A 57,671-nucleotide genomic window follows, 5' to 3' on the forward strand; every position below is an offset into this window, starting at 1 on the left:
CCTGTCTTGACCGCGTCCAGCGTAGATAGCATTCATCATATTATTGAAGCTTTTTTCATCCATTAACCTTTTACTGATTTAGGAACGTGAATGAGTATATTCATCCGAGTTTGCATACCAAAAAAACCGATTGCTAGTCGGTTTTTATCTGGTGCAATTATGTTGTTGGTGGCCTTTACCGCTATGGGCAAGGAAGACCTTGCATCACCATCCTCGCTGACTTCAACTTATCTAACGATGAGCGATGCCATCACCCTGACTTTGGAACATCACCCCGAGCTTCGAGCTTTTGTTTCTCGGAAACATGTCTATGACGGCCTGATTCAACAAGCTGGAGTTGGCGAGAGAGCACAATTGGGGATGATGGTTGAAGATGCCTTGGGCACAGGGCAGCACAGCGCCTTGAAGAGTATGCAAACCTCTCTGACTTTTTCCTGGTTATTGCAACAAGAGCAATTAGACAGCCGCGTCGATGTAGCGAGAACAGAAGCCGAAGTTTTGCAGGATGAACAGCATATAGCAGTATTGGATTTAGCCGCTTATAGCGCGAGTCAGTACATACAAATATTGGTGAATCAGGAGCGTTTAAGGCTCGGGAATCTGGCGGTTTCGCAAGCCAAAGATGTGGTTAATGCCATTAGCAAGCGCGTTGCGGTGGGTAAGAGTTCAGCTGTGGAAATGCAGCTTGCAGAAGTGGAGCTTGTGCGTAAAGAGTTAGCTGTTGAAGATCTGGAACACATACTTGATGCTGGTATGTATCAGCTATCTTCTCAGTGGCAAGGCCAGAGTAAGCAGTATCAATTGAATGGGGATTTGCTCTCTTTGCCAGAGATTCCTGTACTAGAAGTGCAACTCAGCAAATTGAAAGACGCGCCGCACATTCGCAGGCTACTTACTGAGCAGCGTATTGCTGAATCAAAAATCACTTTGGCTCGTATTGAGCAGAAACCCCAATGGCAAATGACAGCCGGTGTCCGTCGTTATGAGGCGTCTGATGATTTTGGTTTGGTTGCCGGTATTTCCATTCCCTGGGGGCAAAGCAACCGTAATGCCGGTGAAATTGCAGCGTTAAAAGCGCAGAAGCAGGTATTGGCAACGGAACAGGATGCGTTGATGCAAAAACTGGATGCGCAATTGTATGTGCTACTCCAGGAGATGGCTCATTCGCGCCATGTTATTGATACCGTGAGAACGCGCGTGATCCCTTTACTTGAGAGCGCGTTAAAAGACGCTAATCGGGCTTTCGATTTGGGGCAAATTAACTACAGCCAATGGAGTGAGGTTCGTCGCGAACTTATCGCTGCTCAATCACGTTTACTCGATACCTATGAAAGCCTGCATTTGCAACATATTGAAATTCAACGCTTAACTGGCACATCACTTCCCTTATGAGACGTATTATGAAAAATTCTTCCGTTTTATCATTGCTAACAGCCACGCTGGTATTGCTATCGACATTGTTATTTTCGGTTCATAGCTTGGCATCTTCCGCGCCAGAAGTGCAAGAAGTGGAACCAGAAAAAGGGCCGCATAGAGGCCGAATGCTGAGAGAGGGCGACTTCGCGCTTGAGTTATCAATATTTGAAACTGGCGTTCCCCCCGAGTTTAGAGTTTGGGTGAGTGACGGCGGTGTTCCGATTGCGCCTGAAAAGGTTAGGCTTAACATCAAATTGACGCGTTTGGGCGGTGTCGTAGATGACATTCAATTCAAGGCGCAAAGTGATTTCTTGCGTGGTGATATGGAAATTTACGAGCCGCACTCATTTGTTGTCACCATTATCGCGAACTATCAGGGGAAGGCTTATCGCTGGGAATATGACAACTTTGAAGGGCGCACAACTATTGAAGATGCGGTGGCAAAAGCAATGGAAATTGAAACCGCTTATGCCGGGGCGGCAACGCTGCACCAGACTATTCCTGTATTTGGTGAGCTGACACTGCCTTCGGGAGCACAACGTAACATTGCTGCACGATTTGACGGTGAGATCCAGCAACTGCATGTAAGGCTTGGCGATATGGTGAAACAAGGTCAGCCACTATTAACCATCGAAAGTAACGAAAGCCTTAAAGCTTATAAAGTGAATGCTCCACTTGAGGGTGTGATAACTGCTGTAAATGCTGGCGCAGGTGAACAGACGCAAGGTCGTGTGTTACTTACGATCACCGATACTTCCCATTATCTTGCCAAATTAGCGGTGTACCCAATGGACTATAGCAAGGTTGCCGTGGGTTCACCTGTGGCGATGCATGTTGAAGGTGTTGCCGAAGCCTTGACGGGAAAGGTGGAATATATCGAACCTAAAGTGCGTGATGATCAGGCGCGTTTGGTATGGGTAAAGGTTGCAAATAAGGATGAGGGCTTGAGTGAAAGTAACCTAAATGAAGGCAGTTTTGTCAGTGCCGACATTGAAATTGCCACTATTGATGTTCCTTTAGCGGTGAAGCGTACTGGTTTGCAAGGCTTCCGTGACTTTACTGTGGTCTACGCCAAAGTGGGGGAGGAGTATGAAGTGCGCATGTTGCAACTGGGGCGTGAAGATAGCGAATGGGTTGAAGTATTAGGTGGCTTGGCTCCGGGCACTGAGTATGTCTCAGAGAATAGTTACATTATTAAAGCCGACATTGAAAAGTCTGGCGCTGCGCACGATCACTAGGAGTATGGAATGTTGGACTCAATCATACGCTTTTCCATAAACCGTAGTTTTCTCATTGTTATTTTTGTGCTGGGGCTTGCCGGATTAGGGCTCTGGAATTTTACCAAACTGCCCATTGATGCCGTTCCAGACATTACCAATGTGCAGGTGATGATTAACACCGAATCACCGGGCTATACGCCGTTGGAAGTTGAGCAACGTGTGACGTTCCCACTGGAGAATGCTCTGGCCGGATTACCGGGCTTAAGTTACACGCGTTCAGTATCGCGTTATGGCTTGTCACAAGTGGTGGCCATATTTAACGACGAGACTGATGTGTACTTTGCTCGCCAGTTGGTGAATGAGCGCTTGTCTGCGGCAAAGTCAGAATTGCCAAATGGGCTAGAACCTGAGCTCGGGCCGATAGCGACGGGGCTGGGGGAGATCTTCATGTTTACTGTGGATGTGGAGCCGGGCGCGACTCATCCTGATGGTGCTGCTATTACACCGATGGATTTACGCACGGTGCATGACTGGACGATTCGCCCACAATTAATGCGTGTTCTTGGTGTGGTTGAAGTGAACCCCATTGGCGGCTATGAGCGTGAGATTTTGGTGGCATTTAAGCCTGAAAAACTGGTGGCTTATGGCTTGACGCAAGCTGAACTGGTGGAAGCGATTCGTCGTAATAATCAAAACCAGGGAGCGGGCTTTATTGAGCAAAATGGCGCTCAATGGTTGTTGCGTATGCCTGGGCAAGTTACCGATTTAGCTGCCATTGGTGATATTCCGCTTAAGCATGTTGATGGTTCAGCGGTGTACGTGCGAGATGTGGCGGAAATTCAAAATGGACAAGGCTTACGTACTGGCGCTGCAACTCAAAATGGGCGTGAAGTGGTGATGAGTACCGTGTTCATGCTTATTGGAGAAAACAGCCGTTCGGTAGCTCATGCTGTTGGTGAGAAGCTGACGGAAATTAACGCCGGTTTACCGGAAGGTATCGTTGCTACAGCGGTATATGACCGAACCAAATTAGTCGATAAAACACTACAGACAGTTGAAACCAACCTCGCGGAAGGGGCAATTCTGGTTATCGTGGTGCTATTTCTGCTATTAGGAAATTTCCGAGCAGCTTTCTTGACTGCCTTGGTGATCCCTTTTGCGATGTTCATGACTATTACTGGAATGGTACAAACGCGAGTAAGTGCCAATCTCATGAGTTTGGGGGCGCTTGATTTTGGTTTGTTGGTTGATGGCGCAATTATTATTGTCGAAAACTGTCTGCGCCGACTGAGTCAAGCGGGCAACAATCCTTTGCCATTACGAGAACGCTTGGAATTGGTGTTTGAGGCGACCCGAGAAGTGATCCGCCCGGCATTATTTGGCGTGTTTATTATCACAGCAGTGTATTTGCCAATATTCGCATTGGAAGGTGTAGAAGGGAAAATGTTCCATCCAATGGCGATCACCGTTGTGATTGCTTTGCTAAGTGCCATGTTGCTTTCGGTGACTTTTGTGCCTGCCATGATCGCCCTCTTGTTTAAGAAACCCGTGCAGGAAAAGCACAGCCCCATTATTCGTGGTGCTGGTGCGCTTTATCGTCCGGCGTTGAATTGGGTGCTGAATTATCGTTGGGTTGTGGTTTGCTCTGCTGTTGCTCTGGTGGCGGGGTTTGCGTATCAAGCTACTCGATTGGGAAGTGAGTTCGCGCCTAATCTGGATGAAGGTGATATCGCTATGCACGCTTTGCGTATTCCTGGCACATCCTTGAGTCAGGCAATTGCTTTACAGGAAGTGTTGGAAGAGAAAATTAAGCAGATGCCGGAAGTGGAACGAGTATTTGCCAAAATAGGCACGGCGGATGTCGCAACCGATGCGGTTCCTCCCAGTGTTGCCGATAATTTCATTATTTTAAAGCCCAGAGAGCAGTGGCCCAATCCCAAGAAATCCAAAGAACAAATTGTCGAGGAATTAGCCGCCTTGGTTGAGCCTATTCCTGGTAATCGTTATGAGTTCTTGCAGCCTATACAAATGCGTTTTAACGAATTACTGGCTGGCGTTCGCGCTGAGTTAGCAATCAAGGTATTTGGTGATGACTTTGACACTTTAACGAGTTTGGGAGATGAGATTGCTGCTGTGGTTGAGCAGGTAGAAGGTGCTGCTGATATTCAAGTGGAGCAAACTACAGGCTTGCCCATGCTGACCATATTGCCCAAGCCTGAAAAGCTAATGCAATACGGGATCAGTAAAGCTGAGATTCAGGCGCAATTAGCAACGGCGATGGGCGGCACTGTCGCTGGAACCTATTATCAAGGCGATATTCGTTCAGATATAGTGGTGAGATTAGATGAATCCCGACGCAGCAATGTAGACAAGCTGGCTTATTTGCCTATTCACCTTGCCGATGGTCATACCATTCCTCTGCAAGAGCTGGCGACATTGGAGCAGGTGACAGGAGCAAATCAGATTAACCGGGAAAACGGTAAACGACGGGTTGTGGTGACTGCTAACGTCAGAGGGCGAGATCTGGGAAGCTTTGTGGCTGATATCCAGAAAGCGATTGGCGATAAGGTTGAGGTTCCTGTTGGCTATTGGGTCGAATATGGCGGCACTTATCAGAAGTTACAATCCGCTTCGCAGCGTTTGAGTATTGTGGTTCCCGTTACGTTATTAATGATCATTGGCTTGCTGGTATTGGCGCTCAATTCTTTCAAAGATGCCATGATCATTTTCACAGGTGTGCCATTAGCCTTAACGGGCGGCATTGCTGCGCTGATGTTGCGCGATATTCCATTTTCCATTTCGGCGGCGGTTGGCTTTATTGCCTTGTCGGGTATCGCCATACTCAATGGGCTGGTGATGGTGTCGTTTATTCGGCAATTACGGCAAGAAGGTATCGCGCTGCAACAAGCCATTTTTGACGGCGCTATCACTCGATTGCGCCCTGTTATAACTACGGCGTTAGTGGCGTCGCTTGGCTTTATTCCGATGGCGTTTAATACCGGCATTGGTTCGGAAGTACAACGGCCTTTGGCGACGGTGGTGATAGGCGGGATTATTTCTTCAACCTTATTAACCCTATTCGTTATCCCGGCCTTGTACTTTATTTTGCATAAAGGAAAGGAAGTGGTTGCTGGCAGAGCTGAATTAAAGGAGTCGTTGAATGCGCAGTAGGTCTATTAAGGCTTGGCAATGGTTGCTTGTTGTTGTGTTGGGGTTGTATAGCGTAGTGGCCTTGTCACATGGTGTTGACGACAATACTCGCGCTTTCTTGCAACAGAATACCGGTGTGCAATTCATTCCCTTCTTATATATAGGAGCGAAACACATGATCACGGGATACGACCATTTGTTGTTTCTGGTTGGCGTGATCTTCTTTCTATATAGAAGCAGGGAAGTCTTGTTATATGTGACCATGTTTACTATTGGTCATAGCACGACCTTGCTGATGGGAGTGTTGAGCGATATTCAAGTGAACGCCTATTTGATCGACGCCATTATTGGTTTCTCAGTGCTTTATAAAGGGTTTGATAATTTAGGCGGTTTCCGACGTTGTTTTAATTGGCAACCTAACACGCAATGGGCAGTGTTGATATTTGGTTTGTTCCATGGGTTTGGTTTAGCCACCAAACTACAGGAGTTCCAACTGCCGCAAGATGGTCTGGTCACCAATTTGATTGCATTTAATCTGGGTGTAGAACTGGGGCAGTTTGTCGCGCTGGTTTTCATCTTAATCGCGGTCAACGCATGGCGAAAATGGCCTTCGTTCCAGCGTTTTTCAACGCTGACCAATACATTTTTAATGAGTGCCGGGATCATGTTGATGGGTTATCAACTAACCGGCTATTTTGTAGTGAATTAAAACAAGAGACGCACATGCAACAGACAGTAAGTAATAAGACACTATTAAAAGCGACGGCTTCTGCAACGGCCTTGGCGATTATCGCGTTGTTCGCTTTTATTTTGCCCGCTGAGTACAACATTGATCCTACCGGGGTTGGGCAGAAATTTGGTTTAACCTCGCTTGCCCAAGCGGCTGAGTCTGCTGAGTCCGGTGCAAGCCCTGCAACTTCGATGCAGAAAGGTACGGATGCATTTCAAACGATAGAGCTAACTGTGCCAGCCAAGCGAGGCATTGAGTATAAGTTTACTATGAAGCAGTACGACAAAATGACTTATGAATGGATGACCGATGGCGAGCCTCTTTATTTTGATCTGCATGGTGAACCGAAAGGAGATACAACTGGCTATTTCGAAAGTTATGCCATTGCCACATTAGCTGAGATGAAAGGAAGCTTTACGGCTCCGTTTGAAGGTTCTCATGGCTGGTATTGGAAGAATACGTCAGATCAGCCAGTGATGGTGCAGCTGTTGGTGAAGGGGCAGTATGACGTTATCGGATTAAAACAATAAGAGGAAATGACAATGAAGAAACAGGTTTCAATATTACTCGTTTATTTAGCTCTATTTAGCGGCGCTGTTTTTTTCAGTGGCTCTGTTATGGCTCATGCCGATCACGGCAGGATCAGCGGGCAAACGGCAATCGGTATTGCGATGAAGTCAGTGAAGCAGATGACCTTTAAAGATTTTGGTTTTGGATTTGGCAAACTGGATGCTTCCTGGAAGGAACTTACGGCATCTGATGTGTCGATGCATAGCGTAAATGCTGAACATTTTGTGGTTAAAGCTGACAATGCTAAAGATGGCAAGACTATCTATTTTAAGATTTCTGTAGAAGGGCAGCTATTGACTGTGTATGAGAAAGAATCAATGTAATTGGCAATATTGATTTTAAGCAGTTTGTCTTGCGCGTGATCCGGCTGGGGTCTACATCAAAGATCAACACGCTCTAATACTCTGAGCGAAGATGGGATGCTCGCTTTTGTGCGATTACTGTAAAAGCATGCCAGTATTTTTCTCGGCCTGTCATAGTTGGTTGCAGGCCTTTTCGCTCTTTAATGCCAATTATCTCAAAGTTGCTTAGCATTTCATGTAATTGTTCTTTGGTTAAAAATTGGGTGGGATTTGGGTTGCGAGGATGGTTTGTGTCGTCTTCGACTCCTAGCAAATCGCCGCAAAATATACCCTTGGGTTTAAGAGCGTTTTCAATCTGTTTCCAAACATTATTAAAATGTTGTTTGGGGCAGAAGAATAATGCTGAATTAGCGATGATTAGCCCCGCTTCGGGGTATTGGAAGTTTTCAAAGCTGGTTTCGTAGAGATGGAGATTGACTTGATCGGAAGTGGCTTCTCGGCATTGTTTTATGGCACGCGCGTCGTTGTCGAAAGCATGGACTTCATAACCCTGGCTCAGCAAATAGCGGGCATCATTACCAACGCCACAGCCACAATCTATAGCAACCTGACAACCCGATTGGTTATGAGCGATAGCCGTTTCTAAAATTTTGCTATGACTTTTTTGCAAGCGCTTTTGATAGTAGCTATCGGTCATGATACCCATGCTGTATTTCTCTCTTATACTGTCGTTACTTCCCGATCCCTTAAAGATTCTGATTAAACCAATTGGCGAGTTCGCTGGTGATTTGTTGTCCTTCCTCCATTAGCGAATGTGTTCCTTCTGGGTAGATAAGTAGCTTGTGTGGACGCTTCCTTTCTTTTAAGGCTGCTGCAAGTTGCTTTGCATTTCTTACGTGTACACGTTCATCTTTCTCGCCATGAATAAGCAAAATAGGTTTCCTTTGATCTAATTCATCAAGCCAATACATAACAGAGCGTGCTTTTAGTTGGGATTCTTTTTCAGTGTCGTAATTTGGAATACGTTTTTTATATACTTTTTCCATGTTAGGACGAATTTCCAAGTCGGTTAGCAAGTTCGATACACCTGAGATAACCGCAATAGCCTTAACTTCGGGTATATATTTCATGGAGAGAAAGGTTTGCATGCCACCCCGACTGGCTCCATACATGCCAATTTTGTTTTGATTCCCATTGACGAGATGGGGTATTAGCTTGCTCAAGGCTACAACGTCTTGGACATCATCACCGCCGAATTCATCTCCTGCAATGCTATTACGCTGGAAAGTGCCGCGATATTGGCTGCCAATAATAATGAATTGCTGGTTTGCGAGGGGGAATAGCTTAGACATCATATGGCCGAAAACGACACCACCAAAATTACCATTTCCGCCACGGTTATAAATGAGTACAGGAAGCTTACCTTTCGCTTCTTTGGGTTTTATGGCGAAGCCTTTTACTTGAGTATCTGCCACTTTATAGGTGTAGTTGCTACATTCAATGGTGGTTTTGTATTCATCAAATGCTTCGCGGGAAAACATGGATTGAAAGAGTTGCATTGCGTTGTCTGCTTTCTCGCCTTTGCCGTACTTCTTCTCATGCTTTTGGCTCATGGATTGTATCCATGAATCGTAACTGGAAAAGGGAGCTGTAAAGCAATCTTGTTCTCGATAAATAGGAGCATCGGAATTGAATAAGGCAGCTTGTGTGCTTGTGCTCAATAGTAAAGTTAGAAAAACAAGCTTACGCGTAAGATTAAGCATAGCTAATGACCTCATTGGTGATAATGGCATTGTGCTCTTCGAGGAGCTTTTTAAGTAGCGCTACATCAATAAGTTCAACTGTGGACTGCTCCATTAATTGACTTTTAACGTTTTCCATTTCATTTTCCTTTTTAAAATACTCATTTAAGAGATTAGTTCTTTTAAATATAGAGAGCTGAACTTGAAGTGAATCCAGGAATCACTCCATAAACTAATCAGACCTCGGATCGGAACTTGGCATAGTCATTTTCAAAAATCTATCGTGTGACTATGGCTATAAAAATTTTATTGAAAATGATGGAATAGTATTTACTTGGCTAAGAATGTGAGATTTTTAATTTTGAGGGATAAAGAGAATTTTCTGAATTGAGAAAGCTTCAAGGTGAATTGAAAAAAGAAAGAACCTGGGTTGATTTTAAATTGTACTGATGTGATAAATATTTACCTCTACGGAATAATTATTTGGTTTTTTAAGTTGGTTGAATATTCATCATAATAATAAAAATTAATCATTTAGTATCTATTTTAATAACATTCTGGCTTTTATTGTGTCCTCATTTCGGATTGGTATATGTCTTTGTAAGCCTTGTGTTCATTGGCTTGGTTCGTTTTTTATGAATAAAAATTAATTTTTAATCGGTGTTCGGTATTAAATTTTTCTTCCACATACTTGAAATGAAAAAAAATGTAATCAAAATTAAAATTTTTTGGATAGCTTTATTACCCGTGTGTGACGCGGCTTGTGACGATTTTATTAAAATTTTTTGAAAATTAATTAGCCAAATGTGCTTGCATCATTTCCAAATTTATATATTAATAATTTCCGAGGTAAGAAAAGTTACCTCCATTTAATATAAGTCCAAAAACAATCACGAGGACAAAAACTGATGAACATCAAGCATAGTAAAAAGTTTGTAGGACTAGGCGTATCAGCGTTGACTTTAGTCGCGTCTAGCGTAATCGCAGCTCAAGGTGATTTCCGAGCTACTTCTTCTTTAGAGCAAGGTTTGAAATTTGTTGGCGCAGAAGCTTCTGCGAAAGATTCAGACACTACTGGTCGTTATATTATCGTTTTCAAAAAAGATGCCAAGCATCTTGTTGACAATGGTGAAGCACGCACTTCTCAATACGAAGCTTTGGTTGACGAAGCTGGCGTATTGAATGACCGCGCTGCTCGTTCTGCTGTTGAAGCTGTAGGTGGTAAACTGCACAGAACTATCGGTAAACAACGCATGGCTGTTGCTTACCTGGACAAAAAAGCTTTCAACGAAATGCGTAAAAACCCTAACGTTGAAACTGTTTCTAACGACCCTAAGCGTTACTTGATGGCACAATCTGAGCCGTTCGGTATCGGCATGGTTCAAGCGAACATCTTAAGCAACCCTAACGTTGCTGCTCGTAAAGTATGTATCATCGATACTGGTTACGACTATGGCCACGTAGATCTACCTACCACGACTACTTCTGGTCAAGCTAACAACTCTCAAGTTGGCAGCTGGAACAACGACGGTCACGGTCACGGTACTCACGTAGCTGGTACTATTGCCGCTCTTGACAACACTACTGGTGTTGTAGGCGTATACCCTGGTTTGGATCTTCACATTGTTAAAATCTTCAACGATTCTGGTAGCTGGACTTCAGCTTCTGATTTGGTTGCTGGTATCCAACAGTGTGCTGACGCCGGTGCTAACATCGTAAGCATGAGCTTGGGTGGTGGTTCTTCTTCTACTGCTGAGCGTAATGCAATGGATGGTTTCGTTAACCAAGGCATCATGTTGATTGCTGCTGCTGGTAACGATGGAAACAGCTCTTTGTCTTACCCTGCTTCTTATGACGCGGTAATGTCTGTTGCTGCTGTTGACTCTGCAGGTTCTGTAGCGTCTTTCTCTCAGTACAACACTCAAGTTGAAATTGCAGCACCAGGTGTTGCAGTAAACTCAACTCTTCCAGGTGACACTTATGCTTCTTGGAACGGTACTTCAATGGCAACTCCACACGTTTCTGGTGTAGCTGCATTGGTATGGTCTTTCCACCAATCTTGTACTAACGAACAGATTCGTGAAGCGTTACAAGCAACTTCTCAAGACCGTGGTGCTGCTGGTAAAGATAACTTCTACGGTTGGGGTATTGTTAAAGCGGCTGACGCTCATAACTACCTGAACACTTGGGGCTGTGCTGGTGATCCTAACTTCCCACCAACTGGTGGTGGCGGCGGCGGTTCCGTTGACCCATACGAAGAAACTTACACTGGTTTGAGTGGCGCGAGCAGTTCTTGGAGAGATTACTCAATTAGCGTACCTACAGGTGCAGCAGTATTGACAGCTACTATGAGTGGCGGTACTGGTGACGCTGACTTGTACACTCGCTTTGGTTCTTTCCCAACCACTAGCAGCTACGATTGCCGTCCTTACTCTGCGGGTAACAACGAAACTTGTACTCACAACAATCCTACTGTTGGTACTTGGTACGTAAGTATCCGTGGTTACAGTGCATATAGCGGTGTTTCTCTAACTTTCGGTTACGAGTAAGACCTGCTGACTGGATTTATCCAGTAGCATGATCTCAAGCCCGGTGAGTTTAGGCTCACCGGGCTTTTTCTTTTTAGCTAATGTATTCCAAGGCGATATAGCTGATATTTTTGATTTGAACGACAGATTTTCGGATTGGTTTTATCCGTAGGTGAACGCTGGGTTCGAACAAAACCCATCTATGAATGCTAATCGGCATTGAGTCTACTTTCAGTAAATTTTCCCTTATTTATTAATGGCTTTTTGCATTTATGACATAGTCACCCTTAATAATACTCACAATAAGTAGTATATATAGTATATTATGCGTGGTTAAATATATTCACTCATGGGGTGGGTAGTCCAAAACAGCGAATTTCTTACTTTGGGTACGTTGGAAGGCAGTGTGTTTGAACCCGGGTAAGCAAACGCAATGACTAATAATGGGAACTGAATATGAAACTCAACAAAATCGCTTTATTGATGCTTGCTAGCTCTGTCGGCTTGCCAAACTTGGTGCTGGCTCAGGAAAAATCTGCGGAAAAGTCTCAGGACATAGAAAAAATCGTTGTGACAGGTACGAATATTGAACGTACCATCTTTGATACGCCGCAAACCGTATCGTCTTTTGATGAATCTGAGTTACGTAAATTTGCAGCAAGTAGTCAGGCTGATGTGTTGACGCAACTTCCCGGTATTGCCGCAGAAGGCGGTGGTGGTGAAGTGGCAACAAACTTTTTTGTCCGTGGTTTACCTTCTGGCGGACAATTTCAATTTACCCCTCTGGAATATGACGGCATTCCTGCATTTTCTACCTTTGGCCTGAATTCATCCGCTTTTGATGTTTATTACCGTAATGACTTGGGTATTGACCGTTTAGAGTATGTAACGGGTGGTGTTTCCAACTTATTCGGCCCAGGTTCCGTGGCAGGCATCATCAACTACGTGAGCAAAACGGGTAGTGATGAACACGAAGGTACATTGCAATTGGAATTGGCTGATCGTGAAGGGAGATATCGCTCTGATTTTGCCTTGCGCGGGCCACTGGGTGGAAAGGATAGTGCTACGTTCTACGCTCTTTCAGGCTTCTACCGTTATGACCAAGGGCCTCTGGATTCAGGTTTGGAAACCGAAGGTTTTCAACTCAGAGGCAATATCAAACATGAATTCAACGATGGTAGTGGTAGTGTTACCTTTTACGGTCAGCTGATTGATGACGCAGTACAGTTTTTCTTGCCCATTCCCCTTGACGGCCAGGGACGTAGCCGAATTACCGGCAATGATGGTGATGACGTTTACACGGTTAACTCAGCGGAAGCGGCACTCATCAACTACGACACGCCAAATGGTCGTTTCAAATCGCCAATAGAAGATGGTGTGAATACTCGTGGTGGCTCTTTCGCTGTAGTTTTGGATAAAGAACTAAGTGATAACTGGTCGATAAACAGCAAGTTCAAATATGCCAAATACGATCATCAATTCAATCTGTTTTTAGATGGTGATGGCATTGTTTCTTTGCCTGAAACGCTTCAGGAGTTTTTGACCAATCGTGGTTACGGTGATTTGGATAACGCCAGTTTCACTTTTACCACTTCCGGTCAGGAAGTACCGACTGACTACCTGTTGTTTGCCAACCGTATCTTAGACCGCGATCGTGATGCGACAGATTTCTCTGGTGAGTTCAACTTATTGCATACCACTGAATTTGGCGATGCTGAGCATAATTTCACGTTTGGTACTTTCTTCTCTAATACCGAAGCGGATGACATTAACTACATCACCACATATCTGGCTGACTTTCGTAACAATCCCAAGTTAGTTGATTTAAGCGTTACCGATGTTGACGGCTCTCTCACTGGCACGGTAGGTGGGCAATATGTTGTTGCGCAAAATGGTTTGTTGAATGCGGGCGGATTAACGGGTGACAGAACCCGCAGTGCCAAACGGGTTGCATTTTATGTTGCTGACCAGATCGAGCGTGATCGTTGGTCTTACGACGTAGGTGTTCGCGTTGAACGCTTTGAAGGTGAGGTGTTACAGCGCAATGTGTCTCAGGTTTCAATCGGCAATGATCCTCTGATTAATGACGATTTGCAAAACATGGGTGCATTAAACGGTGATCTTGTTCGTGATACGGTTGCAAGCACCGAATGGGCAGCTTCGTTTGGTGCTCTGTACAAGATGACCAACGATGTAAATCTATTTGGTAACTTTTCAAGAGGCTTCTTTTTCCCACAATTAAATGGCCAACGCTTTAATCAGTATGGTGAATTTGGCCCTTATGAGCCGGAAATCATTTTGATTGGTGAATTGGGTGCCAAGTTCAAAGTTGGCGATTTAAACGCCTATGCAGCCCTGTTTTATAGCGATCTGTCTGACCGTCAGGTCGTTGACTTTGTTAACGATGGTCAAGGTGGCGTTGTTTACGTTGTAGAGAATACTTCAACCGAAGCTTACGGCATTGAAGTGGGCGGGGAATATGAAATCACCGACAACCTGGTTTTCAGCGGCAACATTACTCTGCGTGATCATGAGATAAGCCAGAGTGAGAGTGATCCTTCCCTGGTTGGAAACGAGCTACGCCGTCAGCCAAAAGTGCTCTTAAACACCAGTATCGCCTATAACGATGGGACTTACGATTTAGGAATTTTCCACAACTATCACGGTGACAACTATGCCAACAGCTCCAATACGGTTGAGTTAGATGGTTATCACTTGGTGCGTGTGGAAGCGGGTTATACCTTGAACTTTCAGGATGATCAGCGTGCTCGATTCTCTATTGGCGTATTTAACCTGTTCGACAGTGACGGCATAACGGAAGGATCTCCTCGTCAGGGTAACAACCAAACGGCGGATGAAGCTTACTTTGTTGGTCGTCCAATCTTACCTCGTCGTATTACGGCGCGTTTTACCTACGATTTCTAGTGTGTTGTCTAAGTGCGGGGAGTTTTGCTTTCAGCTAGCTCCCCGCACGAGGACTTCTACAGGGCTTGAATGAAATAGCGTGAATAAAAATGGGTAAATTGAGGTAAGGCTGTTTATGAATATCCTGGATTATGTTGTGGTAGTTGTGTACCTGGCAGGTTTGCTGGGTATGGGATATTTGTGGCGCTCTCAACATTCCGAACAAGATTATTTCCTGGGTGGAAAAAGCCTGGGCTGGTTTCCGTTAACCCTCTCGACAATGGCAACACAGCTATCCGCCATTAGCTTCATTTCTGCCCCTGCATTTGTGGGAATGAGAGAAGGTGGTGGTTTGCAGTGGCTTGCCTATGAGTTTGCTGTGCCACTCGCGATGATTCTGGTAGCGCTAGTTATTCTTCCTGCTTTGTATCGCTCTGGCGTTGTCAGCATCTACGATTTCCTTGAGCGTCGTTATGGCAGTAGTACACGTTATCTGGTGAGCTTTGTGTTTCAGGTTGTGCGTTCCTTTGGCACGGGGATCGCGGTGTATGCGGTTTGTATTATTTTGCAGGCTATGTTCGATATGCCTATGTGGATGTCGATTGTGGTGGTGGGCATTATCACCTTGGTGTACTCCACATCGGGTGGCATGAAAGCCGTTGTATACGGTGATGTTATTCAAATGGTGCTGATCTTCCTCGGACTGATTCTGGTTGCCATTTTTGGCATTGCTGAACTGGGAGGGGCAGAGGAGTTTTGGAATAGCGTTGATCCTGAGCGATTCAATGCCGTGAACGTCAGCGCTTTGGGCTTTTCCAATGATGAGTTTGGCTTACTGCCGATGATTTTTGGCGGTTTTGTTTTATACGCTTCCTATTACGGTTGCGACCAAACTCAGGCGCAACGGGCTATGTCAGCCAAAAACGTGCAAGACGTGAAAAAGCTGCTGTTTGCCAATGGCATTCTGCGTTTTCCTTTAGTGTTGTTGTATTGCATTACAGGCTTGATCGTGGGTGTGGTAGTGCAAAACAGCCCTGAGTTACTGGCACAAATTCCAGCCGATAAACCCGACTACATGATGCCGGTGTTTATTTTGCAGCATATGCCCAATGGCGTTATTGGCTTGCTATTGGTGGCCATTTTGTCTGCTGCGATGTCTTCTCTAAGTTCTACCGTTAATTCCCTGGCTGCTGTGACGTTGGAAGACTTGAATTCTCTGGGAATTATTGATTCCAGCAACAACGACAAAAATGTTGTTCATGCCCGCTATGTTTCCCTGTTCTGGGGATTGGTGATCCTGGTGCTCTCCTCCTTTGCTGACTCTATCGCACCCACCGTTATTGAAGCCATTAACAAGGTTGGTTCTGCTCTCTATGGGCCGATTTTGGGCGTGTTCTTAATGGCGATGACGCGCAATCGGGTTTCTGCTCTGGGTGCCAATGTGGGTTTGCTGGCGGGCATGTTTCTTAATCTCTATTTATGGGTGTTCCAGCCGCAAATTTTTTGGATGTGGTGGAACTTCATTGGCCTGGTCGTCACGGTGGGTGTTGCTTTTAGTGTGAGTCTTCTTCGTGGTGGAAATTTTATAGAACCTGTTATTGGGCGTGAACTAAGCGCGCCACAGCATTCTGCTAATCGCCGTTTTGCCGGAATGCTGGTGCTGTTTTTCCTGATTATCGTTGCGGTCAGTGTGGTTGTTGGAGCGCTGGGGCAGCACATGGCTAATTAACTTGTGGAACGAATGCATGTCGAGTGAACTTCAAGAACGAGCAAAACAGATATTGCTGAACAATGATCGCGGTGGTTACACCATACCGACCGAAGGCTTGTATCCCTTCCAGTGGAACTGGGATTCGGCTTTTGTTGGATTGGGGTTTGCCGAGTTTGATCGGGATCGCGCATGGCAAGAAATTGAAACCTTGTTTGCCGCCCAATGGGACGATGGTTTGATGCCGCACATTGTGTTTCACAAGCCTAATCCCGGATATTTTCCCGGGCCGGAAGTGTGGCAAACCGAAGTGAATGTAAAAGGCGGAACGCCAACCTCTGGCATTACTCAACCGCCGGTGGCTGCCACCATTGTTCGCCAGTTATGGGATGGGCGTAAAAGTGATGCAGAGCGCCAACGCATGGTGGACTTATTTCCCAAGTTAATGCGTTGGCATGACTGGTTCCATCGTTATCGTGATCCTCTAAACAATGGTTTGGTGATGGTTTCTCACCCTTGGGAAACCGGACGTGACAATTCGGTGGAATGGGATATTCCCATGAGTTCTGTTGATACTTCTCAGGTTGGTGAGTACACACGTCGAGATCTGGCAATGGTGGATCAATCCATGCGTCCAACAAGCGAGCAATATGATCGTTATCTGGCAATGGTGATGTTCGGACGTAACTGTGGTTGGGATCACGATGAAATTGCTCAAAATGGCCCATTCAGAGTGTTGGATGTGGGCATGAGCATGATCCTGTTAAGAGCCAATCGTGACTTACTGGCATTAGCTCAGGAGCTGGGTGAAGACGAAGCTGCACAACAGATTCAAGACCGTATTGAGCTGGCAGAGAAAGGCATGGATTTTCTCTGGAACGAACAGCTGAGTGCTTACTGTTCTTATGACTTGAACTCCGAGCAGTCCCTGGCAGTTACCACCAGTGCGTCGTTTTTAGCCTTCTATGCCAATGTAGGTAGCCAATCTCAGCGCAAAGCCTTGATCGATAACTTGTCGCGCATTGCTGAAAAAGTCGAATACATGGTTCCTAGCTGTGATCCGGATCACAGCGAATTTAATCCTATTTTGTATTGGCGCGGCCCCATTTGGTTGGTTGTGAACTACATGATTGGTAAAGGCTTGGTCGAGCAAGGGGAAACCGAATGGGGCGATAGAGTGAATCGCGACACTATGACCATTGCTGCGCAGGGCAATTTTTACGAATCCTTTTCTCCTTTGGATGGTAAAGGCACTGGTGGCAAGGAGTTTTCCTGGTCGGCGGCTATTTGGCTACATTTAAATGGGCGACGCGCTCAAACCACTGCATAGGGAGGTGCAGTATGCATACTGAACAGGTTACTTATAAAGTGGGTGATTCTGACACTCGTCCCTGGGGCAGTTGGAAGGTGATTGCAGCAGGAGAAGGCTATATCTGCAAAGAGATCTGTGTGATGCCGCAGCAACGTTTGTCGTTGCAAAGCCATGAGCATCGCAATGAACACTGGATTATGATGTCGGGTCAGGCGGAAGTCACTTTGGGTGATGATTTGCTAAAGTTAGCCCCGGAAGAAACCGTGTATATTCCTAAAGGGACAAAGCATCGCATTGCCAATCCCGGAACCGAGCCTTTGACTTTTGTCGAAATTCAGACGGGTGAAGTGCTGGATGAAAACGATATTCAACGTTTTATGGATGAATACGGGCGAATGTGAATGATCGTCAGGAATCAAGAGACTGCTTCATTTTAGTATTTCAGTGTAAGCTCCATCGGTGTTTTCTGGCATCAATGGAGCATCCTCTTCTATTCTATATGCGCAGTTCAGGTTTATTTAGGTTTGACAACGAGGACATCTGAGCGAGCTTTTTTCAAAATAACTTCGGCAGTATTACCTATAAATAGCCCTTTAAGTCCTTTACGGCCAACACTTCCAACGATAAGTAAATCGGGTTTTATTTTACCTGTCATTCCTTTAATGTTTTTGCCTATATCTCCGGCAAGGATATGCAATTGATTGGGAATAACTCCATGTTTTTGAACTGTTTCAGATAGCTTTTTCTTGGCACTGCTTTCTTCTTTTAGCAGTACCTCTTCGGAGTCAAATACATCCAATTCAAGTACAGCTTTAGACATTGGGATGTTATAGACAACATCTACGTCTTTCTGGGTCTTTTCAGCAAGATAAGATGACCAGGCTAACACCTCAGCATTCATTTTTGTTTGTTCTTCGCCGCTTTCATCAATATCGATGGTGGCTAAAATAGGCTGATTGGGCTTGAGTTTGTGGTTGCTTGATACCAGAAGGGGACAAGTCAGTTCTTGAATAAGACGCAGGTCGTCGGAGGCTTTGAAAAGCTGTCCATCTTCGCCTTTGCACTTGATAACAAGGTCAATATGCTTTTCAGTGTGAAGGTTTAGAATGTCGTTTACCAGGTTTTGTGGTGAACAAATGTGTAAGTTCACTATCAGATTGTCTTCAAAGTTTTTGGAAATCGCCTCGTCAAGTTCATCTTTTGCTTTTGGGTTATCCAATTCGTTTTCAGGCATAAATGCAGCAATATGTACATTCGCATTAGCCTGTTGCGCCAACGCTCCTGACTTTTTCATTAACTTACTATTGTGATGCCCGAATTCCCAAACGACTAAAATGTTATTGATCATGCGCTAACCTTATTGAGTTAAAAATAAAGACCGGATGCTTACATTTTAGTTTTTTCTGATGGGCTTGGTGGCATTTTTTGTTTCAAATACTTTCCGTAATTTAAACCCCTAAAAGTCACATTATGACTGATTAAAAAAGTATTTTTTAAACGGGATGGCTGCGGCGCCAACGGCACAGGCATCGTATGGGTTGCTAGTGGCGATAATTTTAGGTTTTATACGTGGCGACTGGCGCCTATCGTCGTCATAGATTTCCAGTTGAGGGATTAACTTTCTCGATAATACTTGCGGCATCCGACCGCCTATCACGATGGCCTGAGGGTCGAGAATGGCTGCTAAAGCTGACACGATTTGTGACAATCCTTGTTGTACCTGTTGAATCCACTCATCAATGCCCGGCCAGTTAATATCAAAACGGGTCAACATATCTGACAGTCCGGTAACGTTAACGCCGTTTTTTTGCAGAATGTCCAAAAGCAGTTCCAGTGTGGGTAAAGGGTAGGCGCTTTTGGGTAACAACAATCCTATTTCACCACCGTTACCGTTGGTGCCACGAACCAGCTCGCCGTTAACGATAATACCGCCACCAATGCCTGCGGCGATATAGATGTAAGCGAAGTGTTTGTAATGCGTTCCTGTACCCACCAAGCTTTCACCAATAACCGCAGCATTACCGTCGTTTTCTACCCATACCGGAATGCCCAAGCGTTCTTGCAAGGTATCTTCGATGTCGATCATGGCCCATTCATCTAACTTGGGCGGAGTGTTAAAGCGACCATGACCGCCCAGACTATAGCCGGAAATGCCAACACCCAAGCCAAAAACACGGCGTTTATCTAACTCATGCTTGGTTATCAGGGCTTCAAATCCTGAAACCAGTTTTTCGCAAACAGCATCTTGCGACATTTGCGGCATATCGTGGCGCAACTCGTCGAGAACATTACCGCAAATATCCATCAGGACGATGGTCATGGCGTCTGTCATCAGGGCAACACCAAAACTATAGGTGTAATTGGGATTAACACTAACGGCAATACTGGGCTGACCGGGACGACCACTGGATACGCGCTTGGCCTGATGTATCAAACCTCTATCCAGTAAAGACTTAACCAGGCGAGACACGCTTTGCTGTGAAATCCCGGTTAATTTGGCGATATCTGGCTGTGCCAAGGTCGTGTGTTGAAAGATGACACTGAGAATTTTACGCTCGCTTTCGGTGGGCAACTTATCTTCATTGAGCTCAAAAAAGCGATGTTTATTATTGTTATTGATTACGCTATTGAATATGGACACTTGTTCTCCTGAACGGGCGCAATGAATCAATCTTGAATGGCTTAGTATGCCTAACTTGCAGGGAAAAGTAAGTGTTTGTTTAAGTCATTAATTTTTTATCGCTAACCTTCTTCAATCGAGCAATGAATACGAATGGTGAGTTACACCATTCGTATGTTTACTTCGAAGCAAGGGGTTATAGCTTATAGAAATTAAAAGATCGCTAATTTTTCATTAGCCTTTTTTAGCAATGATTCTTGCCTTGCTTCTAATGTATTGGTATTCCATTCTCTATTTTCACAAATTTTTTGTGTTATCCGGAATGAGGTAGCGACAGAATCTTTATCCTGATAAACCTTTTTCTTTTCTTCGAAAGAAGAATTCAGAGCTTGAATGTTTTTTCTCATGGACAAAAGTGTCAGGTTAGCTAACGAGTTCGTCCACTGTTCACGTTCATCAGAATTGAAATAATTTCCCCATTCGGCGGAGGGAACTTGTGGAAGAACATGCTCCAAGTGCAAATTCTTCGATAATGGAATAAAGTTGTGGCTAGAGTCATCAGTAGAGAAGTATTCGATAAGTAACAATGCCGCTCGATCCCATTTTCTGCCGTAAATCCAATTGCCTTCTAGCTCTTCCTTATATTTTTTCATAGTTCCGTTGCGATTGAGATTAGATTGCATTTCCTCGAACACATCTTTGACGGGACTGTTTTTTTTAATCATTTTGATGATGTTGAAAGAGGTTTGTTTAATTCTTGCTACCGTAGCACCAGCGATCCAGTTTTGATAGTAATAAGCAACTAGATAGTGTTTTAACTTCTCTAATTCACCGTAATTGGAGAAGTGCGCAGCACTTAATATGCTACTCCAATAAATTCGATGACGTAGGTACTTCAGACAATATAGGTATTTACATTTTTCGTTGAGTGATTTGATATAGGCGTGAGAAAATTCATCAATTTCTTTAATGATCTCCAGAGCATTTTTTCCCTCTTGTTCAAAAATTCCTAAAAGCTCTTTGTCTAAACGACTTTTGGGGTTGGCGGCAAGCTTGAAGTAAAGATAAGTGTTTAACATGGACTCGATATCATAGTCACTAAACTGTAGATTTGAGCTTATATTTTCCCATTTTGCTTTGAAGGCGTTCCTGTCCTCTTTATTGTGGAGTTTTTGCATCAAAGATGATTTTAATATATCAATGGAACTAAGCGGCATACCTCTATCATTTAGAACGTTAAAAATCTTTATTGCACTGTCTTGGTTGGGGCAGGTGATTACCGTTAGTACGGTGTTTTCATATAACCATATAATGAAGTGATCAATGTTAATATTTGATTCCGATATTTTTTCTTCTACCAATTCTTTTAAAAAATGAGCGTTTAGTAGATATCTATTGTCTGGATAGTCTCTTTCTATGCTTCTGACTCCCCTGAATTTGATACCCTTCAATACGGTCTCTTCAAAATCAATTTGATATTTTTCATGTGTGAGAAATTTTAATTTCCTCTTTTGATCCTCAAATTCATCTTGGATTGAATTGTTTATATATTTTTTTGCTTTAGGTGAAAGTTGTCCAAAGTATAAATCTCTAAGGACACACGCCAGAATGGTAAATGTTGTTGTGCGTTGTTGACCATCAATAATATCGAATCTTTCGTCAGCTGGATTGCTCACTAATACTAATGAACCACAGAAGTAAGTTTCATCTTGAGCAGTTAAAAATGAGTTGGTTAAGTCATCTACCAAGTCGTTTAGGTTGTCTTTTTCCCAGGAGTATGGGCGTTGGTAATCTGGTACTTGGTAGAATTTTTCATCATCCACAAGGATCTTTTTTAGAGTTTTTATTTCTGCTTCTATTTTCATGGCTATCATTGGTTATATCTTTGGTGTGGATATTATTTTACTAAAGGTAATTATTAAACTCTATTTTTGTCGCGGTACGTTCTCAATTGTCTTTTCAAGCTAAGCAGCAGACGTACATCGTCCGCGCTTTATTCTTTTTTTCATGAACAAGTGAAGTTTTTAATGGTTCGGGATATTGGCTATAAAGCTTATAAAATGCTTTATCAATACGATTCCTACTTTCTAATACATCAAGAAAAGTAAGTGTTTGCTGTTACCAATGAACTCTATTTAAAATCGCTAAATAAGTGCGCATAACTGCAAGTCACCAATAGAAATCTATCGCAGACACGCCGTTAATCAATCCCTTGAGGCTCCACAGCCGCATCCTTGGGGCTGAGGGGCTACTCCCCACTTTCTGTAGGTGACTGATTATTTGGAACAGTTATGTAGAGTAAATAACCTGATTATGGCGGTGTGGTTCTTGCCGGAAGTGTGTCATTATGCACCCCGGAAGTAGATAACAAGTGGTAGAGTGCCTGGTTTGAAATATTATTCTCCTACTGAAGAGCGAATAAATGTTGTCTCGCATTTAATTGGATTAGGATTAAGTGTTGTTGGGCTTTTGGGCTTGGTGTTGGCAGCCAATGCAAACGACATTGCCAAGATGTCAGCGGCTATCATATTTGGTTCCAGCCTGATTGTTTTATATGCTGCATCAAGCAAATATCACAGTGCCAAGCTACCCGAAGAAAGACAAAAGCTGAGGATATTTGACCATGCATCAATATTTATACTGATAGCAGGTACATACACACCTTATGCACTTGTTACTCTTTCCGATACCTCCGGATGGCTTATTTTCGGGATAGTCTGGGGGCTCGCTTTTGTCGGCATTGTGCTGAAATTGTTTTTCACCGGGAAATACAAAATAGCTTCTACGGGTACTTATCTGGTGATGGGCTGGTTAATTGTGTTTTTTGCTGATGAGCTGTTAACTGCGCTGCATCCGAGCGGCTTTTATTGGCTTGCTGCTGGCGGTGGAGCGTACACCTTGGGCGCTATCCTGCATGGTTTAAGTCGAGTGCCGTTTAATCATGCTATATTTCATTTTTTGGTATTGATTGGCAGTGCTTGCCATTACATTTCCATCTACGCTTATGTTATTTGACCTGAGTATGAATGAACAATTTGTTGAAACTGCGCTACAAGAGGTTAGACTCTGCGCCGGTTTTTCCACTTCTTGAATATTAATTATCGGAACTAACAATGAAAGTCTGTGGTGTTGAAATAAAAGGTAACGAAGCGATTATTTGCTTATTGTCTCTCGACGATGGAGTGTTCCATATTCCTGATTGCCGGGTGCGTAAAGTCACCTTGGAGAAGGTGGATCGTAGAGAAGCATTACAGGCATTTCAGCGTGAGTTTGCCAAGCTGATGCTCGATTATTCCGTTGAAAAAGTAGTGATCCGTCAGCGTCCAATGAAGGGGAAATTTGCTGGTGGCGCAGTGGGTTTTAAAATTGAAGCTGCGATAGAACTTATTAAAGAGTTGGACGTGCAAATTCTAACGCCTTTGGAAATTAAAACCTTACAAAAGCACAATCCGCTTCCGGTTTCCTTTGAGGAAACAGGCGTGAAAATCTTTCAGGAAGGTGCTTTCTCAACGGCTTTTGCTTTTTTAAGCCGAAGCAGTAACCAGGAATAAGGTTTGCATTCGACTTTTACAAGCCTTGGAGCACAAAGTGATTCGGGGCTGTTCTTTTCTTCATCTTTTTATTCACATTTCTTTAGAGCTTCTGATAAATACAGATAATGGAGTCTATTTGGCCTCATTTTTAGCAAGACTTACCTATTTTTCGGTATGAATATCCATAATATAGAGTCAATATTTGCTCGTCTTTTGAGATTTATGTAATACCCTTTAATGGCACATGTCAGGCATCGTTTTTTAGTAATTATTCCTAAAATTTTCTCGCAAACTTCAAAATAGCATAAAAAATAACCATTAATCTGATAAGTTGATGTAATTATTATGGATTAGACTAATTGCTATATGGCACTTTGAACGATTGTTTGCTGTAATACAGAAAACGACTTAAGAATAATAATAAATGCGCATTGGTTGGCGAAAGCTGTTTGGTTACTTAACGAGAAAACCCTCCGAATACTATTCGGTTGGGATAGAAGTTGGTGCTAACGAAATATGCGTATCAGTATTCAAGTTGGTTGATGAAAAACCTTATTGGTTTTTATACCAAACAATACCTTTTGCCGATTGGCGATCCACCCTCAAAGAATTTGTTGCTGAACATGAGCTGGAAAATACGCGCTGTTCAGTTGCCTTTAGTTCACAAAAATACCGTTTATTGCAAGTTGATCGTCCAGCTGTTCTTGATGAAGAGCTGGCGCAAGCGTTGAGTTGGTCTGTTCAGGAATTGCTGAGCACTCAGGACGAGGTGGTCGTTGATTATTTTGATTTGCCGGCACAAACCATTGGCGCTAACAAAGTGAATGTGGTGGCAATTAAAAAGGATGAGTTATACGAAATTTGTAAAGAGCTTATCCATATGGGCTTGTTTGTTTATCGTGTAACCATAGAAGATTTGGCTATTTGCGATTTGGTGCCTTGGGTTAATGACGCGGTAATCACTTTGGTTCAACGACATGGACAAGAAATTAACTTAAACATCATTAAAGATGGAAAGTTATATTTCAGCCGTCAAATTCGAGGTTACGAAAAGTTAGCCACATTTACTGAAATGGAATTACAGATGGGAATTGCTGAGAACTTGAGTGTAGAAGTTCAACGTTCGATGGATTTTTTCGAGAGCCAGTTACGCCAGGGGGCTGTTAAGAAAATTTATTTGCACTTGGATACCGAACATCAGGCATTAATGGCTGATTTGGTGAACAAGGCAATGCTGATTGATGTTGAGCCTTTTGCGCCTGATATGGGAAAAGAGGAAGGGTTAGATTTTAATCAGGTTTCTTTTGTCAGTTTGGGGGCTGGCATGTTGCGCGAAATGGCTGAGGAGAAGAAGGCTTGAAGTACAGAGTCAATCTATTCCCTCAGGAATTAAAGCCCAAGTTACAGTTGATGACGCTCAACTTCATGTTGTTTATATGGGGCGTGTCGATACTGGTTATGTTTATTTTTGCTGAGCATTTTCAAGAGCGTTACCTGGCTACACAAAAGCGAACACAAACTATTCAGACGGATTACAACACCAAAAAGACATTGTTGGAAACCTTGACCAAGGCCAGAGATAACCGGGCTCAGGATCCTGTGTTGCTAGAGTCGGTGAAGCGGTTACAGGACGAAGAGCGAGCCAAGTATTTGTTGTTGTCGGAGTTGAAAGGCCGGGAACAAATGAAGAATCAGGGCTTTTCTGTTTTGATGAAAGATCTGGCAGAGAACCATATTCCTGATATTTGGCTGACGCGAATTAGCATCAGTGAACAAAAAATCTGGATTGAAGGTGGTGCTTTAAAATCTGAGAAAGTACCTGTTTGGGTGAGTCAGCTAAGAGAGTCTGACTATTTTCGCGGACGTGATTTTGCTGGCGCAAGGATGTTTCGCAATGAGCAGGATGAACTTAGCTTCGTTATCAGCTCGGATTTGAGCGAATTGGTTTTGCAAGAAGGCCAAGCTGTACAAGGGGAGGTTCAATAGTGAAATTTGAACTTCATTGGTACAAGGAGCTTCAAGAGAAGTTTCTGGATCTGACTACACGTGAGCAAATCCTGCTCATTTCCAGTGGGCTCTTGTTGTTTTTATTTGGTGGTTACGTTTGGTTAATTGAACCAGTGCAATTGAATATTGATAACTTGACCCGACGAGTAGAGACACAGCGTTCAGATTTGGGACGTTTGGAAAATCAGATTAAAAATGTTGAGTTCGAGTTGTCTCAGGATCCGGATGAACCGTTGCGAAGAAGTCTGGAACAACTCAAGGAAAGAATTGGCAAGGTTAATTTGAGTTTGAGGGAGCAAACGGTCGATTTAATCCCCGCTAACAAGATGCCAAAAGTATTAGAGAAAATTCTGGCGCAATCGACCAAACTTAAGTTAATCAGTATGAGTTCTATTCCCCCGGTGAGAATGATGGATATTAATTCTGATAGCGGTGATAGTGTGAATCTGTTCCAGCATGGTGTGATGTTGGTGTTGGAAGGCGAATATATGGATATTTTGAATTATCTGGACGAGATCGAAAATTTAGAATGGCGGTTTTACTGGAAACGTTTCAATTATCTGGTTCTGGAGCATCCTGTTGCTCGCGTTGAGATTGAACTATATACCTTAAGTACCAGTAAAGCTTTCATAGGTGTTTGATTTATGAAGCAATGGCTGATTTTATTAAGTATTTTCTTTAGTTTGTTTGTGTCGGCAGCAGCTAGTGCTCAAACGATGTTTGACCCTACGCGACCACCAAAGAAAATGCAGGCAGTAGACGTTGAAGATGGTGCTGATGCCGAGCTTCAGGAAGATACTGCAACGGGCATACCCAAAGCGCTCGTTACTGCGATTTATGTGACTGATAGCAGTCGTTATGCAATCATTAATGATGATATCGTTCATGAGGGTGAAACATGGAAAAATGTCGTTGTAAAAACGATAAATTTGGATAATGTTGTGCTCGCCAAAAATGATATCCAAAAAGTGGTTGGTTTATTTAATATCGATGTAGCAAAAGAAACGGAATATGTTTATTAGAGGTGTATGTCTTATTTGTGCAGTGATTTTACTCAGTGCTTGTCAAAGTGCTGGGCGTCCCCCTGCGCAAGTTGCGGTAGACGAGGCCATTGCAGATTCACAACCCGATACGCACAAGGTATCTCCCTTAAAAGATATTCCTGCGGATGTTTCTCGTGCATTGCAACCTTCATTGCCAGAACAACGAGAGCGAGTGTTATTTGGTGAACCTCGTTATGATATTAAAGCGGAAGCTACGGCGGCTCGCGCATTTTTTGCCGGGTTAATCAAAGATAGCCCATACAGCATCGCCATTCATCCTGAAGTGAGTGGCAATATTACACTGGATTTGAAGCAGGTCAGGTTGCAAGACGTGTTTGATCTGGTGAGTGAGCTTTATGGCTATGATGTGCAGAGAAAGGGTAATGTTTATCGTATTTATCCTGCTGGAATGCGCACGGAAACCTTTAGCGTTAATTATTTGTTGATGCAGCGGGACGGCGTTACAACGAGCAGTATCAGTTCTGGTGGCGTATCACAGTTTGGTAATAACAATAATCGCACTGGCGGTACGAGTAATTTTTCTGGTAATAACCAGGGTTCTAATCAGTTCGGTAATAGCGGTTCCCAAGGTGGAGTTGCGGGTAATGGAACCAACATTTCTACATCCACACGTACTAACTTCTGGGAACAACTTCAATCCTCATTACTGTCTTTGATTGGAACGTCAGAAGGGCGCAGTGTGGTTGTTTCTCCGCAAGCCGGGTTGGTCACCGTTCGCGCCATGCCTGATGAATTACGTGAAGTGCGTAAGTTTTTAGAGGCTTCGCAAAGCAACATTCAGCGACAGGTGGTATTGGAAGCTCGAATTATAGAATTAACGCTCGACGATGAATATCAGCAGGGCATTAATTGGACTCAGGTTTTGTCTCATGCTGGTAGCACTGATTTTCGCTTTTCAGCTACAGGGCAGATTGCCAACAATACTATTTCCGGCGGATTGGGCGGTATTTCCAGCCTTGCTTTTGTGAATCAGGATTTCTCTGGCGTGGTTTCTTTGTTGTCGACGCAAGGTAATGTTCAGGTGCTTTCCAGCCCCAGAGTCACGGCGATCAACAACCAAAAAGCGGTGATTAAGGTGGGTAACGATGAGTATTTTGTTACTGATGTTTCTAATCAGAGCACAACCAATGCTAGCACTACGTCCAGCTCCCCCGATATTGAGTTAACCCCTTTCTTCTCTGGTATTGCCTTAGATGTTACGCCGCAAATTGATGATAAAGGCGGCGTTTTGCTGCATGTGCATCCTTCTGTGGTTGAAACACAAGAGCAAGAGAAGATTGTCACGATTAATCAGGAACAGCTTATCTTGCCATTGGCACAAAGTAATATTCGTGAGTCGGATACTGTGATCCATGCCAAGTCGGGCGAAATTGTGGTTATTGGCGGGTTAATGCAGACATCGTCCAGTGAAGTGCATTCTAAAACCCCTATATTGGGCAGCGTTCCTATTTTGGGAGAGTTGTTCAAGAACCGTCGTGAGATTGAGCAAAAGAGAGAATTAGTCATTCTTATTAAGCCTACCGTTGTAGATAGTAATACCTGGAAGCAACAATTACTCCGTAGTCAGGAATATCTGGCTGACTGGTTATATGTGGAGTAAGGCATGTATTTATATCATTTTGGGATCACTGAACTTCCGTTTACGTTAACGCCAAATACCAGTTATTTTTATGGCTTGCCTACTCATAACCAGGCATTGCAAGTGCTCAATACCGCATTGCAGTCGGGGGAAGGGTTTATCAAGGTTACGGGTGAAGTCGGTACTGGAAAAACCTTGATTTGCCGTAAACTTCTTAATGAACTTCCCGATCACTTTGTCACTGCCTATATTCCTAATCCATATTTGAACCCTGAGGAATTACGCCGCGCAGTAGCAACGGAACTGAGTGTTGAACTCAGCGAAAGAGCCGATCAACAGGAGTTCACTCAGCGTATTCAGAAAAAACTGATTGATATTCATCGTGGTGGTAATTCAGTGGTACTTATCATTGATGAAGCTCAGGCATTGCCACTGGAAAGCCTGGAAGTGATGCGCCTGTTTACCAATCTGGAGACGGAGTCGCGCAAGTTACTCCAGGTTGTATTGTTTGGGCAGCCTGAGTTGGATGAAAAACTGTCACGTTCAGAATTGCGCCAATTAAGGCAGAGGATCACCTTTTCCTACAGTCTGGATAAGATGGATAAGGATCAACTGTACCATTACGTTAAGCATCGTTTGAAAATTGCTGGCTATCGTGGCGGTGATGTCTTCAGCCGTCGTGTGTGCTCGGAATTGTATCGAGCATCGGAAGGTACGCCCAGAATGGTGAATGTGCTGTGCCATAAGGCTTTAATGCTGGCCTATGGTGAAGGCAAAAATCACGTGCTCAAAAAGCACATGCAACTGGCGATTAAAGATACAGATGCATGTAAGCAAAGGCCAAAGTTTCAGTGGTTATGGTATGTGGCTGTTCCTGTTTTGATCGGTGTGGCTACGGTTGCCTGGCATTTTGTTAATGGAGCAGGACTAAGTTGAGCGTAGTAAACAAAATGCTGCAGGATCTTGAACAGCGTAATGACGGAAATGGTAATGAACCTGCCGATTACCAGAAAAAACAAGCTCTTCATACGAGAAAGTTGCTGCTGTTCATCATTATTCTATTGCTGGTTGCTATCGGGTATTTCTCCTTTCGCCATGTTGGCAGTGCGGTATTTATTGAAGCTTTTGAAAAGCTGGGATTATTCGAGCAAGAGCAGCCTCGTGAGAAAAGTAAAAAGGTTTCAGTGAATAGTGAGCTGGACAGAATGATGCCAGCTCGAAGTGGAAACGATAATACAGAGGCTACTGCCCCTGTTGAGAACAAGGTGGCGCAAAGCAGCACTGTTGAGCAATCTGCTTCTATGACTGCAAGTCAGGCAATCAATACAACATCTGATGCCAACCCGCAGACTGAACAGCCTTCCGATGTGCAAAAGGAAGCATCTTTAAATACCGGAGCTGCTGAAGACTATACAAAGACCCGTGAAGGCGAAATGTCTGATGCCTTAGAGGCTGAAAGTACAATGGATGAAGCCACAGCTATGGTAGATGACTCTTCTGATGCTTCCGGAAAGGAAACATTTGAAGTGTCCCGATCTGCCGAAATGTCTGTTGAAGATAAAATCGCTTCCTTGTTAACAGCGGCTAATGAAGCGGTTCAAGCGGAACGTATCCCATCGGCGATAGCAGCTTTTAATGCCATTTTGGAATTGCAGCCTTCCCGTCATGATGTCAGAAAGCGTCTAGCTGTTTTGTTGTATTCCAATGATCAGGAATCGGATGCTGAAACACTGCTTCGACAAGGTATGGACTTAGCGCCCGACAGAATCGATTTGCGTTTGATGTTGGGGCGGTTATTGCATCGTCAGCAGAAAACGACAGAGCTTTATAATGTTTTGAAAGTCGTGAGACCTTCCGTTGAGCAGAATTCCGAATATATCTCTTTATTAGCTATGGCTGCGCAGCAGTTGAATTATCATCAGGAAGCCAGCGAATTATATGGTCTGTTAGCGTCTTATGAGCCTGAGCAATCTCGCTGGTGGTTGGGGATCGCCATTTCCAGCGACAAGATGCAAAATGTGCCACTTGCTTTGGATGCTTACCGTCGAGTTCAAGATTTAAATCAATTATCTGTTTCGGTGATGGAATTTGTGAAACAACGCATTAAGGCTTTAGGAGGGTGATATGAAGCCTAAGCTAAAGATGCGATTAGGGGATTTGCTGGTTCACGAATCCGTTATCACCGAAGAACAACTGCAACAAGCATTGCAGACGCAGCACCAGTCGGGGCGAAAACTGGGGCAGGCATTAATAGATTTGGGATTTGTCAGTGAAGAGGGATTGCTTAACTTCCTGTCTCAACAGCTTCATATACCATTACTGGATATTTCTCAGCGTCAAATTGCCCCTGGTGTTATCAAGCTGATTTCCGAAGTTCAGGCGCGGCGCTTAAAAGCGATTGCTATCGAAGACCGTGGCGGTAGCGTGCTGGTTGGAATGAGTGACCCGGCAGACTTGTCGGTGGTTGATACTTTATCGGGCATTATCTCGAAGCCGATAGAGCTGGCTATCGTTAGGGAAAAACAGCTCTACAACGCATTTGATACTTATTATCGTCGAACCGAAGATATTGCGTCGTTTGCTCAGGCATTGGCAACTGAGCATAAAGATGATGAAGAGTTTGATCTTTCTATTGCGGCAAGTACGGAAGAAGAAGACACAACCGTCGCTAAACTACTTCAATCTATCTTTGAAGATGCGGTGCAGATGAATGCTTCCGATATTCACATTGAACCTGATGAACGAGCATTGCGTATTCGTCAGCGCGTGGATGGGGTTTTGCAGGAGAGTCTTATTAATGAACGCAATATCGCCAATGCCTTGGTATTGCGTTTGAAGCTGATGTCTGGCCTGGATATTTCCGAGAAACGTTTGCCACAGGATGGACGTACCAATATTCGTATTAAAGGGCGCTCTATTGATGTCAGGGTATCAACCATGCCGGTTCAATATGGCGAGTCTGTGGTTATGCGTTTGCTGGATCAGTCGGCAGGTTTGCTTACTTTGGAGCAAACGGGGATGCCTGATCGACTGTTGCATCGTTTCCGATTGTTACTCCATCGTCCACATGGTTTGATTCTGGTTACCGGGCCTACAGGTTCCGGTAAAACCACGACCTTATATGGTGCATTAAGTGAACTGAATAAGCCTGAGAAGAAGATTATTACGGTTGAGGATCCTGTTGAATATCGCTTGCCGCGTATTAATCAGGTACAAACCAATAGCAAAATTGGGCTCAATTTTTCCAATGTATTGCGTACGACTTTGCGTCAAGACCCTGACATTATCATGGTGGGTGAGATGCGGGATCATGAAACTGTTGAAATCGGTTTGCGTGGCGCATTAACCGGTCACTTGGTACTTTCGACCCTGCACACCAATGATTCAATCAGTAGTGCTATTCGTTTACTCGATATGGGCGCTCCGGGTTACTTGGTGGCGAGTTCTTTGCGGGCTATTGTTGCCCAGCGTCTGGTGCGACGAGTATGCGATAATTGTAAGATCGAATATTTCCCTACAGCAGATGAATTGTTTTGGCTGAAAAATGTTGAGGGGAAATATCCCGAGGCTAAGTTTCACAAGGGAATGGGCTGCCAAAGTTGTCATCAGACCGGTTATAAGGGACGTATCGGTGTATTTGAATTGCTGGAAATGACAGAAAGCATGATGAATGCGTTGAAAGACAGTGATACGGGCGCATTTTCTCGAGCCGCGCTTTCATGCCCGGGGTTTGTTCCCTTGGCAAAATCAGCATTAGAGTACGCCAAGCTGGGTGTTACCACGGTTGAAGAAGTGCTCAAACTGGTTGAAATGGTCGCGGATGATGAAGAAAAACTTCGAGAGCTCGAAGGTGTTGAGGATGAGAAAGGCACTGATGCACAGAATGTAGGGGCTGGAGATGGCAACGTTTAGCTATTCTGCTCGTGATGCCAGCGGAGGCTTGGTCAAAGGTAACATTGATGCACCAGATCAAAATACCGCAGCTCAGGTTTTGCGTAGGCGTAATGTTACCCCCGTCAGTATTGTTCTAGCCACTAAGAAATCGAGTGGTAAAAAGCGTTCAGATAAAGCGAATGTTGCTTCTGGTGGAATTTTATCTGATTTCTTTGCTCCCGCAGTCACGCTGGATGATTTGATTATTTTTTCTCGCCAGATGTATTCATTGATGAAAGCCGGTATTCCTATTCTTCGGGCGGTGAGTGGTTTGGCGGATACAACTCTGTCTAAACGTATGCGCGAAGCCTTAATTGATGTAGGGCAGCAATTGGAGCGAGGACGAAGTTTTTCGTCGGCATTAAATCATCACCCTAAAATATTCAGTCAGCTTTATGTCAGCATTATTCACGTTGGTGAGAATACCGGTAAGCTCGATGAAGCTTGCATGCAATTAGCGGAGTATCTGGAACGTGAGCAGGAAACACGTAAGCAGATTAAATCTGCGACACGCTATCCTATGTTCGTGGTTATCGCTATTGTTATTGCATTGATTGTGATGAACATTTTTGTTATTCCAACCTTTGCAGGCATGTTTGAGAAATTCGGTGCAGAATTGCCATTTTTGACTCGATTCTTGTTAAATATGTCAGATTTCTTTGTGCATCAAGGGCACTTTATTATTGTTGGGGTAATAGGTTCTGTATACTTTTTGCGCCGTTATCTTAAGACTGAAAATGGTCGCTATCGCTGGGATCGATACAAGCTCAAGTTACCCGCTGTAGGTAGTATCTTTGAGCGCTCATTATTAGCGCGTTTTAGTCGTAGCTTTGCCATGATGCTGAAGGCCGGAGTACCTTTGACTCATGCTTTGAACCTTACTGCTGATGCGGTCGATAACGCCTTTATGTCGTCACGTATTGTGGGTATGCGTCAGAATATTGAACGTGGTGAAAGTTTATCCCGAGTCGCGGCTGGTAGTGGGCTTTTCACCCCTCTGGTTATGCAGATGATTGGCGTGGGAGAAGAGACGGGGCGAATTGATGAACTTCTCATGGATGTCGCAGAATATTACGAACGGGAAGTGGATTACGATTTAAAAAGTCTAACATCAAAAATAGAACCTATTTTGATCACTATAGTGTCGGTAATGGTACTTGTTCTGGCGTTGGGTATATTTACTCCTATGTGGGATATGATGAGTGCTACGAAAGGTGGAAGATGATAAGTCATGCTCAAGACGAAGGTCGTAAACTCTTTTTCGGCATAATAATTGCCGTGCTATTTGCACTATTCATGACAGTCTTTATTTGGTTTATGTCAAAAAATAAACCAAGTATTGATAAGGTTGCAATGAGTACAGTGGCAGACAGCTTTGCCACCAGCGTGGTTAATGCTCATTGGCAGTGGCGAGCGGAAGGACAGCCTAACCGTATCATTCTGGTCAGTTATAACCGTGAAGGGAAGGAAACGGATAGGCGACCTGTCACTATGAGTCATCTTGGCTGGCCAAGAGTTGAGCCAAATAGTGATGGATGTGCGGCATTGTGGAAGTCTGTACTTGGAATTCCTATGACATTACAAGGGTTTCGAGTGCAACCAGAGTTTTATGATGGCCTTGATATTAGCGGCAAAATACTGGATTCGTATTGTAAATACAGTGTCGCGATAGGGCCGTATTTTGAGTATAAAATTTATACCGGGAATGTAACCAAGTCTGATGGATAGGGCATTAGACTAATTGCCTATTTTCCTATTTTAGTTTCAACCTGATATTTAGGGGTAAGAAGATAAGTGAGCTTATTCCATTGTATGCCGGGAAATGAACTGAGGCTGGTTATGAGTGTCTATAAGAGTGTTTATTTAAAAGGTTGAGACAAGGGGTCTTATCCTGCTTGGAGTATTTTATGCAACGTGGTTTCTCGCTAATTGAACTGGTCATTGTTGTTGTTGTGTTGGGCTTACTAGCCGCTACAGCATTGCCTCGTTTTTTGGATGTGACCGATGACGCGGAAGACGCGACAGTTGAAGGTGTTGCAGGTGGTTTTGCCACTGGTGTTGGTTTGATTAGAGCGCAATGGGAAATTGAAGGACGTCCAAAAGAAAACCAGGGGGCGAATGTGACATTTGTGACATTGGATGGAATTCAGATTGGCGTAGATAAAGATACGGGGTATCCTACTGGGCAGGCATCGACTAATACGGAAGATGTTGATATTTCCAACCTGGATTGTGAGAGTATTTTTAATCTGATTATCCAAAGTGCGCCGACAATTACCTCGACGTGGGATTCCGGAGCGGAACCTTTTCAGAATTTTCGCTACTTTACCAAAACCAATTCTGGGGCTGGTGCGGCTGGAAATGATGTATGTTTTTATTATTTGACACAAACGGTAAAAAATGAAACCGCTGAGCCTAATGATAACGGTGTAGGAAATGGGTTCATTTATGATCCAAGAATCGGCCAGGTTACTGTGTTTAGTAATAATTAATAATTCTTTATTTAAGTGCTAACAACTTTTGATTTTTATTGATTTGGGGTATTGAAAATGAAACAACAAAGCGGTTTTACATTGATTGAATTAATCATTGTTATTGTTATTTTGGGTATTTTGGCTGTTACGGCTGCTCCCAAGTTCATTAATATTCAAGACGATGCAGCTGAGTCTGCCGCTGAAGGTATCGTTGGTGCGCTGAATAGTGCCGCTGTTAGTGTTCGTGGCGCAGCGCTAGTTCGCGGCGTAGCTACTGCTGGTGGTAACGTAAGCGCATCTGGTTCTAACGTAGCGGTTGTTGCTGGTGGTTATCCTGCAGCAACGGCGGCTGGTATTGCAAGCGCTGTGGATATTGACTCTTCATGGACTGGCGCAGTGAGCGGTACTTTATATGTTTACCAAAATGCATCTGGTAACTGTACTGTGAGCTATTCAGTAACTGCTAATGCTGCTAACCCTGCTTTCTCTGCGGGTGTTGTATCTGGTTGTACTAACTAACCACTTTCTTGATTTTCCGAGACACTGTGCAGCAAGTCTGCACAGTGTTTATCAGGAAAATAAAATTCATATTTCTGACAATCTTCCTGTTCCAATTTTCCCAGAAAGTTTTTTAATCTGATCATATTTTCAAAGTAAACCGCTCTTGGATGGTGCTCTATTTTTTCTTCAGCCCAGGCAATATATTCCTCGATCGCTTTTACGTTATTGCTGTTAACACCGGCCTCTGCTTTATGCCCCATAATATTTGTCCAATATCTATCGTAGTGAACAAAAGGGTTAATGATACGTAGATAGGGCGCAGGTGTTTTTTCTGCCGCTAATTCATATTCCAAAACCAGATTGATAGTGTGCAAGCCTGTAAGTGAAAAGCTCACACATCCAATAAGGACAAATAGTGCAACAGGTCTAAAAATGGTTTGAATTTGTGAAGGGATATAGATTGATTTAACGGTACTTTGCTTTTGTATTGCAGAAGACAGAATAAATAGTCGAATAAGAACCAGCAGAACCAGAAGATGAGTAAAAGAAGTTTGTAATGGGTACTCGGTTAGTGCATGTAGGGCAATAGGGAAAAACAGAGCGATAACAGAGTGCTGGTTTCTTCGGAAATAAGGCATTAACCATACAATCATGGCGATAAAGAAACCTAGTGCAGCCGCTCCGGCAACAATACCGCCTTCTGCAAACCAGAACATAAGCTCATTATGGGGATGAGACATATTATGCTGTACCCATTTAGGGTTACCGGTTTCTATGGCTTTTTCTGCACCGAGATAGGTATAGGCCGCCTCAAAATTTCCGTAACCTACGCCAGTTATCAAGTTTTTTTCAATTAACTCGAATACCTGAGGGTAGAGGATTTCGCGTTCGCCATCAGATTGATAATGCGCCATGGTGTTAGTGCTTTCTATGGCACTTTTCCCCAATGTGAATCCGACAATACTCCCTAGCGCAAAGCCAACTATTAAAACCAGGACATGCCATTGTCGGGTTCGCAATATTTGCCATGAACACAAAATGGAAATGACGATACCTGCCAATACCGTGCCGCGTGAGCCTAACTCAGCGCTAAGAATGCCTATGCCAAAGCTCAATAGTGCCATTATCAGCAACAATGGAAAGCGTGGTCGATGGGTGAGTGACAGGTAAAGATAGCTGGCATAGCCTGTCATAATGTAAGAGCCCATCAGGTTTATCTGCTGAAAATGCCCAAAGGGTTTGAAGTGATGTTCCATAACGTAAAGCTGTGCCAAGCCAAGAAGCACTTGGGCAGAAATCGCTATTGATAACCCCGTCATGAGAATGTGTCGGGTTTTGCGGGTGACAATAAACTGCTGTGATAGCAAGAGAAACAACCCAATAGCTGGAAGTGCCAGAATTTGAAACCAGGTGCTGGCTTGTGGATTGCTGTTTCCATACATAAACGGAATAAACAGCATGGCTATTAAACCACCTAAAAACAGTAAGTTACGATTGAATTTAAGTTTGTTGGTTTGTTGCAATCGCCATAGTCCAATCGCCAGGGAAATACTGAAACACATCCACCCAAGCAGATTTATGGGTAAGTCTGTACCTGTTCCGCCCATGTTGGGCTGGTAGTAGAGTGTACCCAGCAAGAAAAAGCCTGGAATAGGCAACCAGAATGGATGTAAGTGATAACGCTGGAGCTGTTGCCGCCAAAAATCAGAAAAAGAGGACATAAACGAGGAAAATCCGGTTTCGACCAAAGATTAATTCAATTTCATGCTAGAGTAGCATAGTCTTTTGATTGAAAAGACGTTTTAGTGATTAAAGAGTATTGCAGTCTCTCAGAGTTTGTTGCATTTCAATATGAGTATAACTACCCCAAAAACAAGTACGCCGAAAATAGCAGGGTTTACCCTGTTTGAGCTAATTATCACTATGATGATTATCAGTGCATTGGTTGTTTTTGCCAGTGCTCGTTTCGGTGGTTCCCAGGGCTATGACGAATTTGCCTATCAAGCCCGATTAATTTCTGTATTACGTAATATGCAAACCCGCGCCATGAACGATACTCGTAATAGCTATTGTTTTCAGGTTAACTTCGACAATAGCAATAATGCCTTTGGCCCTCCATCTCTTAATTACAATGGCTTGGCGGCTAACACCTGTAGCAGCTCTATCGATGTTGATAACGTGATGTCTGGTACTAGCCGCAATCGCTTTCAGCATATGTTTGCTCTTGCTAGTGAGTTGAATGAAGATGGTGTCAATCTGCAAGCCAGGAATTCTTTAGGAAACAGCATTTCTTACATTGGCTTTGATGCCTTGGGGAAACCCATTACCAGTGATGCAGGTAATGACAATTGCGCTTCCGGTTGTTCTATTACATTTAGTACCGTTGTTGCAACTGCAAAGGTCTGTGTTGAGTCTCAAGGCTATGTGCATGCAGGAGAATGTGGTGATTAGCTTTCCTGAAGTGCATTCGCGAGATAGAGGCTTCACCCTGATTGAAATGGTGATAGGCATTGTCGCTTTTAGCGCGGTGCTAACCATTATTCTCAGTGTTGTTACACCGCAAGCTGTGCGCAGCGTGGATCCTATTTTCAACGTGCGAGCGGCAGAATTGGCGCAATCTACCTTGAATGAAATTAGCTCTAAATTCTTCGACGAAAACTCCAACCGAACCGGGGGAGTCATACGTTGCCATGAGGATTTTGATGGTGACGGCGCGTACGATAATAACGCTTTGAAGGAAACCGAGTGTACTGCTCCGGCATCCTTAGGGCCTGATTTGGGTGAGAATGATCGCGAAGCTTATGACGATGTTGATGATTACGATGGCCTAAATGTGATTGTTAACTCTTTTGGAGACAGTATCGAACAGAATGGGCAAGACCTGTACGCAGGTTTCGGTATTCTGGTATCTGTGTTCTATGACCAGAATATGGATGGCATAGACGACGGTGCTATTGGTAGCTTGAAACTCATCCGTATTGTTGTGACAACACCCGTAGGCGACAGTTACACCTATTCAGTTTATCGGAGTAATTATTAGTGAAATCACCAAATAGTGCTCTGTCTTCAAAGGTCAATATAAGTAAGCGAACAGGCTTTACGCTGATAGAAATGGTATCGGTTATTGTCCTCCTTAGCGTGGTGATGTTAGGCGTTACCAGCTTTATGGGTACAGGCATTCAAATATATCTGGATGTGACCGAGCGTGACCAACTATTGAGTGATAGTCGTTTTGTGGTTGAGCGATTGAATAGAGAACTGCGCACCGCTTTGCCTAATAGTATTAGGGTTAAGGGGGATTCCAGCACGCATTGCCTTGAATTTGTTCCTATTCGTTGGAGCACTTTTTATGAAGATATCCCTGTTGCACCAGAACCAGCGAGCAGCGCTATTAGTGCGATAAATCTGACCGGATTAAATGGGGATGATTACACTGCAAATACAGACCCATCGGACTTTGTCGTCGTTTATGCGACTAATGAGCAACAAATTTATAATGCAGGTAGCTCAAGGCGTTTTGGATTAGCCTCGATTACCAGTGCCTCGATGGCGACCATTAACCTGGATAATAGTGTGCGTTTTGCTGCCGATTCCCCGATGTCGCGTTTATATGTCGTTGATGGGCAAACGGTGAGTTATTGCGTTAGGGATGTTGGGGGCACCGATAACAGTTCTGGCTCCAAAAATTTATATCGTCATCAAGGGAATTTTGCGCAGAATCAACAAGTCTATACTTCTGGCGGCGTATTAATGGCGGAGAATATTGATAATACCTTGTCCAACAATCCTAAAGGTGTTCCACCGGGCAGTGATGATCCTTTTCGAATGTATGAAGCAACGTTGCAACGCAATGCATTTGTTCGTATACGCTTAAGGTTTAAGCGCAGTGATGAGATAGTTGTATTTAATAATGAAATTCATATACCCAATACACCCTAGAGGCATAAACAAACAACGTGGTAGCATGTTGTTTATTAGCGTTTTTGTTATTGTTGTGATGGCAATGCTGGGGCTGACCATGACAAACATGCTGGCAACATCGGCAGAGTCAGTGGTGTATGAATCTTTGGGTTTGAAAGCCATGAATGCAGCTCGAACCGGTTTGGAAATCAGGGTTTCTGCGGCATTTCCTTTGCAAGCGTCAGGCGCGATTGCTCTTTGTGAAGCGGCTCCTGCCGGAGCGGTTGCAATGAATTTAGACGCCATTGATGGTTTGCAAGGCTGTTCTTATATTACTGATTGTCAGTCTGATAATAGTAGCCCCAAGGTAACTTATTATCGTTTTAGCAGTACCGGGCAGTGCTCGGTGAGTGATGTGGTGGTGAGCAGAACAGTGGCTGTGGATGCAAGAACGCTTTAAGTATCATGATGGTCTTATTTAAACAGCAGTATGATGAGTGTGTAGCGAGATGAGCAATATATTGAAGTTCATTATGTTGAGCTTACTGATATTTAGTCAGGGAGTGTATGCCACTATATGCCCGTCTCCTCATCACAATGCGGGAAAATTGATCATTAATGAAATCAGTTTTCATGGTCAAAACTCTCAAAATAATTGGTTTGAGTTATACACGGAGGAACCGTCTCTTAATCTCAGCGGATGGCGTGTTGTTCTGAAAGGTCGTGGCGGGATTAATGAAGTTATTTCCCTACCTAATATTACGATGCCCTGGAATGCTCAAACGTCAGGTCGATTTTTAGTCATGGCTGCATCAACTCAAAGCGCTGAGATTAGTGCTGGGATCACAAACGGTACTTTGGTGATTGGGCAAAACCTGTTTATTAATCACCATATTGACTTACATAATACCATTCAGGAAATGCTGATTCTGGATAACCATGGTGATCTGGTGTACTACTTGGGTTATGCCAATCGTTTTAGCCAGTTTACTTTTGATTGCCCTTGGCGCTACCCTGAATTTTCCGACACTATTATTGATGTTGGTAATAGCGATACAGCTTGTACCGCGGTTGATGGTGATAGCTCAGGTTATGATGAAAACGATTGGGTGGCTGGTTGTAATGGTGACACAACTGTAGGTGAATCCAACAACTCGGCGGAATTATTAAGCCATTTTCAGATCGAGCATGATGAGTATGGTGTTCCGGGAGTACCTGAAACTATTACCATAAAAGCCTGCGCTACGGCTGATTGTTCTGTGTTGATGGATGAAGCGGTTAGCGTTGATATTTTCCTTTCGTCAGGTACAGGTACTTTCACTACTTCCTCGCTGAGTTTTTCATCGGGAAGCATTACCACTGATCTCTCGGTGTTAACCGAACAGACAGTTACACTCGCACTGCAAAACATGTCGCCAGACGTGAACTATCAATGTTTGGGAAGTTCCGGAGCAACGGACTGTCAAATCACCTTTGGTGACCCTACGCCCATAGCAAAGTACGAATTCGAGCAGGCACAATGGCAGGGCTACGACAGTATTCTTGATGAAACAGGCAACAACAATCATGGTTCACCCATAGGCTCTATCAATCCTACATACCCGACCTCGGAAGTGTCTTGTAAGGTTATGGATGTTGACGACGATGGTTATTTTTTCCCAGTTTATACTCAGAATGCCATGGACACAGGTCTTGACGTGAGTTCTGATATTGGCGCCACAGGCACAATTTCATTTTGGTATCGTAGTAATTACGACTGGGTTGGTGGTGGTGATCGTCAGCTTTTTGATGCTTCTATTGAAGCTGATTTTTTTGGCTTTACCGGGCATTTCTTTTATCTCACTCTAACTAATGCCGGACGTTTGGAATTTGGGCTTGAAGATAGTGCCGAAAAAGATGCCTACATATACACTGGTGTACAGAACTTCAGTGCTGGTGAGTGGGTGCATATCGCCGCTGTATGGGATGTGACCAACGAACAATTACAGATATATATTAATGGTGATTTAGCTCCTGTAACCAGCTACATCCAGTCACCGTTAAGTGGCGACATATCGAATGTACAGTCACTTTTTATTGGTGATAACCGTTCAGTTTATTCAATTTATAGTGCTAGCGATAAGTCTGCAAATGGGCAATTCGATGTTGTGCGTATATATGATGTTGCTCAGTCTGAGACTGGCATCGAAAATGATATGCTCGAGGTGTTTCCCTGTAATCAAACGCCACTGTTAGGGGAATATCGTTTTGAACAGCTTAGTTGGCCGAGCTCGAATACAGTTCTTGATACCAGTGGTTCAGCTAATCACGCGTCACCTGTCGGTAATGTGCTACCTCTCACTCCGGGAATAGAAGTTTCCTGTAAAGTTGCCAATGTGCCTGCTAACTATTCTGTGAATGATATTTCGGCAATTGATACTGAAATTGACCCCAACGCTCACATAGGAAGTAAGGGAACCATTTCATTTTGGTATCGAAGTAATGAGGATTGGGATTCGGGCAGTTCAAGGCAACTTTTCGACGCATCAAGTACCCATGGGGCTTATCCAAGTGCCTTGGCAGATACCTTCTTTTATTTAACGTTAAATTCTTCCGGTCGATTGCAGTTTGGTATGGAAGACAGCAACGACAGCGATGCGATCATTACTTCCTATAGTTCTTTTAATTTCACCAGTGATGACTGGGTGCATGTTGCTGTGACCTGGGATTTAAACAACGAAGAACTACAGATGTTTATTAATGGCAATTCAGTCTATACCTACGACAGCATTGCTAATTTGTCTGGCGCGTTAGGTAATACTTTTAGTCTGTATATTGGTGATAATCGTTCGCAGTATTTTGTCTTTGACAGCTCTGCTAATTCTGCCAATGGTCAATTTGATGATGTGCGGATTTATTCCATCGTTCAAACTCAGGCCGATATTCAAGCCGATATCGCTGACGTGCAACCCTGTGGTATCGGCAACGTGCATCATTACGAGTTGAATTTTAATCCATCGGGCTCTATTTGTGCAGACAGTACCATTACCGTGAATGCTTGTGCTGACGCAGCATGTAATGTTCTGGCGAATGGTTTGCAAAGCGTCAATCTGGAATACACTGATGCGCTCAACAATACTACCAGCATCGTCAATGGGTTAACCCTAAATAGCGGCACTGCCACTTATGATTGGCGTTTACTAACCCCTCAAACAGTGACATTAGGGATTAGTAATCCATCACCCTCACCTACTCATGCTTTGGAATGCGAGCCCGCGAATTGCCAGATGACTTTTGGGGATTTGGCGTTGGAAATGCTGGTTGATGGTCAACCCGGTGATATTCCAACTCAAATAGCCCAATTACCCTTTTCGAATAGCATTTCTGTTGTGCCGAGCCAGCTTTGTGGTGGAATGGTTGGCGCTAATTTGGAGCTGGCTTTGGAGTGCCTTGAGCCTAATGTGTGCGCTGGAACGGTAAATGGCAACACAACTCAGTTTTTGGTAAATGATACTGTGGTAAGTGAGGATTGGCTCACCTCTTTCACGTCAATATTGGGCTTTGACTATATCAATGGTAATGAGCTTGACTCTTTGGTTTATCACGACGCTGGAAAAGTCCGCTTGCATGCGAAAGTAGGGACTGTCACTACCTACAAGGATTTTGTGGTAAAACCAGCTGCACTTAAAACACTGGCATCAGCATCAGATCCTCAGATTGCGGGACAAAATTTTGATATGGAAATTTCGGCACTCGGGGCTGAGGGGGCGATATTACCGGGCTATGCTGCTCAGGATCTGCAAGCACGGGTTATACGTGTATCTCCTACAGCATCCGGCTCCGTGGATGGCCATCTGGTTTTTTCTAATAAAGGCGGGACAATCCCTGATATAACATCGATAAGCAGCAGCACCAATGAGAATAGCGCATATAGTCCAATTCACGATGATATTGATGATATGGTGAATGGTATATCAAGAAATATGCAGGCTTACTACACAGAGGCCGGGAGGGTATATATGGAAGTGGTTGATGTCAATTACTATGGAAGCGTTATCTCCCCTCCAGGGAATGGATGGGTGTCGCCGCTGAGTAACGTACAATTTATCCCTTCCTTTTATAGTGTAAGCCATGAGACTGTTTCGTTGCTCGATAGCTGTGGTGCCTTTAGTTATTGGGGACAGCCTATTCCTGTTTCTCCAAGTGTTAAATTAAAGATTGTTGCGTTAAATGAGGAAAGTACACCTCAGATAACCAGAAATTTCAATGCGTGGAATCTGGATTTAGATATTGCCAATATTGCCGCTCCGTCAGGAGCTGGCTGGACGGTAAATGCAAGCAATATAATGTCGGAAGATTCCATTTCTTATGATGGGCAGCATGAAGTCAGTTATTCTGCGGATATCACTTTCAACAAAAACGTGACTCCTCAGGTTCCATCCGTTTCCCCACCGGCTACCATTGAAAATAATTTAGGTATGTTTACGGATCAATCCATCTCAGGTCTTTGCTATAAAACAGCATCTAATGCGAGCTGCTCAGCGTATTCAATAAGCAATATTACAGGTGCGAACCTGCGTTGGGGACGCGTTGTTTTAGATAATGTTTATGGCCCTGAGAATGAGCCTCTAAACATGAGAGTCAGAACAGAATATCTTGATGCATCCAGCCAATTTGTGACTAATCTTGACGATGGAAGCTTGTCTTCGGCTTGTACAAGCTACAATTGGTCAACCGTGGATGGCAAAATAGGATTGTCTGCCGTTTCTGGTGAAACGGATATTCGGAGTTATTTAACCGCTGTTGGTGGTGGTGGCGATTTGCTTCAGGGGGCGTCGTTGAATTACGAAGGTATCATTATTCCTGCCCCCGGTGTTGGTGTTTCTGGAAGCGTTGGAATTACTCTGCTTCCAGATGCGTCCGGTGTTACCTGGCCTGATTATCTGAATTTCGACTGGGATGGTGATAATGACATTGATGACAATGATCGACCTTATGCAACAGCATCATTTGGACAATATCGAGGAAATGACCGCATAATTCACTGGCGAGAAGTCCTCAGATAAGTAAAAATAATACAAAGGTGTCACCTAATATCATTTATGAACGTGCTAAAACTTGCGCTTTTCTCGACAAGTCAATAGCATAGGGGCTTGTTGTGGGATCGGCAGAAAGTGATCTGTCCAAAGCCATATTCTGCACCATAATAAAAATAAATCCGTATTTGCCGCCGTCGGCAAAACAATGTTTGGAACGGAATAATGAATCGAATAGCACATTTAGCCTTGGCAGTAACTGTCGCGTTTTCATCACCGTTAGTGTTGGCCGCAGATATGTCGGTAGAAGACATTAGGCTACAAATTCAAGAGCGACAGGCTGAATTTGACAACTACAACAAAGATCTGAGTGTTCAGATCGATACCGCCAAGCGGTTAGAAAAAGAGCTGGAATCATTGCGCGAGAATGCTGTTATAGCCGAGGCGGAACGGCAGTCAGCGTTGAATGAGATGAACCTGCAATATGAGCGTATGGTTGAGGATCCCAGCCTTGATATCAGCACTGTACGTCAAGCATATTTGGCAGCAGTGAAGTCTCATAAAGAAACCAAAGATTCCATTACTGCGAAATACAACGAATGGCAAAATCAATTGCAGGAAGTTGAGCAACGCCGTTTGTCCAAGCACAGTTTGTTAAACAAACTGGAAGGCTTGCGTGAGCAGTTGAACAGCGCTCGTGTCGATCGCCTTTTCAGCGAATTTAATCGTCAGGATATGGTTGCCGTTACTCATAACATTGCCTGTGATCGTGAAGAAACCATCGGCAAATGTATGGAGCGAGGTAAGTCTCTGGCGAAACAGAAAGCTTCCAAACGCTATCTGGATCAATTGTATGATGGCTTGAGTGAATCAACCGAAGCTTTAAAACGTCGTCCATATTCCGATGCCTACGTGCAAATTATCCGCAGTGAAGTGGTTGAAAACAATTTCAGTGGCCTTGGTAACTACAATCTTAAAATGAACGTTGAAGTGAAAGGTAACTTGCAACGTAATGAAGGCTGCGCACTGTTGGGTGTTGATGATAGATACTGTGTTGCTGATAAAGATCAGGTCAATGTTGCTGAAGTCGCTGCCCCCGGTCTTAATTTGAGTGGTGGTGTTCAAACTGACGAATCCGTTATGTATGAATTGACGGTTCGTTCAAATGTTTACGATGATGAAGTCTTTATTGACGGTGTTAGCTACGGTTCTACTCGTTTGCAAATTATGTTGCCTTCTGGTGAGCATGATATTGAAGTGGTTAAGCGCGGTTATGACACCTTTAAACAAAAGGTGAATCTGACTGATAGCCGCACTTTAAAAGTCGATTTGAATCGCTCTCAGTACACGTTCAACAAAGGTGAGCGTATTCAGGATATTCTCGCTGGTGACGTAACTGGCCCTGATCTGGTTGTTGTACCATCAGGTGCTTTCCGTATGGGGGATATCACAGGTCACGGCCTTGATAACGAGCGCCCTGTTGAAAGTAAAGAAATCTCCAATACTTTCGGTATCAGCGAAACTGAAATTACCGTTGAACAATTCCAACACTTTGTTTCTGCAACCAGCTATGTAACTGATGCTGAAAAAGGGCGTGGTTGTGCGTTTTATGAAGGTGGTCGTCCGGTTTGGCAAGAAAATCTGAACTGGAGAGCGCCGGGTTATGCTCAAACAAAAGAGCATCCAGTTGTGTGTGTGAGTTTGAAAGATGCGCAAGCCTATGTTGACTGGCTAAGTGCCAGCAGCGAACAAAGCTACCGCCTGCCAAATGAAACTGAGTGGGAATATTCCGCTCGTGCTGGCAATGAGTCAGATTATTGGTGGGGTGACGGCATTGGTACTGATAATGCCAACTGTGGTTGGTGTGGTAGTCAGTGGTCAAATGTTAGTGCTGCGCCAGTTAGCTCCTTTGAACGTAACGGTTTCGGCTTGTTCGACACTGTAGGTAACGTTTGGGAGTGGACTGTAAGCGAACGCTCTCAAAGTGGAGCGGTAGTTCGAGGCGGTGCCTGGAACTTTGCGCCCAGATTGGCGAGAGCTGCAACCCGTATGGAACTTGACCCATCGTTCAGATCCAACTATGTTGGATTCAGAGTCTTGCGGGAACAATAACCAGGTTACTGATAAATCCCGGTATACTTACCGGGATTTTTTTATACTTTACAACGAGCCATTATCTCGCCCATTCTTAGTAGGTGAAGTTGGCAGCGAAGCCCTTTAGCTTCTTGAATAAGCTGTTGAATGAGAGATAGCTTGCTGAATGGCGGGGGCATTGGTAAAGTTAGCGAATTTCCGTATAACCACAACAATTTACAATAAGGAAGCGGCCATTCCATGTTTAAAAAGCTTCGGGGAATGTTTTCCAACGACCTTTCCATCGACCTCGGCACCGCAAACACACTCATTTATGTTAAAGATCAGGGTATTGTTCTTAATGAACCGTCCGTAGTGGCAATTCGCCAGGAACGAGCTGGTGGCCCCAAGAGCGTTGCAGCCGTTGGTGCGGAAGCAAAACGCATGTTGGGACGTACTCCCGGTAACATTAAGGCCATCCGTCCGATGAAAGACGGCGTTATTGCCGATTTCTACGTGACAGAAAAGATGCTGCAGCACTTTATCAAACAGGTTCACGACAACAACATTTTGCGTCCAAGCCCTCGAGTGTTGGTATGCGTACCTTGTGGTTCAACTCAGGTAGAACGACGCGCAATCCGTGAGTCGGCTCTGGGAGCTGGTGCTCGTGAGGTATTTCTGATTGACGAGCCTATGGCTGCGGCTATCGGTGCAGGCTTGCCAGTATCAGAAGCAACGGGCTCAATGGTTGTGGATATCGGTGGCGGTACTACTGAAGTGGCCATTATTTCATTAAACGGTGTTGTTTATTCTTCATCTGTTCGTATTGGTGGTGACAAGTTTGACGAAGCCATTATTAACTACATTCGTCGTAACTTTGGTTCCTTGATTGGTGAAGCGACTGCTGAGCGTATCAAGCATGAAATCGGCGCAGCCTATCCAGGTGAAGAAGTGAAGGAAATCGAAGTTCGAGGCCGTAACCTGGCAGAAGGTGTTCCTCGTGGCTTCACACTAAACAGCAACGAGATCCTTGAAGCACTACAAGAGCCGCTAACCGGTATTGTGTCTGCGGTAATGGTTGCCTTGGAGCAATCACCTCCAGAGTTGGCCTCTGATATTTCCGAACGAGGCATGGTGCTAACCGGCGGTGGTGCGTTGTTGAAAGATCTGGACAGATTGTTGATGGAAGAAACAGGCATTCCAGTTGTTATCGCTGATGATCCTCTAACCTGTGTGGCCAGAGGTGGTGGTAAAGCCTTTGACATGATCGATATGCACGGTGGCGATTTATTCAGCTACGAATAATCCTTGTTTAATAACAAGCGCTAATCGAGCATTTCATGGAAAATATTTTTATTCGAGGGCCATCACTTAACAGCCGGTTGCTGCTTGCTGTTGTCTTGTCTGTCTTTCTTATTGTGCTCGATTATCGTTTTAAAACCTTCAGTGGAGTTCGGATTTATCTGAACTCCATGGTTGTTCCGCTGCAATACATGGCTAATATGCCCAGTGAAGCAATGAACTGGCTTTCGCGCAGTTTAGCTTCCAAACAACGATTGCTGGAAGAAAACGCAGAACTCACACACCAGGCAACGTTACTTAGCGAAGAGCGCTTACGTTATCAATTCCTGAAAAAAGAAAACGACCGTTTGCGTATCCTGCTAGGCTCCCCTGTTCGAGAAGATGCGCGCAAGATGGTCGCTGAGTTAATGGCCGTTGATAGCAACCCTTATAGTCACCAGATCGTTATTGATAAAGGTGCTGCTCACGGGGTTTATCAAGGTCAGGCGGTATTGGATGAACATGGCATTGTTGGGCAGGTTCTTCAAGTGGCGAGCACTAATAGCCGCATACTGCTCATTTCTGATTTAACTCATGCTACCCCATCACGTATTCAGCGTAATGATGTTCGTGTGATTGCGTCTGGTTCCGGTGCATTAAGTGAATTGGTTATTGAACATGTGGCACACAGCACCGACATTCGTGTTGGAGATGTGTTAGTTTCATCGGGATTGGGGAATGTATTCCCGGAAGGCTACCCGGTTGCCACTATCACCTCAGTAGTACGAGATGAATCTCGTCCTTTTGCCAGTATACGAGCTGAGCCAGCAGCCAGACTGGATCGTTTGAAATATCTCCTTTTGCTTTGGCCTTCCGATGCGCCAACGCAGCCTGTTCTTGGCGATGGTCAACAGGAGAGCTTGCCTGATGATACCGCTGTTGATGTCAGCATTGATAATAAAAAAGCAGGAGGCCGATAATGTTTCAGTTACGACATTACATTATCGGATTAAGTATTCTGTTTGGGCTAATGCTGCAAATTATGCCCATGCCAATTATTGTTGACCCTTATCGCCCTGACTGGGTGTTTTTGGTGATCGCTTATTGGAGTTTGGCATTGCCAAATCGAGTGAGTGTTGGTGTGGCGTTTCTCAATGGCATTATTTTGGATGTACTGCTAGGAACGCCTTTAGGTGTACACAGCTTGGCGTTAAGTGCCGTAACGTACGTTTTGGCTGCTAACTATTTACGCTTGAGAAACTACTCTGTGTGGCAGCAGGCGATCGTCATTGGGTTACTCGCGTCTTTCTATCACTTAATTGTGTTCTGGATTTTGCGACTGTTAACCGACATCAATTTTAACTTTGAATTATTATGGCCGGTACTGACGGGTACTTTGCTTTGGCCCTGGATTTTCTCTCTCCTTAGAAAAGTTCGTCGTCAGTTTCGCGTTACCTGATCCTGATATCATTCCGGAAAAATATGTCTACACAACTGATTTTAGCGTCGCAATCGCCGCGCAGAGCTGAATTATTAAGTCAGATTGGGGTCTCTTTTCTTAAATATCCCGGTGATGTTGACGAAACCCCACTGTATAATGAGCCCCCTCTTGATTACGTTGAGCGCATGGCGCGTGAGAAAGCCCATGCGGTGGCTACTGAGCTGAGCAATAGCGAGTTAGCGAAACAGCACCAGCGTCTGGTTATTTTGGGTTCGGACACCATTGGTGAATGCAATGGCGAAGTGCTGGTAAAACCTACTGATTTTAATGATTTTAAGCGCATGATGCAGATGATGTCAGGCTCTATCCATTATGTTCATACTGCTATTGCGGTGAGTATGGATGGACAGGTGTCATCTCAGGTAGTGACGACAGAAGTGGAATTCGGGCAATTGACCGAGGCTGATATTAACTGGTATTGGCTAACCGGAGAGCCTCACGATAAAGCGGGTGGATACGCAATACAGGGCTTGGCCGGACAATTTGTGAAACAAATCCGGGGTAGTTACAGCGCTGTTGTGGGTTTACCTTTGTATGAAACCGTTCAAATGCTGAAACAGGCAGGAATTCGCGCCCATGAGTGGTGAGTTACTTATTAACGTTACACCTTCGGAATCTCGAGTCGCCTTAATCGAAAACGGCTTATTGCAGGAGATCCACGTTGAACGCCATACCAAACGTGGTCTGGTGGGTAACATCTATCGAGGTAAAGTAAGCCGCGTATTACCCGGTATGCAAGCCGCTTTTGTTGATATTGGACTGGAGCGTGCCGCGTTTTTGCATGCTTCTGATATTGCCTTGCATAACGAAGTTGCTGGCGAAGTGCCAGAGCATCATTTTGAGAAAAAAGACATTCGGGAACTGGTGCGTGACGGACAAGACATCGTCGTACAGGTGGTCAAAGATCCCATTGGCACTAAAGGTGCGCGTTTAACCACGGATATCACCATTCCTTCTCGTTATCTGGTATTTATGCCCAGCGTTACCCACGTTGGCGTTTCTCAGCGTATAGAAGATGAACAAGAGCGCGATCGTTTAAAATCCATGATGTCTGGGCTGGAAGGTGAAGGCGGATTTATTTTGCGCACTGCGGCAGAAGGTGTGGGCGAAAATGAATTAATACAGGATGCCAAGTTCCTGCGTCGTTTGTGGTCGAAAATTCAGGCTCGTACCAAGCGCAAGAAAGTGAATGTACTGTATGAAGATCTCCCGTTGGCACGTCGCGTATTGCGCGATTTTGTGGGCACTGAGCTGGATCGCATTCGCATTGACTCCAAGCTGGCTTTTCAAGAGATAGAACAGTTTACCGGTGAATATGCACCTGAGTTTCACAAGTTATTGGAATGGTATCCTGGTGAGCGTCCTATCTTTGATCTTTATGACGTCGAAAATGAGGTTCAGCGAGCTCTAGAACGCCGTGTGGATTTGAAATCGGGCGGTTATTTGATCATTGACCAAACCGAAGCCATGACCACCATCGACATTAATACCGGTGCGTTTGTCGGTCATCGTAATCTGGAAGAAACCATATTCAACACAAACACCGAGGCGACTCAAGCGATTGCTCGTCAGCTAAGGCTGCGCAATCTGGGTGGCATTATCATTATTGATTTTATTGATATGGTGGATCAAAACCATCAGCGCAGGGTGTTACATAGCCTGGAAGTGGCTTTGAGTAAAGATAGAGCCAAGTCCAAGATTCACGGTTTCACCGCTCTTGGGCTAGTGGAAATGACGCGTAAGCGAACCCGAGAAAGTCTGGAGCATATCCTGTGTGGCGAATGTCCTGTCTGTAAAGGGCGAGGCTCGATCAAAACGGTTGAAACTATCTGTTTTGAAATTATGCGTGAAATTGTTCGGGTTAACCGTGCTTATGATGCAGACAAATTTGTTGTCTATGCTGCACCGACCGTTGCCAATGCCTTAATGGATGAGGAATCTCATGTTTTAGCAGAATTGGAACTATTTGTGTCCAAACAAATCAAAGTACAGACTGAACCCTTGTATAATCAGGATAATTACGACGTAGTCATGATGTAAAATCATGAGCGGACAATTTTAAGGCAATTAAGTGAACAGCGCGCGCTACTACATTTCCTATATCATCAGAAAAATCTGGATGGTGTTCGCCGTATTGACGGTGACATTAGCCTTGGTGATCACGTTGTTGCGCTATTCATTGCCCTACATGGACACCCAGAAGACGTTTATTCAGAATTGGTTGCTGGAGACCTATGGCGCAGAAGTCGAGATTGGCTATATCAGCGCAATCTGGAAAGCCCGAGGTCCCGCCATTGTACTGAAAGACCTCACACTGGTTCATAACGATAACTCTCCTATTGCCTTTAGTGTTGATGAAACTCAGGTTGAACTGGATCTCATCTCTTCCTTGCAATCCTGGCAAATTCATTCCAAACGTTTCAATTTGATTGGTATGGATATGCATGTCGATTTGGAACAATTGCAGCAAGGTGGCAGTAATTTCCCGGTTGTTGACGCCCTACAAACCTTATTTTTGGAACAACTACAGCGCTTTTCCATCAGTGATAGTGACGTCACTATTAAAACCCGTCTGGATGAGCAGCAAATTGAGGTTCAGCAATTGTCGTGGCTAAACAAAGGCACTCGACATCAGGGCGTTGGGGAAATGCGTGTTGCGGAATTGGCGCGTAACTCTGCCCGCTTTGTTCTGGATTTAACGGGTTCAAAAAACGAATTGGAAGGGACTTTTTATGCCAAGGGCGAAGATTTGGACTTGGCTCCTTGGGTGAAGGAATTTGTTCCCACTGAATATAATTTGAAGAAAAGCCGCGGGAATTTCGAATTATGGGCTGGTTTGTACAATTCTCAGGTTACGTCAGTACAAGCCAATTTCAGCGAAAGCAGCTTTCTTTGGCAAGGTAAGAAGAAAGGTTCTGAGGTTAGTGCTAATGTTTTGAAAGGCGAGTTTGCCGCACATCCATCGGGTAATGGCTGGTTGTTCAACATGAGTGACTTCATGTTGCTGGTTAACGACAAAGCATTAGCGAGCAATTGGGCTGGAGAAGTCACAAAATCGGGTGTGTTAACTTTCAATAACGTTGAGCCAGTTAAGTTGTCCCCTATTTTACCTTTAATGAATGTGCTTCTTGGTGCAGAACAGGCTGAGCCTATTTTGTCACTTGCACCCAGTGTTCAGGTTGATCAGGTTCATTTTGAACTGAGCTCAAAGCAAGTGGCGGCTCAATTACGTTTTTCTGACCTGCATTCCAACGAAAACGACGCAATACCAGGTTTGCAAAATTTGGCAGGCAGTATTTCCTGGTTAGACAATATCATGCGAGTGGAATTGAACTCATCTCAGAGTGAACTTAAAAGCGGGCAACTACTGGGTTACAACTTGCCCTACGAAACACTACGCCTGGATGCTTTTTTAGATGTCTCTGGTGACACATTGGAGCTGTTTGCACCAGAAATTTCAATTCATGGTGACAAGGTTAATATTGATACTTCCTTAAGATACCAATCTGATACTGAGTTGTTCCAGTTGATTGGCAAGCTGGATGATATGTCTGTCGAACAGGCAAAAGCGCTTTTTCCTCGTAATTTGATGGGGCCAGAAACCACAGAATATTTGCGTGAAAATCTCCATGAAGGTGATGTGAGTGGTTTGCAGGTTATTTGGAGTGGGCAGTTTAGTCACTTTCCCTTTGAACAGAATCAAGGGGTTTTTCAGGCAGGAATTGAGCTTCGCAATGGGCGCTTGGAGTTTGACGATTCTTGGCCTGAGTTGAGTGAATTGAGTGTTGATTTGCTATTCGAGAATGCAGGTTTAATGATGACCAGTCATCATGCTCGTTTGCTCGATGTCATGGTAGAGAATGTGCAAGCCAATATTCCTGAATTAGCGGAAAACGCAGTCTTATATATTGATGCCAAGGGTGAAACCACCGGGACTTTGGCAACAGGGGTGCTTCAAGGTAGTAGTTTGCAGGATAGCGTTGGCGCAGCGCTGGATTTTGTTCAGGTGAGCGGGCCTTTGGATCTCAAACTGGCTTTGACGATTCCGCTCAACGGTGTTGATGTTGTGGCGGACGGAGAGGTCACGTTTAAAAACAATCCAGTTTATATTCCCGACCTGGATATTCAATTGGTTAACACTCAAGGCGTTTTATCTTTCAGGAATGAAAAGATTGTTTCCAATGATCTGACTGCCATTTTGTTGGGGCAACCTATGTCTATGACTGTAAAAGGTGAACAGCAAGAGGATGCTTATAAAGCCAATATCAGTTTTGCAGGGGATTGGGATGTTGCTCAGTTAGTGCAGGATTATCACTCAACCTTGCAGCCTTATTTCAAAGGGAATACGCCTTGGCAAGGAGAGTTGGCGCTCACCCTTCCTGAGGAAGGTTTTCACTACAGCATGCAAGTGCATTCTCAGTTACAGGGTATCGATCTGGATATTCCCGAACCCTTTAAAAAGAGTGCTGATCAGGAACGTTTATTATTTTTGGATAGTGAAGGCGATGCTACTGCCTCAACGGTTCGTATGTTGATGGGCAATGAAATTAAATTTAACGGTATTTTTCCTCACGCTGACAAGCAATTTTCTCGCGCTCATTTGTCAATTGGAAGTGATAACTTCGTTGGAATGGGATTGGGGTTTAGCGTCTCTGCTCAATTAGACAGTTTGTCCTTTACTCCCTGGTATCACTTTATTGATGCTTTAGTCTCTGGCTTACCTGACGGAGATAAACCCATTCTTGAAGCACCACAACGGGTGTTTATTGAGACTGAGTCCATGCTCTTTGCGGGTCAGAAAATCAGAAATGTATCGGTTTTGGCTAAAAACCGGACTGATGACTGGTTGCTGGATGTGAACTCTGAACAGGCTCGCGCTAAAGTTGCTATGTCCAAGCAATTGTTCTCCAGAGGTATGACGGTAAATGCTGACTACATTAACCTTGCGGAATGGAACAATGGACTAGAAGATACTCAGGGGGAACCTGAGATGGATTACAGTAAGTTGCCGCCGTTCAAGTTTGAGTGTAAACAGTGCTTATTGAGCGGGTATGAGCTTGGTAAGGTGAAAATCAATATGGCTCGTAACTCTTCAGGAATGCATATTGATTTGTTTGAGCTCAACAAAAAGGACGGCAAAGTCGTGGCGTCTGGCGACTGGTTCATCGAAGGCGAATCTAACAGTACCTGGCTAAAAGGCACTTTTACCAGCAGTGACATGGGGAGTTTTCTGAAAGATATGGATTACGACTCTGGCATTCGTGACTCTGATGCCAAGATGGATTTTAACCTTACCTGGAATCAATCTCCTTTCGATATGGATCTTAATACCATTAATGGTGACGTAAAATGGCATCTTGGTGATGGTTATCTGACCGATGTCAGTGATCAAGGGGCACGTATCTTTAGTATTTTGAGTCTGGAATCCTTGATCCGTAAGCTGACTCTGGATTTTCGTGATGTCTTTGCGAAAGGCTTCTTCTACGACAAAATGGATGGCACTTTCCAGGTTAGTGATGGGCGAGTGACGACACGCGATACTCATATTGATGGTGCAGCTGCGGCAGTGAAAATTGAAGGCTACACTGATTTGTCCGATAAGAAACTGAATTATATCGTAACGGTAAAACCTAATTTAACCTCCAGCTTGCCTGTGTTATTGGCGTGGATGGTCAACCCTGCCACCGCGGTTGCTGCCTTGGCTTTGGATGAAGTGATTACGTCTGCTAATGTGGTGTCTAATATTAAGTATTCACTTACTGGAACCTTGTCTGAACCAAAGGTGGATTTACTTGATAAAGCCAGTAAATCTGTTGAGCTGCCGGCTAAAAAGCAAGCCCCTGTAGAACCTGCTAATGGTTCTTTTATTCCTAATCCAGCGATAAAATCTCCACAAATAGGTGATTCAGAGGTAAACAAAACCGGTATAAATGGCTAATATACTTACACTATCCTTCCAACCTAGATAGAGAATGCTAATGGATGCAAGACTTGCCGCAATGCAGTTAGTGTCTGTGCCGGATCCGGAAGAGAATCTGGCGCAAATCGAAGCTATTTTAAAAACCATGAAAGTTGATGTGCCGACTTTGGTTGTTTTACCTGAGTGTGTTGCCAGTTTTGGTGCTTCAGATGCGTCATTGCTTGAAATAGCAGAACCGGTTGGGAATGGAAAAATCCAGAATGCATTATCCAAAATGGCAAAAACCTATGGTGTCTGGATAGTGGCTGGCACTATGCCGACATTGATTCCTGATGATCCCAAACGTTATTCGGCTAATTGCTTTGTGTTTGATGATCAAGGAGTGGTAAGAGCCGATTATCAAAAGATTCATATGTTTGATGTTCAGGTTGGAGACAATACCGGTTCCTATCTTGAATCTCGCTATACCCGACCAGGAGAAAAAGTCACGGTTGTTGAAAATACGCCGTTTGGTCGCTTGGGTGTCGCGGTCTGTTATGATCTTCGTTTTCCTGGCCTTTTCCAGGCAATGGGGGAAATTGATGTGTTGGCTTTGCCTGCTGCGTTTACTCAAAAGACCGGTCGAGCTCACTGGCATCCTCTTTTGCAAGCTCGTAGCATAGAAAAACAATGTTATGTGGTTGCGGCAAATCAAGGCGGTGAACACTTGAATGGGCGTCGTACCTATGGCCATTCCTGCATTTATTCAGGATGGGGTGAACTATTAACTGAGATCCGTGAAGGGGCTGGATGTGTTTCCGCTCCGATGGATTTTAAACACTTGGAAGAGTTGCGCCAGAATATGCCAATTACCAAGCAAAATCGCTTTAGGAGTGAACTTGTCTAATTTCGTTGAACAACATCTTATTCAGGAGTCTGGATTGCAGTCTTCTGATCTGCAAGACATTCTGGGTTTAATCTATCAGCATGACACCGATTTTGCGGATTTGTTTTTCCAGTCTAGCCAGCACGAGGTTTGGGTGTTGGAAGACGGTATCATTCGTGAAGGTAGTTATAACATTGAACGCGGTGTCGGCGTTCGAGCGGTAAGTGGAGAGAAGACGGGATTCGCCTATTCCGATGTTATTACTCGACAGGCATTGGAAGAGTCTGCGAAGGCGGCTCGGAGCATTGCTCGTTTGGGCGGGCAGCATAAAGTGAAGCCTTTCGCAGGTAAACATGCACAGGAGCCTGCAACAAAGCACTACGGGCAAGATAATCCACTATTGGGTATGGTGGAAAATGACAAAATCCAAATGCTTCGTGCAGTTGATGCTTATATTCGTAATAAAGAAAAGGATGCTATTCAGGTGGTTGTTAGCCTGACAGGCGTCTATGAAGAAGTGTTGGTGGCGGCAACTGATGGCACCTATAGTACAGATGTTCGTCCTTTGACACGTTTGAATTGTTCAGTGGTTATTGAGCGTAATGGCAAGCGAGAAAGAGGTAGTGCTGGAGCTGGTGGGCGTACAGGATATCAGTTCTTTCAAGAGCTGATTGGTGGTGTGCCACGTTATCAAACTTTGGCTGATGAAGCCTTGCATGTCGCGAATGTGAATCTGGAAGCCGTTGATGCACCTGCGGGCGTTATGCCTGTTGTGCTTGGCAATGGCTGGCCGGGCGTACTGTTACATGAAGCGGTTGGTCATGGTTTGGAAGGTGATTTTAACCGTAAAGGTGCTTCCACATTCAGCGGACGCATCGGTCAGCAAGTGGCGGCTAAGGGCTGCACCGTTGTTGATGACGGAACTATTGGAGCTAATCGGGGCTCAGTTAACATCGACGATGAAGGTACACCTGGGCAGTACAATGTTCTGATCGAAAATGGTGTGCTTAAAGGCTACATGCAGGACAAGATGAATGCTCGTCTGATGGGAACCAAAGTCACTGGAAATGGACGTAGGGAGTCTTATGCGCATTTACCTATGCCCAGAATGACAACGACGTACATGCTACCTGGAGAGTATGAGCCGGAAGAGATTATCGCCAGTGTGAAAAAGGGCATTTATGCGCCTAATTTTGGTGGTGGTCAGGTTGATATTACGTCCGGTAAATTCGTGTTTTCTACCGCTGAAGCTTACCTGATTGAAAATGGCAAGATCACCGCGCCAGTTAAAGGAGCGACCTTGATTGGTAACGGGCCGGAAGTGATGCAGAAAATTTCCATGTTGGGAAATGACTTAAAGATGGATCCCGGTGTTGGCATTTGTGGTAAAGATGGTCAGAGTATTCCTGTTGGTATTGGTCAACCTACCGTTAAAGTGGATGAGCTGACGGTTGGTGGCACAGCCTAGATTTTTAAATCATACACCAAAGATTAACAGGCTCTAGAGCCTGATTATTTCAAAAGCCACCTTTATGTCAGGTGGCTTTTTGTATCCGACCTTTATCTCAGCCATTTATGGTTTTTATTTTGTGGTTTTTATGAAATCTCAGGGTTTCTGATCATTTTCACTTCTTTAATATTCAACGGTAAATTTATTACCTATTCTTAATTGTTCTGAACCTATATCAATATCCCGTTAATTAGACCGGATCAATGTGAATTCTTGTCTTATACTGAAATCATGTCTTGCAGGTTAGCTAAGTTTGTGATGGCTGAAGAAAATAAGAGCATTGGAATTCTCCCAACAGTGGTAATTATTGCGG

The 57,671-nt window shown here is 44.2% G+C and carries 48 protein-coding genes (2 of these 48 cut by a window edge); 41 read left to right on the forward strand and 7 right to left on the reverse strand.

Annotated features, from left to right (window positions below; translation table 11 throughout):
• The 7 genes in view from KIH87_RS01470 to KIH87_RS01500 are tightly spaced (at most 24 nt apart) and all read left to right on the forward strand, a layout consistent with a single transcriptional unit that may run on beyond the window.
• On the forward strand, positions 1-66 hold the 3' portion of the coding sequence (locus KIH87_RS01470) for a M56 family metallopeptidase (RefSeq protein WP_232359768.1). The gene continues 915 nt to the left of window position 1, outside the view; only the last 66 of its 981 coding nucleotides appear in the window; its start codon lies off the left edge, out of view; the stop codon is at positions 64-66.
• 24 nt (positions 67-90) lie between these two features.
• Positions 91-1,392 carry a TolC family protein gene (locus KIH87_RS01475; protein ID WP_232359769.1) on the forward strand — a complete coding sequence of 434 codons (1,302 nt, stop codon included), beginning with the start codon at positions 91-93 and terminating at the stop codon, positions 1,390-1,392.
• 8 nt (positions 1,393-1,400) lie between these two features.
• On the forward strand, positions 1,401-2,654 hold the full coding sequence (locus KIH87_RS01480; RefSeq protein ID WP_232359770.1) for an efflux RND transporter periplasmic adaptor subunit: 1,254 nt from the start codon (positions 1,401-1,403) through the stop codon (positions 2,652-2,654).
• A gap of 9 nt (positions 2,655-2,663) precedes the next feature.
• The gene (locus KIH87_RS01485; protein ID WP_232359771.1) at positions 2,664-5,807 is read left to right on the forward strand and encodes an efflux RND transporter permease subunit; all 3,144 of its coding nucleotides are present in this window, start codon (positions 2,664-2,666) and stop codon (positions 5,805-5,807) included.
• A complete protein-coding gene (locus tag KIH87_RS01490; protein WP_232359772.1) occupies positions 5,797-6,495 on the forward strand; it encodes a HupE/UreJ family protein in 699 nt (232 codons plus the stop codon). Before KIH87_RS01485 ends, KIH87_RS01490 begins: the two co-directional genes overlap by 11 nt.
• 14 nt (positions 6,496-6,509) lie before the next feature.
• Positions 6,510-7,046: a hypothetical protein gene (locus KIH87_RS01495; RefSeq protein WP_232359773.1), complete on the forward strand. Its 537-nt coding sequence runs from the start codon at positions 6,510-6,512 to the stop codon at positions 7,044-7,046.
• A 12-nt stretch (positions 7,047-7,058) separates the two neighbouring features.
• Entirely contained in the window at positions 7,059-7,409 is a 351-nt protein-coding gene (locus KIH87_RS01500) for a DUF6488 family protein (RefSeq protein WP_232359774.1), read from the forward strand.
• Positions 7,410-7,482: 73 nt separating this feature from the next.
• Here KIH87_RS01500 and KIH87_RS01505 read toward each other — a convergent pair whose 3' ends face one another.
• From KIH87_RS01505 to KIH87_RS19380, 3 genes are all read right to left on the reverse strand, one after another.
• Complete coding sequence (locus KIH87_RS01505) at positions 7,483-8,094, reverse strand: class I SAM-dependent methyltransferase (protein ID WP_232359775.1); 612 nt, start codon at positions 8,092-8,094, stop codon at positions 7,483-7,485.
• Positions 8,095-8,134: 40 nt separating this feature from the next.
• A complete protein-coding gene (locus KIH87_RS01510) occupies positions 8,135-9,001 on the reverse strand; it encodes an alpha/beta hydrolase family protein (protein WP_232359776.1) in 867 nt (288 codons plus the stop codon).
• 142 nt (positions 9,002-9,143) lie between these two features.
• The gene (locus KIH87_RS19380) at positions 9,144-9,269 is read right to left on the reverse strand and encodes a hypothetical protein (protein WP_269751480.1); all 126 of its coding nucleotides are present in this window, start codon (positions 9,267-9,269) and stop codon (positions 9,144-9,146) included.
• A 769-nt stretch (positions 9,270-10,038) separates the two neighbouring features.
• Here KIH87_RS19380 and KIH87_RS01515 point away from each other — a divergent pair.
• The 5 genes from KIH87_RS01515 (at position 10,039) to KIH87_RS01535 (ending at position 17,983) form a co-directional block, all read left to right on the forward strand.
• Complete coding sequence (locus tag KIH87_RS01515; RefSeq protein WP_232359777.1) at positions 10,039-11,679, forward strand: S8 family serine peptidase; 1,641 nt, start codon at positions 10,039-10,041, stop codon at positions 11,677-11,679.
• A 435-nt stretch (positions 11,680-12,114) separates the two neighbouring features.
• The gene (locus tag KIH87_RS01520; protein ID WP_232359778.1) at positions 12,115-14,583 is read left to right on the forward strand and encodes a TonB-dependent receptor domain-containing protein; all 2,469 of its coding nucleotides are present in this window, start codon (positions 12,115-12,117) and stop codon (positions 14,581-14,583) included.
• A gap of 115 nt (positions 14,584-14,698) precedes the next feature.
• Positions 14,699-16,291, forward strand: coding sequence for a sodium:solute symporter family transporter (locus KIH87_RS01525; protein WP_232359779.1), 1,593 nt, complete (start codon positions 14,699-14,701; stop codon positions 16,289-16,291).
• Between the two features lie 16 nt (positions 16,292-16,307).
• The gene (locus KIH87_RS01530; RefSeq protein WP_232359780.1) at positions 16,308-17,600 is read left to right on the forward strand and encodes an MGH1-like glycoside hydrolase domain-containing protein; all 1,293 of its coding nucleotides are present in this window, start codon (positions 16,308-16,310) and stop codon (positions 17,598-17,600) included.
• Between the two features lie 11 nt (positions 17,601-17,611).
• Entirely contained in the window at positions 17,612-17,983 is a 372-nt protein-coding gene (locus KIH87_RS01535) for a phosphomannose isomerase type II C-terminal cupin domain (RefSeq protein WP_232359781.1), read from the forward strand.
• A 113-nt stretch (positions 17,984-18,096) separates the two neighbouring features.
• Here the strand turns inward: KIH87_RS01535 and KIH87_RS01540 are convergent, their stop codons facing one another.
• From KIH87_RS01540 to KIH87_RS01550, 3 genes are all read right to left on the reverse strand, one after another.
• Complete coding sequence (locus KIH87_RS01540; RefSeq protein WP_232359782.1) at positions 18,097-18,930, reverse strand: universal stress protein; 834 nt, start codon at positions 18,928-18,930, stop codon at positions 18,097-18,099.
• Positions 18,931-19,050: 120 nt separating this feature from the next.
• Positions 19,051-20,223 (reverse strand): ROK family transcriptional regulator, encoded by a 1,173-nt coding sequence (locus KIH87_RS01545; protein ID WP_232359783.1) that lies wholly within the window; start codon positions 20,221-20,223, stop codon positions 19,051-19,053.
• Between the two features lie 191 nt (positions 20,224-20,414).
• A complete protein-coding gene (locus KIH87_RS01550; protein WP_232359784.1) occupies positions 20,415-22,076 on the reverse strand; it encodes a DUF262 domain-containing protein in 1,662 nt (553 codons plus the stop codon).
• A 514-nt stretch (positions 22,077-22,590) separates the two neighbouring features.
• Between KIH87_RS01550 and trhA the strand changes: the two genes are divergently transcribed.
• The 14 genes from trhA to KIH87_RS19385 all read left to right on the forward strand — a co-directional run bounded on the left by trhA (position 22,591) and on the right by KIH87_RS19385 (position 35,311).
• Positions 22,591-23,217 carry a PAQR family membrane homeostasis protein TrhA gene (trhA, locus tag KIH87_RS01555; RefSeq protein ID WP_232359785.1) on the forward strand — a complete coding sequence of 209 codons (627 nt, stop codon included), beginning with the start codon at positions 22,591-22,593 and terminating at the stop codon, positions 23,215-23,217.
• Positions 23,218-23,315: 98 nt separating this feature from the next.
• On the forward strand, positions 23,316-23,753 hold the full coding sequence (locus KIH87_RS01560; protein ID WP_232359786.1) for a DUF3010 family protein: 438 nt from the start codon (positions 23,316-23,318) through the stop codon (positions 23,751-23,753).
• A 406-nt stretch (positions 23,754-24,159) separates the two neighbouring features.
• Positions 24,160-25,095, forward strand: a complete 936-nt coding sequence (locus tag KIH87_RS01565) for an MSHA biogenesis protein MshI (RefSeq protein ID WP_232359787.1) — start codon at positions 24,160-24,162, stop codon at positions 25,093-25,095.
• Entirely contained in the window at positions 25,092-25,721 is a 630-nt protein-coding gene (locus KIH87_RS01570) for a PilN domain-containing protein (RefSeq protein WP_232359788.1), read from the forward strand. The genes KIH87_RS01565 and KIH87_RS01570 overlap by 4 nt, the downstream gene beginning before the upstream one ends.
• Positions 25,721-26,383, forward strand: a complete 663-nt coding sequence (gene gspM, locus KIH87_RS01575; protein WP_232359789.1) for a type II secretion system protein GspM — start codon at positions 25,721-25,723, stop codon at positions 26,381-26,383. The genes KIH87_RS01570 and gspM overlap by 1 nt, the downstream gene beginning before the upstream one ends.
• Before the next feature lie 3 nt (positions 26,384-26,386).
• Positions 26,387-26,764, forward strand: a complete 378-nt coding sequence (locus tag KIH87_RS01580) for a hypothetical protein (RefSeq protein ID WP_232359790.1) — start codon at positions 26,387-26,389, stop codon at positions 26,762-26,764.
• Positions 26,754-28,406 carry a pilus (MSHA type) biogenesis protein MshL gene (mshL, locus tag KIH87_RS01585; protein ID WP_232359791.1) on the forward strand — a complete coding sequence of 551 codons (1,653 nt, stop codon included), beginning with the start codon at positions 26,754-26,756 and terminating at the stop codon, positions 28,404-28,406. The genes KIH87_RS01580 and mshL overlap by 11 nt, the downstream gene beginning before the upstream one ends.
• A 3-nt stretch (positions 28,407-28,409) precedes the next feature.
• Positions 28,410-29,321, forward strand: a complete 912-nt coding sequence (locus KIH87_RS01590; RefSeq protein WP_232359792.1) for an ExeA family protein — start codon at positions 28,410-28,412, stop codon at positions 29,319-29,321.
• Positions 29,318-30,508 carry a tetratricopeptide repeat protein gene (locus KIH87_RS01595; protein ID WP_232359793.1) on the forward strand — a complete coding sequence of 397 codons (1,191 nt, stop codon included), beginning with the start codon at positions 29,318-29,320 and terminating at the stop codon, positions 30,506-30,508. Before KIH87_RS01590 ends, KIH87_RS01595 begins: the two co-directional genes overlap by 4 nt.
• Before the next feature lies 1 nt (position 30,509).
• A complete protein-coding gene (locus tag KIH87_RS01600) occupies positions 30,510-32,297 on the forward strand; it encodes a GspE/PulE family protein (protein WP_232359794.1) in 1,788 nt (595 codons plus the stop codon).
• Positions 32,284-33,543 (forward strand): type II secretion system F family protein, encoded by a 1,260-nt coding sequence (locus KIH87_RS01605; RefSeq protein WP_232359795.1) that lies wholly within the window; start codon positions 32,284-32,286, stop codon positions 33,541-33,543. The genes KIH87_RS01600 and KIH87_RS01605 overlap by 14 nt, the downstream gene beginning before the upstream one ends.
• Positions 33,540-34,046 (forward strand): hypothetical protein, encoded by a 507-nt coding sequence (locus tag KIH87_RS01610; RefSeq protein ID WP_232359796.1) that lies wholly within the window; start codon positions 33,540-33,542, stop codon positions 34,044-34,046. Before KIH87_RS01605 ends, KIH87_RS01610 begins: the two co-directional genes overlap by 4 nt.
• Before the next feature lie 179 nt (positions 34,047-34,225).
• Positions 34,226-34,810 (forward strand): prepilin-type N-terminal cleavage/methylation domain-containing protein, encoded by a 585-nt coding sequence (locus KIH87_RS01615; RefSeq protein ID WP_232359797.1) that lies wholly within the window; start codon positions 34,226-34,228, stop codon positions 34,808-34,810.
• A gap of 57 nt (positions 34,811-34,867) precedes the next feature.
• Positions 34,868-35,311, forward strand: a complete 444-nt coding sequence (locus tag KIH87_RS19385; RefSeq protein ID WP_269751481.1) for a prepilin-type N-terminal cleavage/methylation domain-containing protein — start codon at positions 34,868-34,870, stop codon at positions 35,309-35,311.
• Here the strand turns inward: KIH87_RS19385 and KIH87_RS01625 are convergent.
• On the reverse strand, positions 35,308-37,014 hold the full coding sequence (locus KIH87_RS01625) for a PglL family O-oligosaccharyltransferase (protein WP_232359798.1): 1,707 nt from the start codon (positions 37,012-37,014) through the stop codon (positions 35,308-35,310). The genes KIH87_RS19385 and KIH87_RS01625 overlap by 4 nt on opposite strands.
• A gap of 130 nt (positions 37,015-37,144) precedes the next feature.
• On the opposite strand from KIH87_RS01625, the gene KIH87_RS01630 reads away from it, so the two are divergent.
• The 15 genes from KIH87_RS01630 to KIH87_RS01700 form a co-directional block, all read left to right on the forward strand.
• Entirely contained in the window at positions 37,145-37,744 is a 600-nt protein-coding gene (locus KIH87_RS01630; RefSeq protein WP_232359799.1) for a pilus assembly FimT family protein, read from the forward strand.
• Positions 37,722-38,333: a type IV pilus modification PilV family protein gene (locus KIH87_RS01635; RefSeq protein ID WP_232359800.1), complete on the forward strand. Its 612-nt coding sequence runs from the start codon at positions 37,722-37,724 to the stop codon at positions 38,331-38,333. The genes KIH87_RS01630 and KIH87_RS01635 overlap by 23 nt, the downstream gene beginning before the upstream one ends.
• A complete protein-coding gene (locus KIH87_RS01640; RefSeq protein ID WP_232359801.1) occupies positions 38,333-39,232 on the forward strand; it encodes a prepilin-type N-terminal cleavage/methylation domain-containing protein in 900 nt (299 codons plus the stop codon). The genes KIH87_RS01635 and KIH87_RS01640 overlap by 1 nt, the downstream gene beginning before the upstream one ends.
• A gap of 25 nt (positions 39,233-39,257) precedes the next feature.
• The gene (locus tag KIH87_RS01645; RefSeq protein WP_232359802.1) at positions 39,258-39,653 is read left to right on the forward strand and encodes a type II secretory pathway protein; all 396 of its coding nucleotides are present in this window, start codon (positions 39,258-39,260) and stop codon (positions 39,651-39,653) included.
• Between the two features lie 49 nt (positions 39,654-39,702).
• Positions 39,703-44,238, forward strand: coding sequence for a LamG domain-containing protein (locus tag KIH87_RS01650; protein WP_232359803.1), 4,536 nt, complete (start codon positions 39,703-39,705; stop codon positions 44,236-44,238).
• A 195-nt stretch (positions 44,239-44,433) separates the two neighbouring features.
• Positions 44,434-46,320 (forward strand): formylglycine-generating enzyme family protein, encoded by a 1,887-nt coding sequence (locus tag KIH87_RS01655; protein WP_232359804.1) that lies wholly within the window; start codon positions 44,434-44,436, stop codon positions 46,318-46,320.
• Positions 46,321-46,542: 222 nt separating this feature from the next.
• On the forward strand, positions 46,543-47,586 hold the full coding sequence (locus KIH87_RS01660) for a rod shape-determining protein (RefSeq protein ID WP_232359805.1): 1,044 nt from the start codon (positions 46,543-46,545) through the stop codon (positions 47,584-47,586).
• A 35-nt stretch (positions 47,587-47,621) separates the two neighbouring features.
• Positions 47,622-48,542: a rod shape-determining protein MreC gene (gene mreC, locus KIH87_RS01665; RefSeq protein ID WP_232359806.1), complete on the forward strand. Its 921-nt coding sequence runs from the start codon at positions 47,622-47,624 to the stop codon at positions 48,540-48,542.
• Positions 48,542-49,021, forward strand: coding sequence for a rod shape-determining protein MreD (gene mreD / locus KIH87_RS01670; RefSeq protein WP_232359807.1), 480 nt, complete (start codon positions 48,542-48,544; stop codon positions 49,019-49,021). Before mreC ends, mreD begins: the two co-directional genes overlap by 1 nt.
• A 23-nt stretch (positions 49,022-49,044) precedes the next feature.
• Entirely contained in the window at positions 49,045-49,650 is a 606-nt protein-coding gene (locus tag KIH87_RS01675) for a Maf family protein (RefSeq protein WP_232359808.1), read from the forward strand.
• Positions 49,640-51,103 carry a ribonuclease G gene (rng, locus tag KIH87_RS01680; RefSeq protein ID WP_232359809.1) on the forward strand — a complete coding sequence of 488 codons (1,464 nt, stop codon included), beginning with the start codon at positions 49,640-49,642 and terminating at the stop codon, positions 51,101-51,103. Before KIH87_RS01675 ends, rng begins: the two co-directional genes overlap by 11 nt.
• Positions 51,104-51,134: 31 nt before the next feature.
• Entirely contained in the window at positions 51,135-55,001 is a 3,867-nt protein-coding gene (locus tag KIH87_RS01685) for a YhdP family protein (protein ID WP_232359810.1), read from the forward strand.
• 40 nt (positions 55,002-55,041) lie between these two features.
• A complete protein-coding gene (locus tag KIH87_RS01690; RefSeq protein WP_232359811.1) occupies positions 55,042-55,869 on the forward strand; it encodes a carbon-nitrogen hydrolase family protein in 828 nt (275 codons plus the stop codon).
• On the forward strand, positions 55,862-57,316 hold the full coding sequence (tldD, locus tag KIH87_RS01695) for a metalloprotease TldD (RefSeq protein WP_232359812.1): 1,455 nt from the start codon (positions 55,862-55,864) through the stop codon (positions 57,314-57,316). The genes KIH87_RS01690 and tldD overlap by 8 nt, the downstream gene beginning before the upstream one ends.
• A 300-nt stretch (positions 57,317-57,616) precedes the next feature.
• A protein-coding gene (locus KIH87_RS01700; RefSeq protein WP_232359813.1) for a methyl-accepting chemotaxis protein crosses the window boundary here: on the forward strand, positions 57,617-57,671 show its beginning. Its footprint extends 1,637 nt past the window's final position; the window shows 55 of its 1,692 coding nt (coding positions 1-55); its start codon is at positions 57,617-57,619; its stop codon lies beyond the right edge, outside the window.

The sequence above is a fragment of the Paraneptunicella aestuarii genome, from assembly GCF_019900845.1.
Classification (GTDB): Bacteria; Pseudomonadota; Gammaproteobacteria; order Enterobacterales; family Alteromonadaceae; genus Paraneptunicella; species Paraneptunicella aestuarii.

Excerpts from the sequence above, each read along its gene's own strand:
- KIH87_RS01475 (WP_232359769.1), top strand. The coding sequence starts at position 91 with ATGAGTATATTCATCCGAGTTTGCATACCAAAAAAACCGATTGCTAGT.
- KIH87_RS01480 (WP_232359770.1), top strand. The coding sequence starts at position 1,401 with ATGAAAAATTCTTCCGTTTTATCATTGCTAACAGCCACGCTGGTATTG.
- KIH87_RS01485 (WP_232359771.1), top strand. The coding sequence starts at position 2,664 with ATGTTGGACTCAATCATACGCTTTTCCATAAACCGTAGTTTTCTCATT.
- KIH87_RS01490 (WP_232359772.1), top strand. The coding sequence starts at position 5,797 with ATGCGCAGTAGGTCTATTAAGGCTTGGCAATGGTTGCTTGTTGTTGTG.
- KIH87_RS01495 (WP_232359773.1), top strand. The coding sequence starts at position 6,510 with ATGCAACAGACAGTAAGTAATAAGACACTATTAAAAGCGACGGCTTCT.
- KIH87_RS01500 (WP_232359774.1), top strand. The coding sequence starts at position 7,059 with ATGAAGAAACAGGTTTCAATATTACTCGTTTATTTAGCTCTATTTAGC.
- KIH87_RS01505 (WP_232359775.1), bottom strand. The coding sequence starts at position 8,094 with ATGGGTATCATGACCGATAGCTACTATCAAAAGCGCTTGCAAAAAAGT.
- KIH87_RS01510 (WP_232359776.1), bottom strand. The coding sequence starts at position 9,001 with ATGAGCCAAAAGCATGAGAAGAAGTACGGCAAAGGCGAGAAAGCAGAC.
- KIH87_RS19380 (WP_269751480.1), bottom strand. The coding sequence starts at position 9,269 with ATGGAAAACGTTAAAAGTCAATTAATGGAGCAGTCCACAGTTGAACTT.
- KIH87_RS01515 (WP_232359777.1), top strand. The coding sequence starts at position 10,039 with ATGAACATCAAGCATAGTAAAAAGTTTGTAGGACTAGGCGTATCAGCG.
- KIH87_RS01520 (WP_232359778.1), top strand. The coding sequence starts at position 12,115 with ATGAAACTCAACAAAATCGCTTTATTGATGCTTGCTAGCTCTGTCGGC.
- KIH87_RS01525 (WP_232359779.1), top strand. The coding sequence starts at position 14,699 with ATGAATATCCTGGATTATGTTGTGGTAGTTGTGTACCTGGCAGGTTTG.
- KIH87_RS01530 (WP_232359780.1), top strand. The coding sequence starts at position 16,308 with ATGTCGAGTGAACTTCAAGAACGAGCAAAACAGATATTGCTGAACAAT.
- KIH87_RS01535 (WP_232359781.1), top strand. The coding sequence starts at position 17,612 with ATGCATACTGAACAGGTTACTTATAAAGTGGGTGATTCTGACACTCGT.
- KIH87_RS01540 (WP_232359782.1), bottom strand. The coding sequence starts at position 18,930 with ATGATCAATAACATTTTAGTCGTTTGGGAATTCGGGCATCACAATAGT.
- KIH87_RS01550 (WP_232359784.1), bottom strand. The coding sequence starts at position 22,076 with ATGATAGCCATGAAAATAGAAGCAGAAATAAAAACTCTAAAAAAGATC.
- KIH87_RS01560 (WP_232359786.1), top strand. The coding sequence starts at position 23,316 with ATGAAAGTCTGTGGTGTTGAAATAAAAGGTAACGAAGCGATTATTTGC.
- KIH87_RS01565 (WP_232359787.1), top strand. The coding sequence starts at position 24,160 with ATGCGCATTGGTTGGCGAAAGCTGTTTGGTTACTTAACGAGAAAACCC.
- KIH87_RS01580 (WP_232359790.1), top strand. The coding sequence starts at position 26,387 with ATGAAGCAATGGCTGATTTTATTAAGTATTTTCTTTAGTTTGTTTGTG.
- mshL (WP_232359791.1), top strand. The coding sequence starts at position 26,754 with ATGTTTATTAGAGGTGTATGTCTTATTTGTGCAGTGATTTTACTCAGT.
- KIH87_RS01590 (WP_232359792.1), top strand. The coding sequence starts at position 28,410 with ATGTATTTATATCATTTTGGGATCACTGAACTTCCGTTTACGTTAACG.
- KIH87_RS01600 (WP_232359794.1), top strand. The coding sequence starts at position 30,510 with ATGAAGCCTAAGCTAAAGATGCGATTAGGGGATTTGCTGGTTCACGAA.
- KIH87_RS01605 (WP_232359795.1), top strand. The coding sequence starts at position 32,284 with ATGGCAACGTTTAGCTATTCTGCTCGTGATGCCAGCGGAGGCTTGGTC.
- KIH87_RS01610 (WP_232359796.1), top strand. The coding sequence starts at position 33,540 with ATGATAAGTCATGCTCAAGACGAAGGTCGTAAACTCTTTTTCGGCATA.
- KIH87_RS01615 (WP_232359797.1), top strand. The coding sequence starts at position 34,226 with ATGCAACGTGGTTTCTCGCTAATTGAACTGGTCATTGTTGTTGTTGTG.
- KIH87_RS19385 (WP_269751481.1), top strand. The coding sequence starts at position 34,868 with ATGAAACAACAAAGCGGTTTTACATTGATTGAATTAATCATTGTTATT.
- KIH87_RS01625 (WP_232359798.1), bottom strand. The coding sequence starts at position 37,014 with ATGTCCTCTTTTTCTGATTTTTGGCGGCAACAGCTCCAGCGTTATCAC.
- KIH87_RS01630 (WP_232359799.1), top strand. The coding sequence starts at position 37,145 with ATGAGTATAACTACCCCAAAAACAAGTACGCCGAAAATAGCAGGGTTT.
- KIH87_RS01635 (WP_232359800.1), top strand. The coding sequence starts at position 37,722 with ATGCAGGAGAATGTGGTGATTAGCTTTCCTGAAGTGCATTCGCGAGAT.
- KIH87_RS01645 (WP_232359802.1), top strand. The coding sequence starts at position 39,258 with ATGTTGTTTATTAGCGTTTTTGTTATTGTTGTGATGGCAATGCTGGGG.
- KIH87_RS01650 (WP_232359803.1), top strand. The coding sequence starts at position 39,703 with ATGAGCAATATATTGAAGTTCATTATGTTGAGCTTACTGATATTTAGT.
- KIH87_RS01655 (WP_232359804.1), top strand. The coding sequence starts at position 44,434 with ATGAATCGAATAGCACATTTAGCCTTGGCAGTAACTGTCGCGTTTTCA.
- KIH87_RS01660 (WP_232359805.1), top strand. The coding sequence starts at position 46,543 with ATGTTTAAAAAGCTTCGGGGAATGTTTTCCAACGACCTTTCCATCGAC.
- mreC (WP_232359806.1), top strand. The coding sequence starts at position 47,622 with ATGGAAAATATTTTTATTCGAGGGCCATCACTTAACAGCCGGTTGCTG.
- mreD (WP_232359807.1), top strand. The coding sequence starts at position 48,542 with ATGTTTCAGTTACGACATTACATTATCGGATTAAGTATTCTGTTTGGG.
- KIH87_RS01675 (WP_232359808.1), top strand. The coding sequence starts at position 49,045 with ATGTCTACACAACTGATTTTAGCGTCGCAATCGCCGCGCAGAGCTGAA.
- rng (WP_232359809.1), top strand. The coding sequence starts at position 49,640 with ATGAGTGGTGAGTTACTTATTAACGTTACACCTTCGGAATCTCGAGTC.
- KIH87_RS01690 (WP_232359811.1), top strand. The coding sequence starts at position 55,042 with ATGGATGCAAGACTTGCCGCAATGCAGTTAGTGTCTGTGCCGGATCCG.